Consider the following 50,885-nt stretch of genomic DNA (forward strand, 5'->3'; position numbering starts at 1 on the left):
CCTTCGGATTCCCTCGGGCTTATCGACGCCCCGCGCCCCACCGGCCACCGACGCGCCGGGCTCCGTTGAATGCAATTTCCCGATCGCTGGGGCGGGCGGTTTTCTTGGGGTTCTTCTCCACGCGGTGGGGTGGTGGATGATCTTGCGGGGCCCGCTCCCGGCCGGCCGCGCGGGCGGCCTTTGGGAGCTTACGCGTCGTCTTGCGTCGTGACGCGATTCGCTTCGCGTGTGGGCGGCTATCGTTGCGCTTTGCTTTGGGCTGGCTTTGGTTTGGAAGATTTTGCGGGGTCGTCCCTTGTCGGCCGCGCGGGCGGCCTCGGGGACTTGGCGGTGTCTTGCGGTTCATGATGCCGCGTCGCGCTTGTGAAGAGCGGACTTGCGGGGCTTGCCTCAGGACGGCCGCCCGGGCGGCCTTTTGAGGCGTTCACGGCGTCTTGCGATCCCCGATGCCGCTGCGCGCACGCAACGTAAGGAACCCTCGCAACGCTGCAAATTTCAGCCGACGCTCGCAACAATCGCTGGCCTCCCTTTTAGACGGGTGACGCGCGTACAGGTCGGGCGAAGCAAGCGGGTACTGGCCGCGCGCCACCCGTCGCTCCACCTCCCCACCTGACGGCGGGGCCAATAGAAAACCACCCGCCAAAAGCGCGTAAGCGACCAACGTGACAACACCCCGACAACGCGTATGCAGAAAGCGTCCGCCCGCGCGGACTGTGGTGGTCAAGTTTTAGTGGACACTTAGGTCGGTTGTTTTCGCAGCCGGCGGGCCTCATAGGCGGCCGGTGCCAGATATCCCAACGTAGAGTGCAGCCGCCGGGTGTTGTAGAAGTTCTCGATGTAGTCTTGGATATCTCGATGAGCCTCTGCACGGGTGGCGTAATGGGTCTTCCACAGACGTTCAACCTTGAGGCTCAGGAAGAAGCGTTCCATCACTGCGTTGTCCCAACAGTTTGCTCTGCGACTCATGCTGCACACAATGCCATGTGCCGCTAGGATTGCCTGGTATTCCGCGCTGCCGTATTGGAAGCCTCGATCGGAGTGCAGTACTAACCCGCGGCGAGGTCGTCGCTGGCGGATTGCCATCTCCAGCGCTTGGCGAACGACGGGCGTATGCGTCGTTGACGACGTCGCCCAACCAACTAGGCGTCGCGAGTACAGGTCTAGAACGGCGGCCAGATGAAGCCAGCCCTGGGCCGTATTGATGCACGTGACATCAGTGACCCACGCACGGTTCGGCTGGTCTACGTCGAACTGCCGGTCCAGCACGTTCTTAAACGTCGGTTGGCCTAAATCGGTGATTGTGGTGCGTACGAACCGACGCTTCCAGACGGGTCTTAGAAAGGCCTGCCGCATCAGGGTGCGCGCACGATAGCGGCCGATGACAATACCCTCGGCCCGCAGCGCATGAGAGATACGGCGACTTCCGTAGGTCGACCCGCTTGCGTTAAATGCTGCGGCCACATGCACCTGTTCGCGCAACGCTTTAGGGCGCATCCGTCGGCTACGTTGAGCGTAATAACCGGAGCGGCTAACGCCCAACACCCGGCAGATGTGGCTAACGTGATAGGCCTTCTGTTGCAGATGCGCCACTAGAGCAAAGCTCACTTGAGCTCGCGGGCAAAGAAGGCCGAGGCTTTTTTTAGTAGCTCCATGTCCACCTTCGCTTGGCGCAGCTCCATCTCCAACTCGCGGATACGTCGTTGCTCGGGCGTGATCGGCAAGCCAGGGCCAGGATCGCCCAGTCGATCGGCCTTGTACTGGACCAGCCACCGCCGCAGCGCTGTCTCACCCAGCCCCAACGATGCGCAGACCTCGGCTACGCTAAGGCCCTTGTCCATAACCATGTGAACTGCCTGAAGCTTGAACTCAGCCGTAAAGGCACGCCGCTTTATCTTAGTCATGACTCACCTCCTAGGTTCAACCTAAATGGGTGTCTACCAAAATTAGACCACTACAGACGCTTGAGGCGGGCCCCGCAAATCTCGTCAGTAATAAGGGGCCCGGCAGCGCGCAAACCAAGACGGCGCAGCTCGTCGCCGGGGTCGGGTGGGTGGCGCGCAACCTTGATGCGCCCGAGGGAATCTGAAGGGAAGGCCGCAGGCCTGGACGAAGATGACGACGGGGACGTCCGGAGCGAAGGCTCCGGACCGCAATCGTGGGCGCGCGCCACCCACCCGACCCCGGCGGCGAGCGTCCCACGAAGATCCACGCCAACCGCCACCACATCCCTCAAGCAGTTGCTATAACGACCTACTTAGCCGCCCCAGCCGCCCCAGCCGCCCACCCTTTAGACAATTCCACCGCCTGTCTCCACCTCCCCATTCGAGCGTCTCGGACCGACTCCGGCCAGCCCGGCTCGAACGTTCGTTCTGCCTGCCACTTCGATGCGAACTCGTCCAGCCCGGACCAGAATCCCACTGCCAGTCCTGCCAGGCCCGCTGCGCCAAGCGCCGTCGACTCCGGGACTCTGGGCCGCACCACCGGCACGCCCAGCAGGTCGGCCTGCATTTGCATCAGCAGGTCGTTGCGGGCGGCGCCGCCGTCGACGCGCAGTTCGGTCAGCGCGATGCCGCTGTCGCCGTTCATGCACGTCAGCAGCTCCGCGCTTTGCAGCGCGATCGATTCCAGCGTCGCGCGGGCGATGTGGGCGCGGGTGGTGCCGCGGGTCAGGCCCACCAGCGTGCCACGGGCATAGGGGTCCCAATGCGGCGCGCCCAGGCCGGCGAACGCCGGCACCATGAAGACATCGTCCGTATCCGACACGCTGGCCGCCAGCGACTCGATTTCTTCCGAGCGCTGAATGATGCCCAGGCCGTCACGCAGCCATTGCACCGCCGCGCCCGCCACGAACACGCCGCCTTCCAGCATGTAAGTGGGCGTCCAGTTGTCGGCCCCGGACGCGGGCAAGCCCCAGCCCACCGTCGACAGCAGATGATTTTTTGACTGCACCGGCTTGTCGCCCACGTTCATCAGCATGAAGCAGCCGGTGCCGTAGGTATTTTTCGCCATGCCCGGCGTGAAGCAGGCCTGGCCGAAAGTGGCGGCCTGCTGGTCGCCTGCCACACCCGCGATCGGAATCGAACCGCCCAGCCATTCCGGCAACGCGTTACCCACCACCGCACTGCTGGGCGCGATCTGCGGCAGCACGCTGCGGGGGATTTTCAGCAACGCCAGGATCTCATCGTTCCAGTCTTGCGCGTGCAGGTCGAACAGCATCGTGCGCGATGCGTTGCTCGGGTCCGTGCTGTGCACCGCGCCGCCCGTCAGTTGCCAGATCAGCCAGCTGTCCACCGTGCCGAATGCCAGCTCGCCGCGGTCGGCCATCCGGCGCGCGCCCGGCACGTGGTCCAGCAGCCAGGCCAACTTGGTGCCCGAGAAATAGGCGTCCAGCACCAGACCGGTCCGCGATTGCAGGAAATCGGCGTGGCCGTCGCGGCGCAACTGGTCGCACATCGGCGCGGTGCGCCGGTCCTGCCAGACGATGGCGCGGGCCAGCGGACGGCCCGTGGCGCGTTCCCAGATCAGCGTGGTTTCGCGCTGGTTGGTGATGCCGATGGCGGCCACGTCGGCCGCCGTCGCGGCGGCGTTGCGCAGCGCTTCGCGCGCGACGTCCAGCTGGGTGTGCCAGATCTCGCTGGCGTCGTGCTCGACCCAGCCCGGGCGCGGGTAGTGCTGGCGGAATTCACGCTGGCCCACGCCGCGCACCACGCCCTCGCGGTCGAATACGATGGCGCGGGAGCTGGTCGTGCCCTGGTCCAGGGCTAGGACAAATTCATTCGTCGTCACTTTGTTTGGCGCCGTTCAGGTGTGCCCCGGCCTGTGGCTCAAGGCGTCTAAAGGAGAAGGTCGAGGCCATGCACATCAGGCCGATGACGATGAAGCCGGCAACGACATCGCCGACCGCAAGCGTCTCGGCGCCGCGCAGGGCCATGCTGACGTTCAGCGTGACTGCGGCCACCCCCACGCCCAGGCTGATACCCAACTGCTGCGCCATCGCTGCGAAACTGCTGGCGCGGCTCATTTTGGCCGGGGGAATGTCGGCATAGGTTAGCGTATTTACCCCGGTGAATTGCAACGACCGGAAGAAGCCGCCAACCAGCAGGATGGCGATCATCAGCCAGACCGGCGTGGCGGGGGTGAAGGTGGCGCACACCATGATGAACACGCCGGTCAGCAGCGCGTTCACGGTCAACACGCGGCGGAAGCCGAAGTGGCGGACGATGGGCGTGGCCACGAACTTCATCAGCAAGGCGCCCGCCGCGCTGGCGAACGTGATCAGGCCGGCGGAAAACGGCGACAGGCCGAAACCCACTTGCAGCAGCATGGCCAACAGGAATGGCGTGGCGCCCACGGCGAAGCGGCACAGGTTGCCGCCCAGGGTGGAAATGGCGAACGTCGGGATCCGCATCAGCGACAGGTCGATGATGGGGTGCTCAATGCGCCGGGCGTGCCAGGCATACAGGAAACCGCAGGCGGCGCCCACGGCGATCATGCCCAGCAGCATCGGCAGCGGCATCACGTCGCGGCCAATGGCCTCGAAGCCGCTGACCAGCGCGGCCAGGCAGACGGCGCTAAGCAGAAAGCCCAGCCAGTCCAGGCGCGGCGCGGTTTCTTCCTTGATTTCGGTGACATAGCGCAGCACCAGCGCGATCCCCAGGACGCCGATCGGGATGTTGATCAGGAAAATCCAGTGCCAGGACATATAGGTGACCATGAAACCGCCCAACGGCGGTCCGATCACCGGCCCCAGCAGCGCCGGGATGGACAGGAAAGACATGGCTTTCAGCAGATCCTGCTTGGGCACGGTCCGCAGCAGGATGATCCGCCCCACCGGCACCATCATCGCGCCCGCCATCCCCTGGATGATCCGGGCCGCGACCAGCTGGGGCAGGTCCTGCGAGAGCGCGCAGGCGACGGAGCTGAGGGTGAACAGCCCGATGGCGGCCACGAACACTCGGCGGGCGCCGTAGCGGTCGGCCGCCCAGCCGCTGACCGGCACGAAGACGGCCACGGACAGCAGGTAAGACGTAATGGCCACGTTCAGCCGGACGGGCGTGGATCCCAGGGCCCGGGCCATGGCCGGCAGGGCGGTGGCCACGACGGTGGCGTCCAGCATCTGCATGAACAGCGCACAGCCCACGATGAAGGGAATCATGCGCGCCGCGCGCAACGCATCCGGGTTCGAGGGCGGAGCGGGGTGGGCGGTTGCTGCGGATTCTGCTGACATGGCAAGAGGGGACGTTGGGTGCCTGACGATTGTAACGCCGGGGGTTTGCCCGGCGTGAAGTAAACTCCTGGGATCCGAAACCCACTGAAATTGGTGTCATGGCGACCAACTACGAATCCGAGATCACCCTTTTCCTGAAAGACTTCAAGCAGTCGCACCCTGGCACCGAAGAGCGCCAGCGCGAAGGCCGCGCCCGTCTTTGGGATAAACCGCAGGACTCGGAACTGCTGGAAGGCTTCCGCGCGGCCCGCGTGCCGCAAAAACCCTACGTGTATTCGGCAGACTGATCCCGTTGCGGCAGACATGTCCCAAAACCCTTCCGTCCCGGGCGAGGCGCTGGCCAAGCTGGTGAAGCCGCCCGTGGACAGCACGCCCGATACCGTCGATAGCGTGGCGTTCGCACGCCTGTACGGCGAGCCGCTGTTCCAGATGCCGACGGATCTGTACATTCCGCCGGACGCGCTGGAAGTGTTCCTCGAGGCGTTCGAAGGGCCGCTGGACCTGCTGCTATACCTGATCCGCAAGCAGAACTTCAATGTGCTGGACATCCCGATGGCGGATGTCACGCGGCAATATCTGTCGTATGTGGACCAGATCCGCATCACCAACCTGGAGCTGGCCGCCGAGTACCTGCTGATGGCGGCCATGCTGATCGAGATCAAGTCGCGCATGCTGTTGCCGGTCAGAAAGACCGACACCGGCGAAGAGCCCGAAGATCCGCGCGCCGAACTCGTCCGCCGCCTGCTCGAATACGAACAGATGAAGCTGGCCGCCCAGAAGCTGGACAAGCTGCCGCAGCTGGGCCGCGACTTCGTCAGCAGCCAGGCCGTGGCCGACCTCAGCGTCGAACGCATGATGCCCGAAGTCAGCGTGGACGACCTGCGCCAGGCCTGGGCCGACATCATGAAGCGGGCCAAGCTGAATCAGCATCACCACATCACGCGCGAACAGCTGTCCGTGCGCGATCACATGACGCACATCCTGCGGCGCCTGAACGATGTGCGCTTTATGGAATTCGGCGACCTTTTCATGGAGCGCGTTCGCGAAGGCGCGCCCGCGGCGGTGGTCGTCGTGCATTTCATCGCCATGCTTGAGCTGGCCCGCGAATCCCTGCTGGAAATCACGCAGGCGGAGCCCTATGCTCCCATTTACGTGCGCCTGGCCTACACCAGCGTGGCGGCGGTCGCGGCCTGATCCTGACCGGGCTGCCCCCAACCCCGGAGAGTCCCCTTGAAAGTCGTCCATACCATCCAGGAATTGCGCGATCACCTGCGCGGCCAGAATCGCGTGTCGTTCGTGCCCACGATGGGCAACCTGCATGAAGGCCACCTGTCCTTGATGAAACTGGCGCGCCAGCACGGCGACCCCGTGGTGGCCAGCATCTTCGTGAACCGGCTGCAATTCGGCCCCAACGAAGACTTCGACCAGTATCCGCGCACGCTGGCGGCCGACATCGAAAAACTGGAGCAGGCGCGCGATGTTTACGTGCTGTTCGCGCCCAATGAACGCGAGATGTACCCCGAGCCGCAGAACTACCGCGTGCAGCCGCCCGACGATCTGGGCGACATCCTGGAAGGCGAATTCCGGCCCGGTTTCTTCGAGGGCGTCAGCACGGTGGTCCTGAAGCTGTTTTCATGCGTGCAGCCGCGCGTGGCCGTGTTCGGCAAGAAGGACTATCAGCAGCTGATGGTGGTTCGCAACATGTGCCGCCAGTTCCAGCTGCCGGTGGAAGTGCTGGCGCACGAAACGGTGCGTGCCGATGATGGCCTGGCGCTGTCGTCGCGCAACCGCTACCTGACCGAAGGCGAACGCGCCGAGGCCCCGGCGCTGTATGCCGAACTGCAGCGCATCGGCCAGCGGCTGGCCGAAGGCGAGCGCGACGCGCTGGCCCTGGAACGCGATGCCGCCGACCGCCTTGCCCTGCGCGGCTGGAAGGTGGACTACGTGGCGTTGCGCCGTCAGCAGGATTTGAAGCGCCCCGAGGCCGCCGACCTGCAGGCTGGCGTTCCCGTCGTGGCCCTGGCCGCAGCCAAGCTGGGCGCCACCCGCTTGATCGATAACCTGGAACTGACCTACGCGGTCTGAGCGTTCCATGCAGGCAGGGGCGCGCGGATACCGCGTCGTCCCGACCCCTGACAGATTTGCCAGCTTTCGCCGCCTGTGGCGGCCGGGCAGACTTGATGTAATCCTACATTGCAAAAAGAGTCGCCCATGCAAGCTCCCCGTCCCGATTTCGAAGCGGTGCTTTCCGCGCTGACACCCCGCGAACGGCAGATCGTCGGCTATGTGGCGGCCGGCCGCCCCAACAAGGTCATCGCCATTGATCTGGGCATTTCACTGCGCACCGCCGAAGCCCATCGTGCCCGTATCTTCGAAAAGCTCGATGCCCGCAATGCCATGCAGCTTGCCTGCCAGCTATGCGCCCACGGGCGCACGGGGGCGTCTCCCATCCTCAATGCCGTGGCGGCTTGCGGCAAACCGTCAGCCCACGCGGGCCCGCCATGGACGCCCCGGCATGTGCTGCATGCGCCTGCGCCGCCCGCCTACGGTCCGTGTCCGGCCGGCAAGCCGCCTGATCCTGATTCCGGATGAGGTGTCCGCGAAGGAACCCCTTCGGCAGTGATGTTCAGTGGCGGCCCGTGCAGTCACGACCCTGAGTCACGACCCTTCAACGACGCCGGCCCTGGCGAACGTCGTGTTCGCCAGGGCCGGTGGGTATTGAATCGATGCCCGAGGGCAGGCAGGCGCTTAAACCGTCGAAGGCATCGAGATCATCGAGACCATCGAAGCCATCACGGGCACTGGGGCGCTTGGGCCTTGGCCAGCTCGTCAATCGGATCCAGATCCGGCTGGCGAGTCAGGTTGTAGTTCAGGTTGGGGGTTTGACCGGCGATGGAACGCACACGCAGCACGTTGTTGGCGGCCACCACGAATTCCGCGCGGGCATTGCCCTTGCCGTCCATCAGGATGACGCGCGGCGGGCGCTCGTCGGTAGCGTCCCAGCAGCCCTGTTCCGTGACGGCGGGGCCCTTTTTGGGGTCGCTTTCCAGGTATGCCGTGCGACCGCGCCAGCGGCCGTTGGGCGCCAGGGTCAGCGTGACGCGCTGCGCCGTGCATTGCATGGCGGGCGAAAAGCAGGGCAGCGTGCCCATATAGGTTTGCGGTTGCGGCACCAGGCTTTGCACGGCGGCATTGGGCGCGGCGGGCGCAGGCGCGGGCGTGGCGGCCGACGATTGCGCGGCGCGATCGGCGCCTTCGGGCACGGTTTGGCCGTCTTCGGTGGTCTGGCCGGCTGGCGTGGCTTGCGAGGCTTGGTTCTGTGGCTTGCGGGCGTCGGGCTTCAGGGCGATTTGCACCTGCGACGGGGCGCGAATGACGCTACGGTAACCCGCGCCCGAGCCCTGGTATTGGGCGTCGGTCACGGTGCTTTCGACCGGGGGGTCGTAATAGCCTTCGGTTTTTTGCTGGGCGCAGCCCGCGGCGCCGAGTGCTGTACCGGCCAGCAGCAGCCCCATGACGCTGAGTTTGCGGGATCGGGTGACGATGTCGACGCGGGCGGTCATGGCAGCTTATCCGTGAATTGGTCTGTCTCCGATTTTACGCACTTATGCGAAGATTCGATACGTTCCCTTAGCCACTCTTGGGTGTTGTCTGCACTTTATGCACAAATTACGACACGGCCTTTGTCGGGCCGTCTGCTTTTCGACCATTCGCGGTGCAAGGAACGCCGGCGAACGCGTGCGTCGGGCCGGCCAATGAGCAGCGTGCACCACGCCTTCGGCATGCCGTTGGGCGCGTTCATCGGGCTGGCTGCGCTGGCCGGTCTATTCATCGGCAGTTGGTTGACCGTGCTGACCTACCGCTTGCCGTGCATGATGGAACGTGAATGGCAGGCCCAATGCCTGGACGCCGTGGGCCGCGCACGTCCGGACGGCAGCGAAGGCTTGTTTCGCCCCGCATCGCATTGCCCCGCGTGCCACGCGCCCGTGGTCGGCTGGCGCCGGCTGCCGGTGCTGGGGTGGCTGCTGCTGCGCGGACGTTGCGGCGCGTGCCATGCCGCGATCAGTTGGCGCTATCCCGCCATCGAAATCCTGACCGCCGGGCTGTTCGCCGCCTGCGCGTGGCGCTACGGCGCAACGCCCGTCGCGCTGTTCGCGATGGGCTTGTCCGCCATGCTGGTGGCGCTGGCCTGGATCGACTTCGAATCCACCCTGTTGCCCGACGCGCTGACGCAGCCGCTGGTGTGGGCGGGGCTGCTGGTCAACCTGTTCGGCGCCTTCACGACCTTGCCGCTGGCGGTGGTGGGGGCGGTGGCCGGCTACGTGTTCCTGTGGGTTATCTTCCATGTGTTCCGCCTGCTGACCGGGCGCGAAGGCATGGGGTATGGCGATTTCAAGTTGCTGGCGGCGCTGGGCGCGTGGTTCGGCGTCGAGTCGCTGCCCATGGTGTTGTTGGCGGCCTCGCTGGTAGGCGTGCTGATCGGTGGCCTGCTGACGATGTCGGGCCGCGCCGGCCGCGGGCAGCCGCTGCCCTTTGGCCCTTATCTGGCGCTGGCGGGCATCGTGATGCTGCTGCTGGGCGGCGAGCAGGGGCTATGGCAATTCATGCGCTAGGCAAGAAAGGAAGGGCATCATGTTCAAGATCGGTCTGACGGGCGGCATCGGTTCGGGAAAATCCCGCGTGGCCGACATGCTGGGTGAATGGGGCGCGACGCTGGTCGATACCGACGAGATCGCCCGCGCGCTGACGGCCGCCAACGGTGCGGCCATGCCCGCTATCGAACGCGAATTCGGACCGCAGGCATTGACGCCGGACGGCGCATTGAACCGCGAATGGATGCGTGAGCGCGCATTCTCGGATCCGCAAGCGCGGCTGCGGCTGGAAGCCGTGCTGCACCCCGCCATCACGGAAGAAACCCGGCGTCAGGCGGCGGCCGCGACCGGACTGTACCTGGTCTTTGTGGTGCCCCTTCTGGTGGAGTCGCTGGCGCGTTGGCGCACGCGCGTGGATCGTATCTGCGTGGTGGACTGCGATCCCGAAACGCAGGTGGCGCGCGTGCAGTCGCGTAGCGGGCTGACGGGGCCCGCCATCAGGCGTATTATGGCGGCACAGGCTGCGCGGGCAAGCCGGCTGGAAGTTGCGGACGACGTCATCGTGAACGACGGCGCGACATCACCGGAACAATTGCGCGCGCAGGCGAAGACCCTGCATGACCGCTGGCTGACGCTGGCGACCACAACGGGCCGGTAAGCGAATCGCTTGGCCGGCACCCCTGAATCCCTCGGCTTGCCGGCCGACCACTGATAGGGCCTGTAAAAAAGCGTGATTGTTTACGAATACCCCTTCAATGAGCGCATCCGCGCCTACCTGCGATTGGAATACCTGTTCGACAGGTTGTTCTTCTTTGCCCGCGAGGGGGATTCACGCCAGCATCAGGTTGCCGTCACTTCCCTTTTCGATCTGCTCGACGCGTGCGAACGCACCGACGTGAAAGGCGCGGTGCTGCAAGACCTGGAACGCCAGCGCATGGCGCTGGTGGGTCTGCGCGATCACCCCGGCGTGGCGCAAGACGCGCTGGAAGCGATGCTGCGCGAACTGGAAAAAGTGGCCAGCGCGCTGGCCGCGCCAGGCAAGACTGGCCAATCGCTGCGCGAAAACGAGTGGCTGACCAGCTTGCGCGGCCGGCTGTCCGTGCCGGGCAGCGCCACGCAAGTGGACATGCCTTCCTATTTTGCTTGGCAGAACAAGACCGAAGCCGCGCGCTGCGCGGACCTGCAGGCGTGGGTGTCGCCCTTCCTGCCTTTGTATGACGGTCTGACGCTGGCGCTGCGGCTGCTGCGCGAGTCTGGCCGCAAGACCGATATCGTGGCCGAGCAGGGCGCATACCAGCAGATGCTGGGCGGCAAGCAATTTCAGTTGCTGCGTGTCTGGCTGGATCCGACCCAAGGCGTGTTTCCCGAGATCAGTGCCAATAAGTACATGATCTGGATACGTTTTTCCACGCAAGACGGCGAATTCAAGCCCCAGCAAGTTGCCCGCGACGTCGCCTTCCAAATGACGCTTTGCAGCTCGTAACCCGCCGTTGTCGCGGGGATACGCGTTTTTGAGAGCAATTCCTGTTGCGGCCAGTTTCAACTGGGGCGCGCAATGATAGAAAAGGCGACCGACTAGTAGACAATACGGCTTTCTCCGTCAGTGCCGGAACCGTTTCCATGTCCGATAGTCGTCCTGTTTCTCCCCCTTCTCGCTGGACCCGCCGCCGCATCGCCGGATTGGCGGTGTTGGTGCTTGTCGTGGCGGGCGTTGCCTGGCTGGCGCTGCGGCCGTCGGCCAAGACCGGCGCGGCTGGCGGCCCGGGTGGACGGGCGGGCGGGGCGCGGCCTCCGATGGCCGCGATGGCGAATCTGGCCGTGCCGGTGCGCATCGCCACCGCCGTCACGCAGGACATCGATATCTACCTGAAGTCCCTGGGCACCGTTACTGCGTACAACACGGTTACCGTGCGCAGCCGCGTCAGCGGCGAACTGGTGGACGTGGCATTCCAGGAAGGCCAGCGCGTAAAAGCGGGCGATCTGCTGGCCCAGGTGGACCCCCGCGCCTTCCAGGTGGCCCTGGACCAGGCGCGCGGCACCCAGATGCAGAACCTGGCCCAGCTGGAGAATGCGCGGCGCGACCTGCAGCGCTATCAGGCCCTGTTCAAGCAGGATTCCATCGCCAAGCAGCAGGTCGACACCCAGGCCGCGCTGGTGCGCCAGTACGAGGGCACGGTCAAGAGCGACCAGGCCAACGTGGACAACGCCAAACTGCAATTGGACTACGCGCGCATCACGGCGCCCATCAGCGGCCGGTTGGGGTTGCGCCAGGTGGACCGTGGCAACCTGGTGTCCAGCGCCGACACCAATGGGCTGGTGGTGATCACGCAGACCCAGCCGATTTCGGTGGTGTTCACGTTGCCCGAAACCCAGCTGCCCGAAGTGCGCGGCGAAATCGCCGCCGGCAAGACGTTGGCGGTTGACGCCTATGACCGCGCCGATACCCGCCGCATCGCCACGGGCGTGCTGGAGACGCTGGATAACCAGATTGACGTCACCACTGGCACCCTGAAGCTCAAAGCCAAGTTCGACAATGCGGACGATGCGCTGTTTCCGAACCAGTTCGTCAATGTGCGGCTGCATGTGCTGACGCGCAAAGACGTGACCGCCATCCCCACCGCGGCCATCCAGCAGGGGTCGGCCGGCGCGTTCGTATTCCTGGTGCAGCCCGACAATACCGTCGCGGTCCGCCAGGTGAAGCTGGGCGCCATCAACAGCGGCATGGTGGCCGTGAATGAAGGCCTGCAGCCGGGCGATCGCGTCGTCACCGAGGGCACCGATCGTTTGCGCGCTGGCGCTAAGGTGGAAGTGGTGGGCGGCGCCGCGGTGATACCCGCTACCCGCGACAAGACGCTTGGGGCAGGTGCGCCTGCCGGCACCACGCCTGCGTCGAAGTAAGCCGAGGTCATCGTGAGCCTGTCGCGTCCCTTCATTCTGCGCCCCGTCGCCACCACGCTGGCGATGGTGGCGATCTTGATCGCCGGGTTCATCGCTTACCGGATGCTGCCCGTGTCGGCGCTGCCCGAGGTGGACTACCCGACGATCCAGGTGGTGACGCTGTACCCCGGGGCCAGTCCGGACGTCATGACCTCGCTGGTCACGTCGCCGCTGGAACGGCAGTTCGGTCAGATGCCGGGCTTGAACCAGATGTCGTCCACCAGTTCGGGCGGCGCGTCGGTCATCACGATGCAGTTCAACCTGACGCTGCCGCTGGACGTGGCCGAACAGCAGGTGCAGGCGGCCATTAACGCCGCGTCGAACCTGCTGCCCAGCGATCTGCCGGTGCCGCCAACCTACAACAAGGTGAATCCGGCCGACGCGGCCGTGCTGACGCTGGCCATCACGTCACCCACCATGCCGCTGCCGCAGGTGCGCGACCTGGTGGATACGCGGGTGGCGCAGAAGTTGTCGCAGATTCCGGGCGTGGGCCTGGTCAGCGTCGCGGGCGGCCAGCGGCCGGCGGTGCGCGTGCAGGTCAATCCGCAGGCGCTGGCGGCCAACGGCCTGGCCTTGTCCGACTTGCGCACCGCGATCGTGGGCGCCAACGTCAACCAGCCCAAAGGCAACCTGGACGGGCCGTTGCGTTCCACCACGATCAACGCCAATGACCAGTTGAAGTCGCCCACCGACTACAACGACCTGATCATCGCCTACAAGAACAACGCGCCGCTGCGCCTGTCCGATGTGGCGCGCGCGGTCGAAGGCGCCGAAGACACGCGCCAGGCCGCCTGGGCTGGCGACAAGCCCGCCATCCTGCTGAACATCCAGCGCCAGCCGGGCGCCAACGTGATCGACGTGGTCAATCGCATCCAGACGCTGCTGCCGCAGCTGCGGGCGGCCCTGCCCGCCACGCTGGACGTCAGCGTGGTGTCGGACCGCACGCAGACCATCCGCGATTCGGTGGAAGACGTGAAGTTCGAAATGCTGCTGGCGGTGGGGCTGGTGGTCATGGTGACGTTCGTCTTCCTGCGCAGCCTGACGGCCACGCTGATTCCCAGCGTCGTGGTGCCGCTGTCCCTGGTGGGCACCTTTGGCATCATGTATCTGGCCGGGTTCTCCATCAACAACCTGACGTTGATGGCGCTGACGATCGCCACCGGTTTCGTGGTGGACGACGCCATCGTCATGATCGAGAACATCGCGCGCCATATCGAAGAGGGCGAGACGCCCTTGCAGGCGGCGCTGAAGGGCGCCTCGCAGATCGGGTTCACGCTGATCTCGCTGACGTTTTCGTTGATTGCGGTGCTGATCCCGCTGCTCTTCATGACGGAAGTCGTGGGGCGGCTGTTCCGCGAATTCGCGATCACGCTGGCCGTGTCCATCCTGATTTCACTGGTCGTGTCGCTGACGCTGACGCCGATGATGTGCGCGCGTTTGCTGCGCGCCGAATCGCAGCAGAAGCACGGCCGTTTCCACACGGCCACCGGCAATTTCATCGACCGCGTCATCGCCGGCTACGACCGCATGCTGCAGGTGGTGCTGCGGCATCAACCGCTGACGCTGCTGGTGGCGTTGGGCACGTTCGCGCTGACGGTGGTGCTGTACATGGTCGTGCCCAAGGGCTTTTTCCCGCAGCAGGACACCGGCCTGATCCAGGCCATCACCCAGGCGCCGCAATCCATCTCGTTCCCGGCGATGGCCCAACGCCAGCAGGCGGCGGCACAGCTGGTGCTGGAAGATCCCGACGTGCAGGCCGTGTCCTCGTTCATCGGGGTAGACGGCAGCAACGCCACGCTAAGCGCCGGGCGCATGCAGATCGCGCTGAAGCCGCAGGCCGAACGCAGCGGCGACCTGCGCACGGTGATGGCTCGTCTGCAGGATTCCCTGGCCAGGCAGGACGGGCTGACCGTCTACATGCAGCCCGTGCAGGACCTGACCATCGAAGACCGTGTCAGCCGCACGCAATACCAGATGACGATGTCCAACCCCGACCTGAAGGTGCTGAGCGAATGGACGCCCAAGCTGGTGGACCGCCTGCGCCAGATACCGGGGCTGAAGGACGTGACGGACGACCTGCAGGACGACGGTTTGCAGACCTGGGTCGAGATCGACCGGGACGCGGCATCGCGGCTGGGCATCACCGCCGCCGTCATCGACGAGGCGCTGTATGACGCGTTCGGCCAGCGCCTGATCTCCACGATCTTCACGCAGTCGAACCAGTACCGCGTGGTGCTGGAAGTGCAGCCACAGTTCCAGATGAACCCGTCCGCGCTGGGCCAGATCCACGTGCCCACCTCGACGGGCGCGCAAGTGCCGCTGTCGTCGGTGGCGCACATTTCCGAAGGCCGGACCGTGCTGGCCGTGAACCGGCTGGACCAGTTTCCGATGGTGACGGTGTCGTTCAACCTGGCGCCGGGCGCGTCGCTGTCCAACGCGGTCGAAGCCATTACCGCGGCCGAGGCCGAGATCGGCATGCCGGCCGGCGTGGAGACGCGCTTCCAGGGCGCGGCGCTGGCGTTCCAGAATTCGCTGACCAGCACGCTATGGCTGATCCTGGCCGCGGTGGTCACCATGTACATCGTGCTGGGGGTGCTATATGAAAGCTACATCCATCCCATCACGATCCTGTCCACATTGCCGTCCGCCGGCGTGGGGGCGTTGCTGGCGCTGCTGATCAGCGGGACCGAGCTGGACATGATCGGCATCATCGGGATCATCCTGCTGATCGGCATCGTGAAGAAGAACGCCATCATGATGATCGACTTTGCGCTGGACGCCGAACGCAAGCGGGGCTTGACGCCGCGCGCGGCCATCCACGAGGCCGCGCTGCTGCGCTTTCGTCCCATCCTGATGACGACGTTGGCGGCCCTTTTCGGCGCCTTGCCGCTGATGCTGTCGACCGGCACGGGCGCTGAACTGCGCCAACCGCTGGGGCTGGTGATGGTGGGCGGCCTGCTGCTTAGCCAGGTGCTGACGCTGTTCACGACCCCGGTCATCTACCTGATGTTCGACCGCATGTCGCGCCGCTGGCGCGGCGTGCGCGAGCCGGCGGCCGGGGACGCGTCATGATCCTGTCGGCACCCTTCATCGTCCGGCCGGTGGCGACCACGCTGCTGAGCCTGGCGATTGTGCTGGCGGGCCTGCTGTCGTTCTTCCTGCTGCCGGTGGCGCCCCTGCCGCAGGTGGATATCCCGACGATTTCGGTATCGGCCAGCCTGCCGGGCGCCAGCCCCGAGACCATGGCCTCCAGCGTGGCGACGCCGCTGGAGCGTTCGCTGGGCAGCATCGCCGGCGTGACCGAGATGACGTCCAGCAGTTCGCAGGGGTCTACCCGCGTTACCTTGCAGTTCGACCTGTCGCGCGACATCAACGGCGCCGCCCGCGACGTGCAGGCGGCGATCAACGCGGCGCGTTCGCTGTTGCCCAGCGGCCTGCGCAGCAATCCCACGTATCACAAGTCCAACCCGTCCGACGCGCCCATCATGACGCTGGCGCTGACCTCCGACACCCTCAGCCAGGGCCAGCTGTACGACATCGCTTCGACCATCGTGGCGCAGAAGCTGGCCCAGGTGGACGGGGTGGGCGAAGTGACCGTGGGCGGCAGTTCCCTGCCGGCGGTGCGCGTCACGGTGCTGCCGGGCGCGCTGGCCAACCGGGGCGTGTCGCTGGACCAGTTGCGCGCCACGCTGGCCAACGCCAACGCCAACCGCCCCAAGGGCGTGCTGGAGAACGACAGCTACCACTGGCAGATCATGGTCAGCGACCAGCTCAGCCGCGCCGAGCAATACCGGCCGTTGATCGTGGCGTGGAAAGACGGCGCGCCGGTGCGCGTGTCGGACGTGGCCCGCGTCGAGGATTCCGTCGAAGACCTGTACCAGACCGGGTTCTTCAACGAACGCAACGCCATCTTGATGATCGTGCGCCGGCAGGCCGACGCCAACATCATCGAGGCCGTGGACGCCGTGCGCGCCCAGCTGCCGGTGCTGCAGGCGCTGATGCCGGCCGACGTGAACATGACGGTGGCGCAAGACCGCACGCCCAGCATCCGGGCGTCGCTGCACGAGGCCGAGCTGACCCTGATCATTGCCGTGGGCCTGGTGGTGCTGGTGGTGTTGCTGTTCCTGCGGCGCTGGCGCGCGGCCATCATTCCCAGCGTGGCCGTGCCCGTGTCGCTGATCGGCACCTTCTGCATCATGTACCTGTGCGGCTTCACGTTGAACACGATTTCGCTGATGGCGCTGATCGTGGCCACGGGGTTCGTGGTGGACGACGCCATCGTCGTGCTGGAGAACATCATGCGACACGTCGAGAACGGCATGTCGCCGATGCGGGCCGCCTTGCGTGGCTCGCGTGAAGTCGGCTTCACGGTGTTATCGATGAGCCTGTCGCTGGTGGCCGTCTTCATCCCCATCCTGCTGATGGGCGGCGTGGTCGGGCGGCTGTTCCGCGAATTCGCCGTGACCTTGTCGGCCGCCATCCTGGTGTCGCTGATCGTGTCGCTGACCTTGACGCCGATGATGTGCGCGCGCTTGCTGCGCCATGAACCGCCCGAGCAAAAACCGCCCGGACGGCTGGCGCGCTGGTCGGAGCGCGGCTTCGATTCCATGCTGGAGGGCTACCGCCGCAGCCTGCGCTGGGCGCTGGCGCATGGCCGGCTGATGATGCTGGTCCTGGCGGTGGCTGTCGGGCTGAACATCTACCTGTACACCGCAGTGCCCAAGGGTTTTTTCCCGCAGCAGGATACGGGGCAGCTGCTGGGGTTCTTCCGCGTGGACCAGGGCACGTCGTTCCAGGCGACGCTGCCCAAGCTGGAAGCACTGCGCAAAGTGGTGTTGGCGGACCCGGCGGTGCAGAGCATGACCGGCTACGCGGGCGGCCGCGGCGGCAGCAATAGCAGCTTCATGCAGATCCAGTTAAAGCCGCTGGGCGAACGCGACGCGTCGGCCGACGTGGTCATCAACCGGCTGCGCGGCAAGCTGCTGAACATGCCGGGCGCGCGCATGTTCCTGGTGTCGCAGCAGGACATCCGGATTGGCGGGCGGCAAAGCCAGGGCTCCTACGACTACACGCTGATGTCGGGCGACCTGCAATTGCTGCGTACCTGGATGCCCAAGGTGCAGCAGGCGATGGCGAAGATTCCCGAAATCACGGACGTGGACACCGATGTCGAAGACAAAGGCCGCCAGATCAACCTGGTGATCGACCGCGAGGCCGCCACGCGGCTGGGGGTCAGCATGTCCACCATCTCGACGGTGCTGAACAATTCGTTCAGCCAGCGCCAGGTGTCCGTGATGTACGGCCCGCTGAACCAGTACCACGTGGTGCTGGGCCTTGCGCCGAAGTTTGCCGAAGACATCGAATCGCTCAAGCAGGTCGAGGTCATCACGTCGACCGGCGCGCGCGTGCCCTTGCTGGCCTTCGCGCGGCTGGAGAACGCCAACGCGCCACTCAGCGTGCAGCATCAGGGCTTGTTCGTGGCGGACACCGTGTCGTTCAGCCTGGCGCCCGGCGTGTCGCTGGGGCAGGCCACCGCGGCCATCGATGCGGCGGTGGCCCGCATCGGTTTGCCGTCCGATCAGATCCAGGCGGGCTTCCAGGGCACCGCGGCCGCCTTGCAGCAGACGCTGGCGCAGCAACCGTGGCTGATCCTGGCGGCGCTGGTCACGATGTATATCGTGCTGGGCATCCTGTATGAAAGCTTCGTGCATCCGCTGACGATCCTGTCGACGTTGCCGTCGGCCGGCCTGGGCGCGCTGCTGGCGTTGCTGCTGCTGCGTTACGACTTCACGTTGATCGCGCTGATTGGCGTGTTCCTCTTGATCGGCATCGTGAAGAAGAACGCCATCATGATGGTGGACTTTGCGCTGGATGCCGAACGCAACCAGGGCATGGCCCCGCGCGAGGCGATCTTCCAGGCGTGCCTGACGCGGTTCCGGCCGATCATGATGACGACGATGGCCGCCATCTTCGGCGCGCTGCCGCTGGTCGTGGCCACCGGCGCTGGCGTCGAGATGCGCCAGCCGCTGGGCATTACCATCGTGGGCGGCCTGGTGCTAAGCCAGATCCTCACGCTGTACACCACCCCCGTGGTCTATCTTTATCTGGACCGCTTCCGTCTGTGGGCCGCGCGCGGGCGCGGTCCCCGGAATGAAGCTCCTGCATCCATAGAACAAACATGATTCGCATCAAGCCGCTTTCGAACGCCTTCCTTCCCCGCAGCGCGGTCACGCTGGCGCTTTGCGCGCTGCTGGGCGCCTGCGCGGTCGGCCCCGACTACCAACGCCCCGAATTGGATGTGGGCGCGTCCTATAAGGAAGGCCGGGGCCAGGATCAGGTGGAAGGCTGGAAGCGCGCCCAGCCGCGAGACGACGCGGACCGCGGCGAGTGGTGGCGGGTGTACGACGACGCGACGTTGAACGGGCTGGTCGATCGCCTGAATACCTCGAACCAGACGATTGCGCAGGCCGAGGCCAACTACCGCCAGGCGCTGGGCCTGGTGCGCGCGGCGCGCGCCGGCTTCTATCCCACGGTGGGCGCGGGCGCGGGCATGTCGCGCGCGGGCAGTGGCAATGGCGCGAACGGTTCGTCGTCTTCGTCGGGCAGCAACGTGTCGAACCAGTATTCGGTGACCGGCAGCATCAGCTGGGAATTGGACGTGTGGGGCCGCGTGCGGCGCAGCACGGAATCGTCCGAGGCCAGCGCGGCGGCCAGCCTGGCCGACCTGGCCGCCACGCGATTGAGCGCCCAGGCGGCGCTGGTGCAGACCTATCTGCAATTGCGCGTGCTGGACGAACAGAAACGCTTGTTGGACGCCACCGTGGCAGCCTACGAGAAATCGCTGCAATTGACGCAGAACCGCTATGAAGTCGGCGTTGCGGGCCAGGCCGACGTGGCCGTGGCGCGCACGCAGGTGGAAAGCACGCGCGCCCAATCGATCGACCTGGACTGGCAGCGTGGCCAATACGAGCACGCGATTGCGGTGCTGATGGGGCAGGCCCCGTCCAAATTCGGGTTGGCGCCCTCGGTGTTCGCGCTGAAGTTGCCGCAGATTCCGGTGGGCCTGCCCTCGGAATTGCTGGAGCGCCGCCCCGACATCGCCGCGGCCGAACGCCGCGCGGCGGCCGCCAACGCGCAGATCGGCGTGGCGCAAGCCGCATGGTTCCCGTCGTTGACGTTGTCCGCCGACGGGGGCTTCCGCAACGGGCAGTTCGCCGACCTCCTGACCGCGCCCGCGCGCTTCTGGTCGCTGGGGCCGGCGCTGGCGTTGACGATCTTCGACGGCGGCGCGCGCGCGGCGCAGGTCGAACAGGCCCGCGCGGCCTACGACTCGCAAGCGGCGGCGTATCGACAGGCCGCGCTGGTGGGGCTGCGGGAAGTCGAAGACTACCTGATCCAGCTGCGCGTCATGGAGAACGAACAGGTCGTGCAGCGGCGTGCGCTGGAGTCGGCGCGCGAATCGCTGCGGCTGATCCAGAATCAGTACAAGGCGGGCCTGGTGGACTACCTGAGCGTGGCGGTGGTGGACGCCACGGCGCTCAACAGCGAGCGCAATGCGCTGAGCCTGCTGGGCACGCGCCTGGTGGCCAGCGTGAACCTGATCGTGGCCTTGGGCGGCGGCTGGGACGGTTCCTAGGGATAACGCCTAATCCTCCTCCCTTTCGTTGACAAGTTTTCGGCGCCGGTTCTTAATGCGAAAAAAGTGACCATGCGGTCACGTTCGTCGCGCAGTACCGACACCGAATTCCGTTTGATCAATCGAACACGCGTCACGCGAAGGGGAAAGAGGATGGGCTGGTCAACTCACTGGCGCACGACCGCCAGGGCAGGGCGCTGGACAGGCATGGCGGCGGTCGCCACGCTGGCGTTGAGCGCCGCGGCCTCCGCGCAGCAATGGCCTGCGCGGCCGATCACCCTGATCGTGCCGTTCCCGCCGGGCGGCACCACTGATATCTTCGCGCGCACCATCGCCCAGCACATGCGGCCCGCGTTGGGCGAATCCATCGTGGTCGAGAACAAACCGGGCGCGGCGGGCAACCTGGGCGTGGCCGCGGCCACGCGTGCGCAGCCCGACGGCTACACCATCGTGCTGGGCTCCGTCGGCACGCAGACCGTCAATCAGTTCCTGTACGGCAATATCGGATTCAACCCCGCCACCGACCTGGTGCCGTTGGGCATGATCGCGTCCACCCCCAACGTCATGGCGGTGGCAGCCGGATCGCCCTGGCGCAATCTGGACGACGTGATGAAGGCCGTGAAGAAGGATCCGGGCAAGTATTCCTATGCCTCGCCGGGCATCGGCTCGTCGGTGCACCTGACGGGCGCGTATTTCGAATCGCTGGCCGGACTGCAGATGCTGCACGTGCCGTTCAAGGGGTCGTCGGCCGCGATACCCGCCGTGATCGGAGGCCAGGTCGACATCCTCATGGACAATCTGCCTAGCGCCATGGCGGCGTTGAAGCCGGGCGGCCGCCTGCGCGGCATCGCGGTGACGTCGGCCGAACGCAGTCCGGCCGCGCCCGACCTGCCGACGATGGCCGAGGCCGGCCTGCCGGGCTTCGAGGTCACCGCGTGGTCCGGCCTGTATGCGCCGCGCGGCACGCCCGCGCCGGTGGTCGACAAGCTCATCGCAGCCATGCGGCAGGCGTTGAAGTCGCCCGAGCTGCAGCAGGCATTGGCGCAAGGCGGGGCGACGCCGGGCAACGTCTTCGGTCCCGATCTGGCGGCGTTCGAAGTGAAGGAACGCGGCAAGTGGGGCGCGCTGATCAAAAGCCGGGGCATCAAGGCGGACTAAGCGCCTGGGCGCCGTCCGCCCGTGCGCTACCCCAGCGCGAAGGCGGCCGCGTCGACGGCGGGATTGCGCCCCTGCATCAAGTCCGTCAGTATCCGCGCGCTGCCGGCGGCCAGCGTGAAGCCCAGGCCGCCGTGGCCGGTGTTCAACCAGAGATTGCGGTAGGGCGTGGCGCCGATCAACGGCTTGCCGTCTGGCCGCGCGGGCCGCAGGCCGGCCCAAGGCTGCGGCGGGCCCGCCGGGTTCAGGTCCGGAAAGAACTGCGCGACATCACGTTCCAGGCTGCGCACGCGCTGTGGATCGACGCCGCTGCCGCGAGCGCCGATGTCGACCATGCCCGCCACGCGTAGCCGGTTGCCCAGCCGCGCATAGACGACCTTGCGCCGGATGTCGCTGATGCTGGCGGTCGGCGCAACGCTGTCCGGCGTCAGCGCATACGTCAGGCTGTACCCTTTCAGCGGATAGATCCGCAGGTTCAACCCCAGGCGCCGCGCCAGCGGTTGCGCGCCCATGCCGCTGGCCAGCACGTAATGGTCGGCTTCCAGCACGCCCGCGGCGGTGGACACGCCGACGACGCGCCCGCGTTCCGCGCGCAATGCGTCCACCCGCGTATTGAAATGGAAACGCACCGGGTCCGGCGCGGCTCGCAGGATGCGTTCAAGTTCGGTGCACAGACGCTGGCAGTCGCCGGCGTCTTCGGTCGGGGTGTAGATGGCGCCCTTGATGCTGGCGCCGATGCCGGCCAGCGCGGGTTCCATGTCCAGGCAGGCGCGGGTGTCCATCACGCGCTGCTCGCAGCCCAGGCCGGCTTGGTAATCGCGCTGCGCGAGCGCGTGCGCGTAGGCGGAAGCGTCCTGGTAGACCAGCAGTTTTCCCGACGACGCGAAATCGAAATCCGGATTTTCGTGACGAACCAGGTCATGCACGCACAGGCGGCTATACAGGCCCAGCGATAGCAGCTCGCGCGTGGTGGAGCGGCTTTTGGCGCGCGTGCAGGCGCGCAGGAACGAGAGGCTCCAGCGCCACTGATCCGGGTCCAGCCGCGGCCGGAAGCGTAGCGGCGCGTCCTGTGCCAGCAGCCACGAGGGCAGCTTGGGCAAGACGGCGGGGTCGGCCAGCGGCGCCACGAAGCTATAGCTCAGTTGCGCGCCATTGGCCATGCTGGTGGCTTGGCCGGGGCCCGAGTCCGCGTCGACGACGGTAACGCGATGGCCCGCGCGGTGCAGGAAGTAAGCGGTGGTCATGCCGACCACGCCCGCGCCGATAACGACGATGTGCATGATGGTCCAGGGGAGGGGCCGCGGCCAGGGGCGCGGCGTTCAGCGTTCGGGCCCGCGTGCGCGGGGCCCGGTGGCAGAGGGTCAGGCGGCCCAGGCGGGCGTTTCGAATCCGGGCGCGGCGCGGTCGTCGCCGCGCAGCAGGCGGCCGGGCCGCTCGCCGGTCGCCACGCCGTCCTCTTCGACCAGCCTGCCGTTGACCAGCACCGCCTGGATGCCGGTGGACGGCAGCGTGGGTTCGGCGAAGCTGGCCAGGTCGGCGACGGTGGCCGGGTCGAAGATCACCACGTCGGCATAGCAGGCCGGGCGCAGCACGCCGCGGTCTTTCAGGCCGAACTGCGCAGCCGTCAGGCTGGTCATGCGGCGAATGGCCTCTTCCAGGCCCAACACGCGCATTTCCCGCACATAGCGGGCCAGCACGCGTGAAAACGCGCCCCACAGGCGGGGATGGGGGCGCTGGTCATGCGGCAGGCCGTCCGATCCGATCATGACGCTGCCGTGGCCAATGACGCGCTTCACGTCGGCTTCGTCCATTGAAAAGTAGATCGCACCGGCGGGCGATAGCGCTTCGGCCAGGCGGGTGGGGTCGATGCCTTCACGCGCAGCCAGTTCGCGCAGGTCCACGCCCTGGATCTCGGGGCGCGTCTGCGACCACGTGACGATGATCTTTTCGCCCGCGGCGACGCGGCGCGGCTCCAGGATGGTGGAGGACGCCGCATAGGGATAGACGTCCATGCCCAGCGGCTGCTCGGCGCGCATGCGGTCGTATAGCGCCAGCGTTTCAGCGGTGCGGCCGTGGTTGTGCTTGCCGGTCACCTTGTGGTGCGACAGGATGGCCGGCACGTCGGCCGCCCGGCCGATCAGGAAAGCTTCCTCCATCGCGTCGCAGACGTGGTCGGCCTCGTCGCGCAGGTGCGTGGTGTACAGGCCGCGCCAGGCGGACAGCGGCTCGGCCACGCCGATCACTTCTTCGGTGCTGGCGTGCATGGCCGTCGGGTAGTACAGGCCGGTGGACAACCCCGCCGCGCCGGCGGCCATGGCTTCGTCCAGCGCATGCCGCATGGCCGCGATTTCTTTCTTGTCGGCCGGACGGTCAAGCCGGTCCATGGCCGATACGCGCAGGCTGGAATGGCCGACCAGCGCCAGGCTGTTGACGGCGGCGGGCGCGGCGTCCAGTGCGTCGACGTAGTCCTGCATGCGGGCGTAGAGTTCGCCCGTTTGCTTGGCCAGCAGGTTCAAGGGGGGCGGCACCACGTCGCCCGGCGCGCGCACGGGCGCCAGGCTGATGCCGCAGTTGCCGGTGACGACGGTGGTGATGCCCTGGCTGACCTTGGGGCGCATCAGCGGCGTGCCCAGCAGCGCGCGGTCGTCGTGGGTGTGGCAATCGATGAAGCCCGGCGAGACCACCTTGCCCGTCGCGTCGATGTGGCGCGCTGCCCGCCACGTTGCGCCGTCGCCGATGGCGGCGATGCGTTCGCCGCGGATCGCGATATCGGCGCGGCGGGTGGGGCCGCCCAGGCCATCGGCAAGCTGGCCGCCGGTGATGATGATGTCGTAGTCCTGCGGGTCGGGGTGTGCGGGCATGAGGGCGAGGGGCTCAGGTTTCCGGATCGGCTGCGGGCGATTTGCCGCGGCGCGCCTCCAGTTGGGCAAGGGATTCGGTATTCAAGGTGTCCGGCAGGCCGTGGGCCACCAGGTGTTCAAGCGCGCCGCTGATCCGCTCCCAGCCTTCCGGCGTGCGCAGCGGCACGCCAAGAAAATGGGATTCGGTCTTGGCGCGCAGCATCAGGTACAGCACGCCGGCCAGCATCACGCTGACCAGCGCGGGCATATCGGCGTCGGGGGCCAGGCCGTCGATGCGGTCGATGAAGCCACGCGCGGCGCGTTCGCGCCGTTCAGCCAGCGGCGCGGATACCTCGTTGCGTTCGATCAGTTCCCAGCGGCGGACTTCCCGCAATGATTCGTTGCCGGCCAGCGCGTCGATCTGCGCGCGCAGCATGGACAGCACGAGCTCGCCGGGCGTGCGCTGGCTGGATTCGTCGGCCGCCAGCAGCCCGGGGTTGCGGGTCCAGAAATCCTGTTCCTGCATCCACGCCAGCATCAGGCCGGGCATGCCGTCGAAATAGCGGTAGATGAGTTCCTTGCTGACGCCGGCGCGCTTGGCGATGGCGTTGATGCCGACGCCGCCCATGCCGGTTTCCAGGATCTGGGCTTCCAGCGCTTGCAGGATCTGCCTTTCGGTATTTTCGCGCCGCGACATAGGCCTATTCCTTCATGAGGATGAGGAACGGATGTGACCATATGGTCACATCAACATTCAAGATAGGGCTTCGAGACGATCACGAGCAAGGGGGGACTTTCCCTAGCGGGCGGCAATGGGGCGGTGGCGAATGCGCAAAGGGACGCCGGCGGCGCGGGCCGCGGGCGTCCCTTCAGGTGTGGCAACTACAGTCCGACCGCCTTCAGGTCGGGGCGCCGGCGATGCCAGTCGGTCGCGGCCTGGAAGGCCATGCCGATCTTGCCCAGGGTGCCTTCGGCATTGGGCTTGCCCAGCAATTGCACGCCCAGGGGCAGGCCGCCGGCGGTGAAGCCAGCGGGCAGGGCCAGGCCCGACGCGTTGACGTAGTTGCCGGCGCGGGTGAAGGCGGCCAGCGGCGTGGCGGCTTCGTCCACCTCGTCCAGCAGCCGTGCGCCAAAGGGCGCGCAGGGTGTGAGCACGGCGTCGATGTCGCGCATCCAGTCCAGCCAGGCCAGGCGCGCTTGCGCGTGGGCCTGCAACGCGGCGATGTAGTCGGCGGCGGACACGCCCTTGCCGGACAGCACGCGGGCGCGTACATATTGGCCGATGGGTTGGGCGGGGTCTTCGATGTAGCCGCGGTGCATGGCGTAGGCTTCGGCGGCGATGATCTGGCCGTTCCGCAGCATCATCTCGCGGAAGTCGAAGGGGAAGGGCGTATCGGCTACGTCCGCGCCCAGGTCGATCAGCACGCGGCGCGCATCGTCCAGGGCGGACAGCGCGTCGGCGTCCACCGCGATGGGATGCTGCGACGCGGGCATCAGGGCAATGCGGACGCCGCGCAAGGGCTGTGCGCCGGCAGCGGGCTCGCGGTATTGGAAAGAAGGCAGGCCTTGCGTCAGCGGGTCTTGTGCATCGGGCCCGGCCATCAGCACGGTCAGCAGCATCGCGTCGCGCGTGTCGCGGGTCAGCGGACCGATGGAGTCCAGCGTTGTCGACAGCGCCACCGCGCCATGCAGGCTGATCAGTCCGCGCGTGGTCTTCAGGCCCGTGACGCCATTCAATGCGGCGGGTATCCGCACCGAACCGCCCGTGTCCGATCCCAGCGCCGCAGGCGCCAGGCCGGCCGCGACGGCCACGCCGGAGCCGCTGGACGAACCGCCGGGAATGCGCGCTTGCTGCAGGTCCCACGGATTGCGCGGCGTGCCCATGACGGGGTTGGTGCCCCACCCGCCGAAGGCGAATTCGACCATGTGCGTCTTGCCCAGCATCACCATGCCGGCGTCCAGCAGGCGCGTGACGGCGGTCGCCGTGGTGGTGCTGCGGCGGTCGCGCCACGCCTCGGAGCCCGCGGTGGTGACCTGGCCCCGGATATCGCACAGGTCCTTGGCGGCCACCGGCACGCCGTCCAGGGCGCTGAGCAGGCCGTAGCCGGCGCGGCGGCGGGCGTCGGCGGCTTCGGCCAGGCGCAGCGCGCCGGTGCCGTCCACGCTGACATAGGCGCCCAGCGCCGGGTTGGCCCGGGCGATGCGGTCCAGGAAGTGCTGCGTCAATTCCACCGAGCTGTAGCGGCCTTCGGCCAGGCCGTCCGCCAGTTCGCCGAGCGTGGCAAATGCAATTTCAGACATGTTTTCCTCAGGTTGGTATGCCGGCCTCACGCCGCGTGGCGCGGGGCCGGCCCGTATTGCCCGCGGCTAGCGTTTGGTCCAGTCAGGGGCGGGATAGATCGGCTTTGCCGTTGCCACGTCCGCCGGCCACACGGGCACCATGCCCTTGCCCGGCTGCAACTGCACCACCGGGAAGGGCATTAGCAACTGCTTGCCCGTATTGTCGATGGCGTAGGGGCCGGCCATGACCGTCAGCTTGCCGGACAGGTCCAGCGACGCCTGCTTGAGCGCCGCGGCATCCGTCGTGCCAGCCTTCTTCACGACCTCTTCCGTGATCGCGCCAGCGCCATAGGCCAGCGCCGTCTGGAAATCGGGCGGGAACTCGGCCTTGGGAAAGCGCTTGTCGTAGGCCGCCGCGAACTGTTCACGGTTCATGCCTGCGCTGACGTTCCAGTTGATCGCGGGGTGGTAGTTGGTGTGGCTGTAGATGTAGTTGGCGTCCGCGCCGATGGCCTGGAACTGCGGCGTCGATGCGTACACCATGAAGACGTAAGGGAAGTTGATGTCCAGCTGCTTCATCTGGCGCGTCATGCTGATCAGGTCGCCCTCATACGAGGTCGGCACCAGCGCTTCGGCGCCTGCGGCGCGCGCCTTCTGGAGGATGGTGCTGAAGTCCTTTTGCCCCTTCGGGTATTTCTCGAACATCACGACCTGCATGCCGTTCTTGGTCGCCTGTTCGCGGCCGCCTTCGGCCAGCCCCGCCGGGAACGGTTCGTCGGAATACAGCAGCGCCACCTTCTTCACGCCCTGGTTGGCGGCCAGCTCCATGTTGGCGCGCAGCATGGCGGACACGGGCATCTGCGTGCCCGACACCATGTTCTTGAAACCCTGTTTGTACAGATCGTCGCTGGCGGCCGACCAGACCATCATGTACTTGCCCAGCCGCTCGGTGACGGTGGCGGCCGCGGCCGTCAGCGTGGAGCCGAACGGCGCAAACACCAGATCCACTTTTTCATCGACAATCAGGCGTTCGTAGACGCGCGTGACCATCTGCTTGTCGCTGCGGTCGTCCAGCTTGACCAGCTCGACGGGGTACTTCTTGCCTTTGATGTCGATGCCCCCCCGGCGGTTGACGTCTTCCACCCACAATTCCACACCCCGCACGCCGGATTGCGAGGCAAGGGCGAAGCTGCCGGTGGAAGAAACCGTCATGCCCACCCGGATCTTGTCCGATGTTTGGGCGGCGCCAGTGGCGGGCGTCAGGGCGGCAATGGCCATGGCCAACGCCGGTAAGCGGAACAACCAGGATTTAACGAACATGGGATGTCTCCAATCGTTATAGATTTGGGGGCCTCGCCCCGCCGCGAAGCAGGGACCCAGAACCCGGTATTGGGCAATAATTGCCCAATACGCGACAAAGCGTATAACAAATAGGCATGGAGCGCACGCCTTGAATAAACTGAATTACCGTCAGACCGAAATGCTGTGGGCCATCGTCATGGCCGGGTCGATCAGCGGCGCGGCCCGGTTGTTGAATATTTCGCAGCCGGCGGTCAGCCGGATGTTGGCCCAGACCGAGAAGAGCATGGGCGTGACGCTGTTCGAGCGCGTGCGCGGGCGGCTGCGGCCCACGTCGCAGGTGCACAGCCTTTTCGAGGAAATCGAGAAGACCCAGCGCATGATGCAGCGGGTCAATGATCTGGCCGATGCGCTGTCCGAACACGGCACGGGCGTGTTGCGGCTGGCCTCCATTCCCAGTCTGGCGCAGTTCCTGGTGCCGCGTGCCGTGGCTCGCTTCCAGCAGCGGCATCCAGAGCTGCTGCTGCGGTTGAATACCTCGGTCCTGCCCAGCCTGATATCCGATGTGCTGCAGGGCGAAGCCGAGCTGGGCCTGGTGGTCATGCAGGCGGATCACCCCTTCCTGACCTCGCAACCCCTGCATGTGGGGCGCATGGTGGCGGCCATTCCCAAGGGGCACCCGCTGGCGGAGCGGGCGTCTGTCAGCCTGGCCGATCTTTCCCCGCACCCGCACATCGTGGTGGGCACCCGGATGCCTTTCGGCATGCTGGTGTTGGGGGCGTTCGAGCAGGCTGGGCTGCCGTGCCGCATGTGCGCCGACGTGCCCTGGAGCCAGCTTGCGTGCGCCTTGGTCAATGCTGGTGTCGGGATTGCCATCGTGGATGAGTTCACGGTCATGCAGAACACCATGCCGGATGTCGTGATCGTGCCGCTGCAAGAGCGGATTCCGCTGAATATCTCGGCCGTCTATGCCAGCAACCGCGAGCCGTCGCAGATCGCCTTGCGGTTCATCGATGAGCTGCGCGAGGTGCTGGCGGAGGCATTTCCCGGGTCGGATAAGGCGCCTGGTAAGGGTTAATCCTTAACTTGCAGTTATGGTTTGAGTTGTTCATAATCGCCTCCAAATAGAGCGGTCGTCCAACCCGAGACGGCCCGGAGGAAGACATCATGAGCAGCAGTCCCGCCCTGGCGGCGGGCGCGGCTTCGCATCGCGCGCAGGATCTGCGCGCCGTGCGGTTGCGCACCCGCATCGCAGTGACCCTCTTCGCCGCGCTGGCCGCCGGCCTGGCCGTGATTCCGATGGCCACCTCGAACATCTCGTTCGCGTTCTACCTGATGCTGTGGATCACCATGGCCAGCGCCATGAACATCTGCGTCGGGTTCACGGGCTATCTGCCGTTTGGCTACGTGGTGTTCTACGGCGTGGGGTCCTACGCCACCGGCATTTGCTACAAGATCATGGGTTGGCCCATTCTGCCGTCGCTGCTGGCCGCTGGCGGCGTGGGGGTGGCGATCGCGCTGCTGCTGGCGCCCACGCTGCGCCTGCGCGGCGTGTACTTCGGCATCGTGAGCCTTGCGCTTGCCACCATCGTCAAGCTGGTCATTTCCGATCTGCCGCAGTCGTTCACCGGCGGCAGCATGGGCATCATCCTGTCCAGCGCCAACAATCCCACGCACAGCTACTACGCCATGCTGCTGGTGATGGGGGCCACGCTGGCCACCGTGACGTGGCTGTCGGTATCGCGGCTGGGCCGTGCGCTCAAGGCCATTCGCGACGACGATGGCGCGGCCGCCTGCGTCGGGATCCACGTCCCCAACACCCGTCTGAAAGCCTGGCTGCTGGCCGCCTTGTTTCCCGCGTTGGCCGGCGGCATCGAGGCCTGGTACACGAACGTCGTCGACCCCGAATACGCCTTCAACGTGCTGATCACGGCGAAGAGCATCATTTATGCAATGGCGGGGGGCTTTGGCACCATCCTGGGCCCGGTGGTCGGGACGCTGGCGCTGCTGGGCATCGATCACATGATCTGGCAGAAATTCCCGGTGGTGAACCTGCTGCTGCTGGGCCTCATCATCGTCCTGCTGATGCTGTTCCTGCCGCGGGGCATCGTCGGCAGCCTGCTCAAACGCAAGCCGCAACTGCGCCGCTACATCGCCTGAGGACCCGCCATGACCGGACTGCTTATCCAAGGCCTGATCAACGGCCTGATTCTCGGCGCCATCTATGGGCTGATCGGCGTCGGCCTGAACGTCGTCTTCGGCGTGCTGCGTGTGGTGAACTTCGCGCACGGCGAATTCCTGGTACTGGGCGCGTATTTCGCGTTCTATCTCATGGAGTATGCGGGCATCAACCCGCTGGTCGCGCTGCCGCTGGCGTTCGCGGCGTTCTTCCTGGCCGGCTACCTGCTGTACTTCGTCCTGATCCCGCGGTTGTCCAAGGCGGACGACCCCGAGATCAGTTCGCTGCTGCTGATGTTCGGCGTATCGATCATGCTGGGCGCGCTGATGCTGCTGGCGTTCGACGCCGACGCCCGCTCGCTGCCCTACGAGATCGAACCGGTCTTCCTGAAGTTTGGTCCGGTGCTGATCCCCACCGTGCGGTTGCTGGCGCTGGCCATCGCGCTGGCGATCATCGCCGCGTTGACGGTGTTCCTGTACCGCACCCAGCTGGGCCGCGCGCTGCGGGCCATCATCATGAACCGCGACGCGGTCCGCATCGTAGGCATCAACGTGGAACGGCTGTCCGCCGTGGCGTTCGGCCTGGGCGTGGGCCTGGCGGCCGCCAGCGGCGTGCTGGTCGCCATGGTGTTCCCGGCGTTCTCGCCGTTCATGGGCAACGACTACACGCTGATCGGCTTTATCGTCATCGTCCTGGGCGGCCTGGGGCATCCGGTGGGGGCGTTGGTCGGAGCGCTGCTGTTCGGGGTGACGGAACAGGTGTCGGTGGTGTTCTTCAGCCCTTCCATCGCCACCATTTGCGGCTTCGCGTTGATGGTCGCCACGATCTTCATCCGGCCCAGCGGCTTGTTCGGCCGCCAGGCCCTGCGCTGATCCCGGGAGACGGACGCATGTTGAAAGTCACGAATCTGAAGAAGCGCTTCGGCGGCCTGGTGGCGCTGCAGGGCGTGGACCTGGAGGTGCCCAAGGGCGGCATCCTGGGCATCATCGGCATGAACGGGTCGGGCAAGACCACGCTGCTGAACTGCATCAATGGCATCTACACCCCGGACGAAGGCCGCATCGAGCTGGGCGGCCAAGAGATCGGCGGGCGCCAGGTCCACGACGTGGCACGGCTGGGCGTGGGGCGCACCTTCCAGGTGCCGCGCATCTTCCGCCACCTCAGCCTGCTGGACAACCTGGACGTGGCGCAGCAGCAGGCGGGCCGCAGCGCGGACGAACGCTATGCGCAGTCCGAGTACTGGCTGCACAAGGTAGAGCTGCACCGCCTGCGCCACAACTACGCCGAGGAGCTGTCGGGGGGCCAGCAGAAACTGGTGGAACTGGCGCGCATCATGGTCGCGCGGCCCAAGGTCGTCCTGCTGGACGAGCCGTTCGCGGGGGTGAATCCCGCGCTGGCGCAGCTGCTGATCTCCGTGATCCGCGAACTGCCCACCGAACACGATTGCTCGGTGGTGCTGGTGTCGCACGACCTGACTTCGATCTATCAGCTGTCCCATCACATCATCGTCATGAACGAAGGCGCCATCCTGAGCCAGGGCGACGCCGATCACGTGCGCGCCGACCCGCGTGTGGTCGAAGCCTATCTGGGAGCCTGACATGAGCACCGCGATCCTCGCGCTGGAAGACGTGACCGTGGCCTATCACGGCGACATCACGATCTTGAACCGCATCAACGTGCAGGCGCGCGCCGGCAAGGTCACCGGCGTGATCGGCCCCAACGGCGCGGGAAAGTCCACCGTGCTCAAGACCCTGTTCGGCTTCCTGCCACCGCGTACCGGCCGCATCACGTTGCGCGGCAAGGACATCAGCGCGCAACCCTCGCATGAACGCGCCAACCATGGCGTGGCGTTCGTGCCGCAGCATCGCAGCCTGTTCGGCGACCTGACCGTGCACGACAACCTGCTGCTGGGCTGCTGGCCGTTCCGCCGCGACAAGGCCCGGGTACGTCAGCGCATCGACTCGGTCTACGACCGCTTTCCCATCCTGGCGCAGAAACGCGACGACCCGGTGTCCAGCATGAGCGGCGGCCAGCAACGCTTTGTGGAGTTCGGCCGCGCCCTGCTTATCGAACCGTCGGTGATTCTGCTGGACGAGCCGACGGCGATGCTGGCGCCCAAGATCTCCAAGGAGATCTACGCGCTGATCCGCGGCTTTGCCGACGAGGGCATGACGGTCGTGCTGGTGGACCAGAACGTGCGGCGCTGCGCCGAGGTGTCGGACTACATGTACATCCTGGAATTGGGGCGCAACAAAGCAGAAGGCTCGCGCGAAGCCTTTGAGGAAGAGGGCGGCCTGCGCGAGATGGTCGCATCATGGATGGACTACAAGATCGACTGAGGGATCGGGCAGGGCCCGCCGGGGCGGGCCCCGGCGGGGTTGGCGTCAGAGGACGCCGCGTATCCCGGCAATGCCATGCGCGCCATGGCGCAGTGCCTGCGACACGGTCTGGGTGGATTGCCCGCCCAGCGCGAAGACCGGGATGCCCGCGTCGCGATTGCCTTCGACGAAACCTTCCCAGCCCAGGGTTTGCGCGCCGGGGTGGCTGGGCGTATCCAGCACGGGGCCCAGCACCGCGAAGTCGGCGCCGATGTTCCGGGCATGAACGATCTGGGCGTTGTCGTGGGCCGACACGCCGACCAGCGCCTGCTTGGGCAATTCCGGGCGGGCGGTCAACCGCGCCGCGTCCGCCGTGCGCAGGTGCACGCCCTCGGCTTCCTTCCACCATGCGGCCGGGTGCGCGCTGTTGACCAGCACGCGGGCGCCTGCTGCGCGGCAGCGCTTGATCACTTGCTGCAGCACCTCATGCAGGGAACTTGCGCCCGCGCCGTCGGGCCATTGCGGCTCGCGCAGTTGCACAAGCTTCACGCCGCGCGCAAGCGCCGCGTCCAGGCGGCCCAGGAATGCGGCCACGCCCGCGCGCGAACCGATCGAGCTGATGCCGTAGGTCGTGGGCAGTTGCAGCCAGCGCAGGGGGGGCAAAGTCGCCGGCAGCAGGTCGCCCACCGAGGCCGCGTTGGCCGGGTCGACCCATTCCAGGCGCTGGTTCTCCAGGCCCTGGGGTTCGCCTTCCCAGCCGGTAACGTGGCAGAACGCCAGCCGGACCGTGGTGTGCGGGTACACGTGCACGTAGGTGACCCACGGGCGCGATTGCGTGACGCGGATGCCGATTTCTTCGTGCAATTCACGGGCCAGCGCCTGCAGCACGGTTTCGCCAGGTTCGAGCTTGCCGCCCGGCAGTTCCCACCAGCCCGACCACGGTTTGCCTTCGGGCCGCTGGCCCAGCAGCAGCTTGCCGTCGGGGCGCAGAATCAGGCCGGCGGCGACGTCGACGATCTTCTCAGACATGGCGGGCCGCCCAATCGCGCGCGAATTGGTACGCCACCCGGCCCGAACGCGAACCGCGTTCGATCGTCCATTGCAGCGCTTCGGTGCGGGAAGGCTCGATGTGCGCTTCGGGGCAGCCCAGCTCGCGCAGCCAGTGGTAGACGATGTCCAGGTAGTCATCCTGCTTGAAGGGGTAGAACGACAACCACAGGCCGAAACGCTCGGACAGGGAGATTTTCTCTTCAACCGTTTCACCCGGATGGATTTCGCCATCGGGCTGATGCTTGGCCTGCAAGTTCTCGCTCATGTATTCCGGCATCAGGTGGCGCCGGTTGGACGTGGCGTAGATCAGCACGTTGTCGCCCGACGCCGACACCGAGCCGTCCAGCACGGATTTCAGCGCCTTGTAGCCGGGCTCGCCTTCCTCGAACGACAGGTCGTCGCAGAACACGATGAAGCGTTCGGGGCGCGCGGCGACCAGCTCGACGATGTCGGCCAGGTCGCCCAGGTCGGATTTGTCTACTTCGATCAGGCGCAATCCGCGGTCGCCGTAGGCCGCCAGCATGGCTTTGACCAGCGAGCTCTTGCCGGTGCCGCGGGCGCCGGTCATCAGCACGTTGTTGGCCGGCTTGTTCTCCAGGAACTGAACGGTGTTGCGGTCGATGGTGGCCTTCTGGCGCTCGATGTGCTGAAGGTCGTGCATGTCGATGCGCGCGACGTGGCGCACGGCGTCCAGCCAGCCGCGCGACCCGCGCTTGCGCCAGCGGAACGCGTGGGCGCTCCAGTCGATGTCGGGCGGGGCCGGAGGCAGGAAGGCCTCAAGCTGCGCCAGCACGCGCTCGGCGCGCTGGATAAGGGGGGTGAATTCGCTTGCGCTCATGGCGGATCACGAACGGTAGTCGGCGTTGATGGTCACGTATTCGTGCGAGAAGTCGCAGGTGTAGACCGTGTCCGCGACCGGGCCGCGGCCCAACGCGATGCGCACCGAGATCTCGGCCTGCTTCATCACGCGCTGGCCGTCGGCCTCTTGGTAGTCGGGGTTGCGGCCGCCGTCCTTGGCCACCAGCACATCGTCCAGCCACAGGCGAATATTGGACACGTCCAGGTCGTCGATGCCGGCGTAGCCGATCGCGGCCAGGATGCGGCCCAGGTTGGGGTCCGACGCGAAGAAGGCGGTCTTGACCAGCGGCGAATGCGCCACCGCGTAGGCGACCTTCAGCGCTTCTTCCGTGGTGCCGGCTTCTTCGACGCGGATCGTCATGAACTTGGTGGCGCCTTCGGCGTCGCGCACGATCTTCGTGGCCAGTTCCAGCGCGGCGGCGGTCAGGGCCGCGCGCACGGCGGCGTAAGCGGCGTCGGATTCGCTATTGACGTTCACGCCCGACTTGCCCGTGGCCGCGATGATGAAGGAGTCGTTGGTGGAGGTGTCGCCGTCGACCGTGATGCGATTGAACGACGCGTCCGCGATTTCCACGGCCAGGCGGCGCAGCAGCGGTTGCGCGATGCCGGCATCGGTGGCCAGGAAGCTGAGCATCGTGGCCATGTTGGGGCGGATCATGCCCGCGCCCTTGCTGATGCCGGTGAACGTGACGGTCTTGCCGTCGATCTGCACCTTGGCCGACGAGATCTTCGGCAGCGTGTCGGTCGTCATGATGCCGTGGGCAGCGCTGGACCAGTGGTCGGCGGCCAGATCGGCGATGGCACCCGGCAGGCCCGCGACCAGGCGGTCCAGCGGCAGCGGTTCCAGGATGACACCGGTGGAGAAGGGCAGGATCTGCGCGGCCGGCACGCCCAGCAGTTTGCCCAGCGCGGCACACGTGTCCTGGGCTTTCTTCAGGCCTTCCTCGCCGGTGCCGGCGTTGGCGTTACCGGTGTTGATGACCAGCGCGCTGATGGGGCCGCCGGCGGCCAGATGGGTCTGGCAGACCTGCACGGGCGCGGCGCAGAAGCGATTGCGCGTGAACACGCCGGCGACGCTGGTGCCTTCGGCCAGGCGGAAGACGGTCAGGTCGCGCCGGTTGGCTTTGCGGATGCCGGCCTCGGTGACGCCGATTTCAATGCCGGCAACAGGAAAAATTTCGGACTCGGAGGGGATCTGCAAATTAACGGCCATGACTTCGTCTCTTGAATGGGCAGGACGGAATCGCCGCCAGGCAAGGCGGCGCGCGGGGGAAAGCTTCGTATTATCCCACCGGTTTGCAGCAGGCGTTTGTCAGGCGGCGGTCAGGGGGCCATCCGCATGGCGGCCACGTCCAGCACCCCGGCGTCTCGGTTGCTGAGCACGCTGCGCACGCTGCCGTCCGGAGCCTGCAATACCGATTGGCCGGCCGTGACGTCCTCGCCGCCCTCGCGGCGGGCCGAGCGCCCGCGCGACGGTGAAAACAGCAGGTCGCCCGACTGGGCGCCGGGCAGGCGCGGGTTCGCGGCCAGCACGCGGGTGCCGGGCGGGTAGGTCATGGCGCCCAGCACGGTTTCGCGCGCCAGCAGGCCTTCGAAATCCAGCAGCCGGCGCTGCCCGTCCAGGCGCATGTCCAGCTTTAATAGCAGCATCTGGCGCAGGGTCATGGCCTCGCTGCCTTCGGTGCGCAGCAACCAGCGCGGCGCGGGTCCGGATGCGTCCGCCGCGGTGCCGCGCGCCGCCTCGTCGACCTTCAGCCAGGCGCCGGGCGGCACGGGCTGCTGATCCAGCGTGTTGCCCACCGCCAGGTGGCAGCTTGCAAAGTGGGGCAGGCCGCCGTGCATCGCGAATTCGATCCGGTGGCCATGCGCGCACAACCAGCCTTCCAGCGCCTGGTCGCGCGCAATCTCCGCCGATAGGGTCTCGGGTTGCTTGGGCGTGGCGGCATAGCGGAACAGCTGCGTGGCGGCAACCCCCTGGACGGTCGCGGGCTGGGTGTCGGGGAAGACGGCGCGGTCGAACGAGGCCAGTTCGCCCGGGCGGGTCAGGCTGAGCACGGTGCCGGCCGGCATGTCCACGCCAGCCACTCGGGTGGCCTGGGTCAGCGTCGTCTTGCGGCCGGCGTCGGCCTGGGCGTCGCGGTGGGCCGAAAACCACAGGCTGAACTGCTGGTAGGGGAAGATGGCGCCGACCAGCGCCAGGAAGGTCATCAGCACGGTGCCGGTGCGCCGGTGGTCGCCCAGCCACAGCCGGGCGCTGCGCGTGGTGGCCAGGACGGCCAGCCAGGTCAGCAACGTGGCCAGACAGGCCAGCGAGGCCGCCATCAGCACATAGAAATTACCGCCAGGAAGAGATACCGGAATCATGGCGGCAATTATGCGCCAAACCGGACGCGGATTTCAGCGCCGCGGCCCGGGATGGCGCCGTTAGCCCTTGGCGGATTCCAACCGGGTGGCCACCACCTGCAGCTTGAGTTCGCCCAACGCCTGGAACAGCGCATTGCGGGTGGATTCGGGCAGGTCGCCGAACATGGACTTGACCCACGATTCGTGGGCCCGCGCCATCCGGGCGAAGGTCTTCTTGCCCTGCGGCGTCAGCTTGATCAGCGAGCTGCGGCGGTCGGACTCCACCTTGGTCCGAACGACCAGGCCTTCCTTTTCCAGCTGATCGGTGATGCCGGTGATATTGCCGTTGGTGACCATCATGTGGCGCGACAGGTCGCCCATCTTCATGCCTTTGGGGGCGCGCTGCAATTGCGCCATCAGGTCGAAGCGGGGCAGCGTCGTGTCGAACTCGTTGCGCAGGCGGCTGCGGATCTCGCCTTCGATGAGATTGGCGCAGGTCAGCATGCGCAGCCACAGCCGAAGCGCGTGGTGGTCGTCGGGCGCGGCGCGGGATTCCAGGTCGGGAGCGTCAGTCATGGCTAGGGAGGATACCGGGAATGCGTGAGGAAGCGGGCGCCAGACCCATCTGTTCGAAGATGGCGCGGGTCAGCGGGCTGGAGGGATCGTTAAGGGTCAACACGATGTCGTAATGGTTGGTGCCGGGCATCGGCACATAGCGGCCGGGAAAGCCGCGTTCATGCCAGGCGGCCAGATAGTCGTCGCTTTGGCGCTTGAACTCGTCGGTTTCGGATTCGCCGTAGCTGACCACCAGCGGGCAGCCCGCCGGCGGCAGATGCAGGGCGGGGCTGTTGCGGATGGCGTCGGCCTCGCTCATGCGCATCCATTCATTGACGTGCGTGTGCACCAGCGGGCGCAGATCGAACAGGCCGGAAAGCGGCGCCGCGCCGCGGATCACGTCGTGCGGAACTTCGTAGCTGGCGTGCCAGCCGCCCGCCAACAGCGCGCCCACCAGGTGCCCACCGGCGGAACTGCCGCAGACGTGGATGCGCCGGGGGTCGCCGCCATGGTCGGCGATGTGGTGGTGAACCCAGGCCAGCGCGCGCCGGTTCTGGTCCACGATGCGGTCCAGCGTCACGGCGGGGGCCAGCGAATAATTCACCGACACGACCACAGCGCCCGCTTGCGTGAAGGCGGGCGCCATGCCGCTGGATTCGTTCTTGGACAACAGGCGCCAGTAACCGCCGTGGATGAATACGAAGACGGGCGCGCCCGCCGTGCTGGACGCATCGGCCGCGGGACGGAAGATGTCCAGAAGTTCGTCGGGATGGTCGCCGAACGGCACATCCAGCTGGCAGGTCAGCGACTGCCGCGCCGTAGCGCTGTCTTCGGCGTATTTCTTGAGTATCGGCTGGATGTCGGGTACTGTCGCGCGAGCGTTGTACTGGACATCAAGGCCTGCGCGGTCATAGTGGCGGTAGAGGGTGACCATGGCGGTAGATGGTTGGAAAACCCGTTAGTGAAAACCCCTTGGTAATCGTCCGTGGAAATCGTCCGTGGTAATCGTCCCTGGATGTTGTCCGTGGAAGTCGTCCCTGGTAATAACCCTTCGGTAAAAACCCTAGTCTTGTTTTGCACAATACTTTAAACCTAAACTATGAACCACGCCAGTTTTCCCTATGCTCTCACAACGGGATCCTGACGTAGCAAGCAATATCTTTGCAAGCGCCAGTTTGACGGCGGCGCAACGGCGCCGGCAGGCCGGGCACAGAAGTCATTCGAATCGCACCTTCAATAAGAACACCCTCTGCGCGGGCTCGCGCACGGAGCACACCACCATGCGTTTGATCACTTCCCTTTTTGCCGTCGCCGCGCTGGTGCCGGCCGTGGCCATGGCGGATGCCGTCAAGGTCGGCATCGCCAACGATATCTCCGGCCCGTTCTCGGCGCTGGGCGCAGAAGCCCGCGACGGCTTCAACCTGGCCATCAAGCAACTGGGCAGCAAGCTGGGCGGACAGCCCGCCGAATTCGTGCAGACCGACATGGGCGGCAACCCCGACCAGGCCCGCCAGCTGGTCACGCGCTACATCCAGCGCGACAAGATCGATTTCTTCACGGGCCCCATCGGTTCGAACGTGGCGTTGGCCGTTGGCCCTGCGCTGTTCGCAGCCAAGGTGCCTTACCTGTCGAACAACCCGGGCCCCAGCCAGTTTGCCGGCGCCCAGTGCAACAACTACTGGTTCGGCACGTCTTATCAGAACGACGCCTTCCATGAAGCGGCCGGCAAGGTCGCGGCGGATCGCGGCTTCAAGAAGATGTTCATCATGGCGCCGGACTATCCGGCAGGCAAGGATGCGCTGACCGGCTTCAAGCGCGGCTACAAGACCGCTCCGGGCGACGAGGTCTACACCAAGCTCGGCCAGATCGACTATGCCGCCGAAATCGCGCAGATCCGCGCCGCCAAGCCGGACGCCGTCTACATCTTCCTGCCGGGCGGCATGGGCATCAACTTCGTCAAGCAATTCGTGTCGGCCGGCCTGTCGCAAAGCGTCAAGCTGATCGGTCCGGGCTTTTCGGCCGACGAAGACGTGATCCAGGCCGTGGGCGAACCCATGCTGGGCATGTACAACACGGCGCAATGGGCGCATGACCTGGACGTGCCGCAGAACAAGGTCTTCGTGGACGCCTTCCGCAAGGAATACAACGGCCGTTACCCGTCGGTTTACGCCGCCCAGGCCTACGACGTCATCATGGCGATGGATGCCGCCGTCAAGCAGGCGGGCGGCAAGGCCTCGGACCGCGCGGCCATCATCGCCGCGCTGGAAAAGGCCGATTACCCGTCGGTGCGCGGCAGCTTCACCTACGGCAAGAACCACTATCCGATCCAGTCCTACTACCTGCGCGTCGTCGACAAGGACGGCAGCGGCCGCATCACCAACAAGCTGGTGGGCAAGGTGTTCGACAAGTACCAGGACGTCTACGTCGGCGAGTGCAAGCTATAGGTGGAGAGGGTAAGGCCCACCCCCGACGCGCTGCGCGCTTCCCCCTCAAGGGGGCGTCGCTGCGGACCGGCGAAGCCGGCTCCGCGCGACCCCGCTCGGGCGGGCACGTTTCATGGGCTGCGCAGGGTGGGTCGCGTGAGGCATAACCAGGTGGTTTGGTGATTTGGCCGCGAGCAAAGCCATCGGCGATTTGCGGCAGGGGGAAGTATTCATGACGTTTACGCTGATCGTCGAGCAATTGCTGAACGGTCTCCAGTTTGGGTTGATGTTGTTTTTGATCGCGGCCGGGCTGACCCTGGTGTTCGGCATCATGGACATCATGAATCTGGCTCACGGCTCGCTCTACATGGCCGGCGCCTACGTCGCCGCCGAGACCATGCAGCGCACCGGGTCCTTCACCGCCGCCGTGCTGGTGGCGGCCGTCGCCACCGGCCTGGTCGGCGTGGCGCTGGAACTGACGCTGATCCGCCGCCTGGCGCTGCGCGACCACCTGGCCCAGGTGCTGGGCACCTATGCCGTCATCCTGATCGCCAATGACCTGGTCAAAATGATCTGGGGCCCCGCGCCCGTCATGCTCAACATGCCGGCCGTGCTGTCCGGCCCGGTGCGGCTTCTGCCCGACCTGCTGTACCCCGCCTACCGCTTGATGATCATCGTGTTCGGCGTGGCCGCCGCCGCGGGCCTGTACTGGTTCGTGACGCGCACCCGCGCCGGCGTGCTGGTGCGGGCCGGCGCTTCCAATCGCCAGATGGCCACGCTGATGGGCGTGCGCGTGCCGCTGCTGTTCCTGGGCGTCTTCGTGCTGGGCGCCATGCTGGCCGCGGTGGCCGGCGCCCTGTTGGGGCCCATCACCTCGGTGCAGGTCGGCATGGGCGAAGAAATCCTGATTCTGGTGCTGGTCTGCATCGTGATCGGCGGAATCGGGTCGATCCGCGGCGCCTTCGTCGGCGCCTTGCTGGTGGGCATGGTGGACACGGCGGGGCGGGCGTTCCTGCCGATGCTGCTGCGCCAGGTCTTTTCTCCGGCGGTGGCCTCCAGCGTCGGACCGACGCTGGCCGCCATCGCCATCTATGTATTGATGGCGGCTGTGCTGGTGTTCCGGCCCTCCGGCCTGTTTCCGGCGCGGGGTTGATGATGAGAACCACACTCTGGACCGTGGTCCTCCTGGCGGCGCTGGCGGTGTTCCCGCTGGTGGCGCCGGCGCTGGGCCTGGACTTCTATATTTCATTCGTCCGGCGCGTACTGATCTACGCACTGGCGGCGACCAGCCTGAACCTGATCCTGGGTTACGGCGGCATGGTTGCGCTGGGGCATGCGGCGTTCTTCGGTGCGGGCGCCTACGCGGTGGGCATCCTGGCGATGTCGGGCATCACCTCGGCGCTGGTCGTCTGGCCGGTCGCCATGCTGCTGGCGGGCGTGCTGGCATGCATCACGGGGGCGATCTCGCTGCGCACCCGTGGGGTGTACTTCATCATGATCACGCTGGCGTTCGCGCAGATGCTGTTCTACATCTTCATTTCGCTGCGCCAGTATGGCGGCGAAGACGGGTTGAACCTGCCGGGCTATTCCACCTTGCCGGGCATCGATCTGTCCCATGACGTCAGCTTCTATTACCTGGTGCTGGTGCTGTTCGCGCTGATCATGTGGGGTTTCAGCCGCGTGGTGTCCTCGCGTTTCGGCACGGCGTTGCAGGGCATCCGCGAGAACGAATCGCGCATGGAATCCATGGGCTACCCCGTCTACCGCATCAAGCTGGCGGCTTTCACGCTAAGCGGCGCGGCGGCAGGCCTGGCCGGCGCGCTGCTGGCCAACCACAATCTGTTCATCTCGCCCAGCCTGATGCACTGGACGCAGTCCGCCAACCTGCTGATCATGGTGCTGGTGGGCGGCATCGGCCTGCGCTGGGGCGGCGTGGCTGGCGCGGTGGTGATGCTGACGCTGGAAGAAGTGCTGCGCCTGTGGACGGAATACTGGCACCTGCCATTGGGCGTGCTGCTGCTGTGCGTGGTGTTCGGCGCGCCGCGCGGCCTGGTCGGCCTGTTCGGCCCGTTGTTCGGCGGACGCGCCACGCCTCAATCCGGCAAGGTGGGATCATGAATCCGTCTATCAATGCCACCGCGCCTGCGTTGCAGGCCGCCGGGCTGGTCCGCCGCTTCGGCGCGCTGGTCGCCACCGACAATGTGTCGCTGACGCTCAACCCGGGCGAGATCCACGCCCTGATCGGCCCCAACGGCGCGGGCAAGTCCACGCTGATTCACCTGCTGTCTGGCACGTTGGCCGCGGATTCCGGCACGCTGACGGTGGGCGGGCGCGACGTCACGGGCATGAATGCGCACCAGCGCGTGTCGGCCGGGCTGTCGCGGTCTTACCAGATCACCAATATCTTCAAGCAGTCCAGCGTGCTGGATAACCTGGTGCTGGCGGTGCAGGCCCACGCGGGCAGCAGCTTCCGGTTCTGGAAGCCGCGCGCCGCGGAATCGGCGCTTTATGAACAGGCGCGCGAGCTGGCTCGGGAATGCGCCATCGACGCCGCCCTGCTGGACCGGCCGGCGGGCACCTTGCCGCACGGCGAGCAGCGCAAGGTGGAGTTCGCGCTGGCGCTGGCCGCGCGCCCCAGCGTGTTGCTGCTGGACGAACCCATGGCCGGCATGGGCCCGGACGAGACCGTCCGCCTGACCGAATTGATCGAAACCCTGCGGGGACGGGCCGCCATGCTGCTGGTCGAACACGATATGCAGGCGGTGTTCCGCCTGGCCGATCGCCTGTCGGTGCTGGTGTATGGCCGCGTCATCGCGACCGGCACCCCCGACGAAATCCGCGCCAACCCGGAAGTGCGGCAAGCCTATCTGGGCGACGAGGAGACGGCATGATGCTCACCATCGAATCGGCCCAGAGCGGCTACGGCGCCAGCCAGGTGCTGTTCGGCGTGGACCTGCAGATTGGCGCCGGGCAGGTCGTGACCTTGCTGGGCCGCAACGGCATGGGCAAGACCACGTTGCTGCGCACGCTGTTCGGCCAGTTGCCGCTGCGGGGAGGCAAGATCCATTTCGCGGGCCAGGACATCAGCGGCTGGAGCCCCGACCGCATTGCCCGCGTGGGCGTGGCCATCGTCCCGGAAGGGCGGCAGTGCTTCCCCAATCTGACGGTGCGTGAACACCTGACCGCCTTCGTCGCCGCGCGCAACCCGGATATTGGCGAGCCCTGGACGCCCGAACGCGTGTTCGAACTGTTTCCCAGGCTGGCCGAACGCGCGCGCAACATGGGTAACCAGCTTTCGGGCGGCGAACAACAGATGCTGGCCATTGGCCGGGCGCTGGTCACCAACCCCCGGCTGCTGATCCTGGACGAGGCCACCGAAGGCCTGGCCCCGAAGATCCGCGAGGAAATCTGGAATTGCCTGTCCAGGCTGCGCCAGGCGGGGCAGACCATCCTCGTCATCGACAAATATGTCGAAAGGTTGCTAAGCCTGGCCGACCAGCACGTGATCCTGGAGCGTGGCAAAGTCGTCTGGACAGGCGATTCGCGGGCGCTGGATGCCGACCGCGGCCTGTGGGAACGCTATCTTGGCGTGTAGTAATAAAGCCGCAATGGCGCCGGACCGGCTGGTAAAAAATACGATATAAAACGCAATAAATCAGCACATACATTGCTGGGCTGAAACTTAAGGTGTCTGGAGCGCATCCAGACGTTTGCACCTGTTTCAATTGACCCGGCGGTTCTCTACACTTAGCGCGCTTGGCCCCTCTCGAGCCTGCAGGGCGGGCAGGCCCGTCACGTCTTATCAAGCTGTCAGGAAGTGTTCGCATGGCGAAATGGGGTTTGCGCAAAAAATCATTGATGGCGCTGCTGTTGGCATGCGTGATCGCTTTGGCGTCCGCCGCGGTCATCGGCTGGCTGGTGCTGGATGGGGTCAGGGACCACTTCGGCCGGGCATTCGCCGATAACTTCACGCAACTTAACCGGCAACGCATTCTGGCCCCGGTATCGCGCGAACTGGCGTTGTCGCAACGCCTGGCCGATAGCGAAGTCACTCGCCGCTGGTTGCGCAATGAAAGCGATCCGGCCGCCCGCGAGCTCTTCTTCCGCGAAGCCGACGGCTACCGCCGCGATTTGCTGGGCCGCGCCTACTTTATCGCCAGCGCGGCAAGCGGCCACTATTACTTCAACGACGACAAGCCGCTGTCCGAGGCGCCGCGCTACACGCTAAGCCCCGGCGCGGCGGACGACGGCTGGTTCTACGCCACGCTGAAGTCGCCGGCCAAGTACAACATCAACGTCAATCCCGACCTGAAGCTCAAGACCACGAAGGTGTGGATCAACGTGCAGGTGCGCGATGGCGACAAAGTGGTGGCGCTGACCGGTGCCGGCCTGGACGTCGGCGGTTTCCTGCGCGATTTCGTCAACAGCGGCCAGTCCGGCGTGACCCCCATCATCGTCGACCAGGAAGGCGCCATCCAGGCGCACATGGACGCCTCGCTGATCGCCTACAACTCGGGCGCGGGCGGCGGGGCCGACGGCCGGGGCAAGGTGTTCAATCTGTTGGACGACGGGACGAGCCAGGAAGAACTGCGGTCGGCCATGCGTGCGGCCGAGGCCGATCCGCAGTCGGTGCAGTCGGCGTGGGTGAAGATCGATGGCGCGCGCCAGCTGGTGTCCGTGGCGTATATGCCCGAGCTGCATTGGCACGTGCTGACGGTCGTGGACCTGGGTGCCGCGCGTGTGCTGGACACCGGCTGGCTGTGGCCGGCGGCGATCGGCCTGGCGGTGCTGTTCGCGGCCATGCTGCTGGGCTTCGGCTACGCCGTCGAACGGCTGATGCTGCGTCCGCTGCGCCGCCTGCAGCAGTCGGCGCGCGCGATCGCCGACGGCAGCTACGACGTGCGCCTGCCCCCGGGCGGACAGGACGAGATCGGCGACCTGAGCCGCGCTTTCGGCGTCATGGCCGACAAGGTCCGCCAGCACACGGCCGAACTGGAATCCAAGGTGCGCGAACGCACCTCCGCGCTGGAAGACGCCAACCGCGCCATGGCCGCCGCGCACAAGAAGATCGGCGACTCCATCGACTACGCCAGCCTGATCCAGCGCGCCATCCTGCCCGACCGCCAACTGACGCAATCCCTGGGCGCGCACCACTTCGTGTTGTGGAAGCCGCGCGACGTGGTGGGCGGCGACTTCTACGTCTTCCGTTCCGATGGCGCCAACTGCCTGCTGGGCATCATGGACTGCGCGGGCCACGGCGTGCCCGGCGCCTTGATGACGATGCTGGCGCGCGCCGCCATCGACCTGGCGATCACCGAGGCCGGCCCGGCCGACCCCGCCGGCATCCTGACGCGTACCGACGCGGCCATCCGTGCCATGCTTGCGGATGCGCAACTGCCTCGCGCCCTGGCCACCAACACCGATGCCGGCCTGGTATATATTGACCGCCAGACGGGACGGCTGCGGTATGCCGGCGCGAAGATCAGCCTGTACGCCAGCGATGGCGAGACCTTGCGCGAAATTCCCGGCGGCAGGCGCGCGCTGGGCGACAAGCGTACCGGGGTCTACGAGAATATCGACTTGCAAATGGAGTCCGGCTGGACCTATTACCTGGCCACCGACGGCTTCCTGGACCAGGCGGGCGGCGAGCACGGGTTCGGGTTCGGCAACACGCGTTTCGCGGGCATGCTCAAGAGACACGCGCGGCAGCCGTTAACTGAACAGGCCGCCGCTTTTACGCAAGCGCTGGCCGAATACCAGGGTGCGCGTCCCCAGCGCGACGACATCACCTTGCTGTCTTTCCGTTTCGAATAAACGTTATCAAGGCGGTAACCGCTATGAATGCCTCCGATCTCTATGCGCTGGGCGAACGGTTCAATCAGAACCGCACCCTGCTGTGCTTCAACGGGCCGATCTCCCGCAGCCTGATCGAGGAAATCGGCAACGCGCTCAAGAATTACCTGAACGCGGAACATGTGCGGCCGGCCGAAGCGATGGACGTGTTTTCGGTCTACATCGAGATGATCCAGAACATTCGCCAATATGCCGCCGCCAACGGCGACGCCGAGGCTTCGGCCACCGTGGTGATCGGCCGCCGCGACGAAAGCCGCTACGTGGTGTCGGCGGGCAACCTGGTCAAGTCCGACGACGGCCATGCGCTGGTCGCGCGGATCCAGGAACTGGCCGCGCTGGACAAGGCGGCCCTGAAGGCCGAATACAAGACGCAGCTGCACAAGCCGCGTGCCCAAGGCGTGGCCTCGGGCGCGGGCCTGGGCCTGATCGATATCGCACGCCGCGCCGGCGCCCCGCTGGAAGCCAGCCTGACGCCCGCCGCGGAGGAAGGGCACGCGTTCTTCAGCCTGAGCGTCGTGATCTGAAGGCTCCGCGTATCCCCGTATTATTTTCGGAGTATTTGATGAAAGAGCTGAACATTCCCGGGACGCAGTCCACGCCCGCCATCACCGCCGATGCCGCTGCCGGCGTGCTGGCGATGCGCGGCGACTCGTACCCCGAGAATTCCTTTGAACTGTTCGGTCCGGTGATCGAATGGGTCGAGGCTTACCTGCTGGGCACGACCGCCCCGTTGAGGCTGGAACTGGAATTGCTGTATCTGAACACCAGCAGCATCAAGTCCGTCATGGATATCTTTGATGTGCTCGAAGCCGCCCACGGCAAAGGCCGGGAGGTCAGCGTGACCTGGTTCTACGACAAACGCAATGAACGCGTCGGCGAACTGGCCGAGGAATTCAAGGAAGACTGCACCTTTCCGTTCTCGGTGGTCGGCCGCGAATGAAACCGGGCGCTGCCGAACTGGATCGGCGCATCACCGCGCTGCTGGCGGACCCGGCCTATGACGGCCATCCCTTGCGCGAAGCGCTCGAGGCGCTTTGGCGGCATACGGCCGGGCAAATGGCCCGCATCGAACGCGTGACCCAATTGTCGGACGCCTACCAGTCCATGGCGCACGAGCGCGAACTGGGTCTGTGCGACCAGTTCGACCGGCAGTTGCGCCGCTTGACGCGCATTGCGCGAATTTCCGACCACTATCAGAGCATGATGCGCGATCTGAACGCCGCGCTACAAGAAACCTCCAACCGCGATCCGTTGACCAGCCTGCTGAACCGGCGCGCCCTGATGGAAATGATCAAGCAGGAAGTCGAACGCGCGGCGCGCAGCGGCGAGAGCTTTGTCGTTGCCATGCTGGACGTCGACCACTTCAAGGCCGTCAACGACCGCTACGGGCATGAAACCGGCGACCGCGCGTTGGTCGAACTTGCCGGCGTGATGGGCCAAAGCCTGCGCGAATACGACTTGTGCGGACGCTGGGGCGGCGAGGAATTCCTGGTGCTCCTGCCCAACACGCAGCCCGACGCCGCCCAGGGCGTCATGGACCGACTGGTGGGCGCGGTGCGCGGGCTGGCGGTGGCGGCCGGCGCGGATGTATTGAGGCTGACGGTCAGTATCGGCATGGCGCATCACCAGTTGGGAGAGACTTTCTCGGAAACGCTTAGTCGCGCGGACCAGGCGCTGTACCTGGCCAAGCAGGACGGACGAGACCGCGTCGCGCTTGGTTTTCCAAAGCGCTGAATGAAGCCGGAACAGCTGTATTCCGGTATGGAGCCCCTTATGCTTGATAGTCATGTAAGCGATTCGAGCGCGGGCCCCGAGGGCGCCGCGTGGCATGTGGGCAATTACCTGACGTCGATGGACCAGGCGCTGTTGCTGTTCGACTTCGACGCAAGCGGCTCGCTGTTGAACGCCAACGCCAATTTCCTGGCCGCCGTGGGGTATACCGCGGAAGAGGCCCTGACGCTGCGTCACGACATGCTGTGCGACAGCATGGACGAAGGCAAAGGCCTTGCCAGCGGAGAACGGATCTGGACCCGGCTGCGCCGAGGGGAACATTTCTCGGGCACCTGCCGCTACCGCAAGAAGGACGGCGGTTCGCTGTGGATAGAAGCCACCTATCTGCCATTGCGGGACGATGGCGGCGACATCGCGCGCATCGCGGTCATTTCGCGCAAGTCCATCGCGGACGCCGAGCGCCAGGAAGAGATCCGCCTGTTGCTGCTGGGCATCAACGAAACCGGTAATGCCGTTGCGGTGTCCGGCAGCGACGGCCGCATCGTCTATGTGAACGACGGTTTCCAGCGCATGCTGGGCTTCGGGCGCGGCGACGCGCTCCACCAGGAGCTGGGTGAATTGCTGGCCGGCGGCCGGCCCGACGGCGGCACCCGCGAGGAACTGGACCGCCGCATCGCCTGCCGCGAGGGGTACCACAAAGACGTGCTTGTCTACGACCGCTGCGGCAAGCCGCTGTGGGTCTCTGTCATGGCCAACTCGGTCTTCGACGATCGCGGTACGCTCGTCAACATCGTCGACGTGCTGACCGACATCACGCCCACAAAGGTGCACGAAGTGCTGCAGCGCCGCGTGCTGCAGGCGATGGTGAACGAGGCCTCGGTGGTCGAGGTCATGAACATGGTGTGCCGCGAAGTCGAACGCCTGGCGCCCGAAGTGGTCGCCACCGTGCTGCGGGTGGACGATGCCGGCCAGCTCAGGCAGTTGGCGGCGCCAAGCATGCCGGCCGCCTACGCCGACGCGCTGGACGGCTTGAAGGTCGGCCCGCAGTCGGGCGCCTGCGGCACCTCGGCGTTCCTGGGCCGCCCCGTCATCGTGCCGGACATCGCCACCGATCCGCTTTGGGACGATTACCGCCATCTGCCGTTGCCGGAGGATGTGAAGGCATGTTGGTCGTCGCCCATCAAGTCCAGCGACGGGCGCGTGATTGGCACCTTCTGCTTCTATTTCCGCGAACGCCGCCTGCCTGACGATTTCCACCATCGCCTGGTGGACGTATGCGTCTACCTGTGCGCGTTGGCGCTGGAGCGCGAAGAGGCACGCGCCCGCATCCGCCAACTGGCGTTCTACGACGAGCTGACCGGCCTGCCCAACCGCAACCTGCTGCTGGCGCAAGCCGAGCAGGCCATCGCGCGCGCCGAGCCGGAACGCAAGCGCGTGGCCGTGCTGTTCCTGGACCTGGACCGTTTCAAGCAGGTCAACGACACCCTGGGCCATCCCATCGGCGACGCCTTGTTGCGCGACGTGGCCCAGCGGTTGCGCCGCCTGGCGCGGGCGTCCGACATCGTCGGCCGGCTGTCCGGCGACGAGTTCGTGATGATGATGCCGGACTTCGAGCACGGGCGGCTGACTGCCGCCGCCGAACACATCCTGGTGGCGCTGGCCCAGCCGTTTTCGGTGGGCGGCGTCACGCTGAACCCGTCGGTCAGCATCGGGATCAGCGTGTTCCCGGAAAACGGGCGCGACATGGATACGCTGCTGCGCCACGCCGACATGGCGATGTACCAGGCCAAGACGGCAGGCCGCAACCGCATTTCGTTCTTCAGCGCCGAAATGAACCGCCAGGCACAAGAACGTCTGGCCCTGGAAGCCGCCCTGCGCGACGCGCTGGAAGCCAAGGCGTTACGCCTGCACTACCAGCCGCAGGTCGGCCTGAAGAACGGCAGCCTGTATGGGGTCGAGGCGCTGGCCCGCTGGCGCCATCCGACGCTGGGCGATATTTCGCCCGCCCGTTTCGTGCCGTTGGCCGAAGAATGCGGCCTGATCGGCGACCTGGGCGACTGGGCGCTGCGCGAGGCCTGCTCGCAACTGGCGGTCTGGCGCAGCAACGGTCTGCGCGTGCCGTCGGTATCGGTGAACCTGTCAGCCACGAATTTCCACAACCTGAACCTGCCCCGCATGATCGCGGCCACGCTCGCCGAATTCGGCCTGGCGCCTGCCGATCTGATGCTGGAGATCACCGAAGGCGTGGTCCTGGACGCCACCGCCGGCACGCTGCGAACCATCGCGGAACTTCACCGCCTGGGCGTGCGCTTGTCGATGGACGACTTCGGGACGGGATATTCCAGCCTGGGCCACTTGCGGCGCCTGATCGTCGACGAGCTGAAGCTGGATCGCAGTTTTGTGCAGGGATTGGAGAGCGATGACGCAGCGCGAGCATTGACCAGCGCGGTCATCCGGATCGGCGAGAGCCTGAGCCTGCCGGTGGTGGCCGAAGGGGTCGAAAACGAGGAACAGCGGCGATTCCTGATCGAGCAGGGATGTGCGGCGGGACAAGGATTCCTGTTTTCGCCGCCGTTGCCGGCTAAGGATTTGGAGGAGTGGCTTCGGGGGAGAATTTGACTGTGGGGGTTTGTTTGGCTAGGCGTTGAGTTCTTGAGACGCCCGTCACGTCGGCGGCCTGGGGTACGCGGGTCAACGATTGCGGTCCGGAGCCTTCGCTCCGGACTGCCCCCTTGTCATCCTCGTCACTGCCTTTGGCAGTTCCTTCGGATTCCCTCGGGCTTATCGACTCCCCGCGTACCCCAGGCCGCCGACGCGACGGGCTCCGTCAGGTGCAATTTGACGTCAGCTGGGGCGGGCGGTTTTCTTGGGGTTCTGCTCCACAGTGTGGGGTGGTGGATGATCTTGCGGGGCCCGCTCCCGGCCGGCCGCGCGGGCGGCCTTTGGGAGCTTACGCGTCGTCTTGCGTCGTGACGCGATTCGCTTCGCGTGTGGGCGGCTATCGTTGCGCTTTGCTTTGGGCTGGCTTTGGTTTGGAAGATTTTGCGGGGTCGTCCCTTGTCGGCCGCGCGGGCGGCCTCGGGGACTTGGCTCTGTCTTGCGGTTCGTGATGCCGCTTCGCGCTTGTGCAGAACGGACTTGCGGGGCTTGCCTCAGGACGGCCGCCCGGGCGGCCTTTTGAGGCGTTCACGGCGTCTTGCGATCCCCGATGCCGCTGCGCGCATGCCAAGCGAGGAACCCTAGCAATGCTGCAAATTTCAGCCGACGCTCGCAACATTCACTGGCCTCCCTTTTAGACGGGTGGCGCGCGTACAGGTCGGGCTAAGCAAGCGACTGCTGGCCGCGCGCCACCCGTCGCTCCACCTCCCCCACTTGACTGCGGGGGCCAATAGAAAACCACTCCCTACCAGCGCGCAAGCGACCAAGGCACCGACGTAATGCGATGCGTAAGCCGATAGCGCGCCGCTCCCGCGGCCGCATTCGGCGGGCCCCGCAAACCTCGTCATTAAGTCGCGCTCTAGCAGCGCGCAAACCAAGACGGCGCAGCTCGTCGTCGGGGTCGGGTGGGTGGCGCGCAACCTTGATGCGCCCGAGGGAATCTGAAGGCAG

The 50,885-nt window shown here is 66.2% G+C and carries 42 protein-coding genes; 27 read left to right on the top strand and 15 right to left on the bottom strand.

All coding sequences use genetic code 11. The annotated features are described in order from the left end of the window. Window positions 1-738: 738 nt before the first annotated feature. The 3 genes from CQ050_RS29055 to CQ050_RS29065 all read right to left on the bottom strand — a co-directional run bounded on the left by CQ050_RS29055 (window position 739) and on the right by CQ050_RS29065 (window position 5,227). Window positions 739-1,901 (bottom strand): IS3 family transposase gene (locus tag CQ050_RS29055; RefSeq protein WP_233214355.1). Its coding sequence is split into 2 segments (ribosomal slippage): window positions 739-1,631 and window positions 1,631-1,901, totalling 1,164 coding nucleotides; the frame shifts between segments, so codons are not numbered across the junction. A 349-nt stretch (window positions 1,902-2,250) separates the two neighbouring features. Next, a complete protein-coding gene (gene glpK / locus CQ050_RS29060) occupies window positions 2,251-3,786 on the bottom strand; it encodes a glycerol kinase GlpK (RefSeq protein WP_105560306.1) in 1,536 nt (511 codons plus the stop codon). Continuing rightward, the gene (locus tag CQ050_RS29065; protein WP_105560307.1) at window positions 3,773-5,227 is read right to left on the bottom strand and encodes a DHA2 family efflux MFS transporter permease subunit; all 1,455 of its coding nucleotides are present in this window, start codon (window positions 5,225-5,227) and stop codon (window positions 3,773-3,775) included. The genes glpK and CQ050_RS29065 overlap by 14 nt, the downstream gene beginning before the upstream one ends. A 98-nt stretch (window positions 5,228-5,325) precedes the next feature. Here CQ050_RS29065 and CQ050_RS29070 point away from each other — a divergent pair, with 98 nt between their 5' ends. The 4 genes from CQ050_RS29070 (at window position 5,326) to CQ050_RS31260 (ending at window position 7,819) form a co-directional block, all read left to right on the top strand. Beyond that, the gene (locus CQ050_RS29070) at window positions 5,326-5,514 is read left to right on the top strand and encodes a DUF3460 family protein (RefSeq protein ID WP_050447026.1); all 189 of its coding nucleotides are present in this window, start codon (window positions 5,326-5,328) and stop codon (window positions 5,512-5,514) included. 16 nt (window positions 5,515-5,530) lie between these two features. Beyond that, the gene (locus CQ050_RS29075) at window positions 5,531-6,421 is read left to right on the top strand and encodes a ScpA family protein (RefSeq protein WP_105560308.1); all 891 of its coding nucleotides are present in this window, start codon (window positions 5,531-5,533) and stop codon (window positions 6,419-6,421) included. 36 nt (window positions 6,422-6,457) lie between these two features. Next, window positions 6,458-7,312, top strand: coding sequence for a pantoate--beta-alanine ligase (gene panC, locus CQ050_RS29080; RefSeq protein ID WP_105560309.1), 855 nt, complete (start codon window positions 6,458-6,460; stop codon window positions 7,310-7,312). A 126-nt stretch (window positions 7,313-7,438) separates the two neighbouring features. Further along, window positions 7,439-7,819, top strand: a complete 381-nt coding sequence (locus CQ050_RS31260) for a response regulator transcription factor (RefSeq protein WP_105560310.1) — start codon at window positions 7,439-7,441, stop codon at window positions 7,817-7,819. A 200-nt stretch (window positions 7,820-8,019) separates the two neighbouring features. Here CQ050_RS31260 and CQ050_RS29090 read toward each other — a convergent pair whose 3' ends face one another. Further along, a complete protein-coding gene (locus CQ050_RS29090) occupies window positions 8,020-8,790 on the bottom strand; it encodes a copper resistance protein NlpE N-terminal domain-containing protein (protein ID WP_105560311.1) in 771 nt (256 codons plus the stop codon). Between the two features lie 192 nt (window positions 8,791-8,982). Here CQ050_RS29090 and CQ050_RS29095 point away from each other — a divergent pair, with 192 nt between their 5' ends. The 8 genes from CQ050_RS29095 (at window position 8,983) to CQ050_RS29130 (ending at window position 21,550) form a co-directional block, all read left to right on the top strand. Beyond that, window positions 8,983-9,840 carry an A24 family peptidase gene (locus CQ050_RS29095; RefSeq protein WP_105560312.1) on the top strand — a complete coding sequence of 286 codons (858 nt, stop codon included), beginning with the start codon at window positions 8,983-8,985 and terminating at the stop codon, window positions 9,838-9,840. A gap of 19 nt (window positions 9,841-9,859) precedes the next feature. Next, on the top strand, window positions 9,860-10,477 hold the full coding sequence (coaE, locus tag CQ050_RS29100; protein WP_105560313.1) for a dephospho-CoA kinase: 618 nt from the start codon (window positions 9,860-9,862) through the stop codon (window positions 10,475-10,477). A 72-nt stretch (window positions 10,478-10,549) separates the two neighbouring features. Further along, the gene (gene zapD, locus CQ050_RS29105; RefSeq protein WP_105560314.1) at window positions 10,550-11,302 is read left to right on the top strand and encodes a cell division protein ZapD; all 753 of its coding nucleotides are present in this window, start codon (window positions 10,550-10,552) and stop codon (window positions 11,300-11,302) included. 137 nt (window positions 11,303-11,439) lie between these two features. After that, window positions 11,440-12,717, top strand: a complete 1,278-nt coding sequence (locus CQ050_RS29110) for an MdtA/MuxA family multidrug efflux RND transporter periplasmic adaptor subunit (protein WP_105560315.1) — start codon at window positions 11,440-11,442, stop codon at window positions 12,715-12,717. A gap of 12 nt (window positions 12,718-12,729) precedes the next feature. After that, window positions 12,730-15,828 (top strand): MdtB/MuxB family multidrug efflux RND transporter permease subunit, encoded by a 3,099-nt coding sequence (locus CQ050_RS29115; protein ID WP_105560316.1) that lies wholly within the window; start codon window positions 12,730-12,732, stop codon window positions 15,826-15,828. Next, complete coding sequence (locus CQ050_RS29120) at window positions 15,825-18,938, top strand: multidrug efflux RND transporter permease subunit (protein ID WP_105560317.1); 3,114 nt, start codon at window positions 15,825-15,827, stop codon at window positions 18,936-18,938. The genes CQ050_RS29115 and CQ050_RS29120 overlap by 4 nt, the downstream gene beginning before the upstream one ends. Next, window positions 18,935-20,392, top strand: a complete 1,458-nt coding sequence (locus CQ050_RS29125; RefSeq protein WP_105560318.1) for an efflux transporter outer membrane subunit — start codon at window positions 18,935-18,937, stop codon at window positions 20,390-20,392. The genes CQ050_RS29120 and CQ050_RS29125 overlap by 4 nt, the downstream gene beginning before the upstream one ends. A gap of 207 nt (window positions 20,393-20,599) precedes the next feature. Then, complete coding sequence (locus tag CQ050_RS29130; RefSeq protein WP_105560319.1) at window positions 20,600-21,550, top strand: tripartite tricarboxylate transporter substrate binding protein; 951 nt, start codon at window positions 20,600-20,602, stop codon at window positions 21,548-21,550. A 26-nt stretch (window positions 21,551-21,576) separates the two neighbouring features. Here the strand turns inward: CQ050_RS29130 and CQ050_RS29135 are convergent, their stop codons facing one another. From CQ050_RS29135 to CQ050_RS29155, 5 genes are all read right to left on the bottom strand, one after another. Next, window positions 21,577-22,827, bottom strand: a complete 1,251-nt coding sequence (locus CQ050_RS29135) for a D-amino acid dehydrogenase (protein ID WP_105560320.1) — start codon at window positions 22,825-22,827, stop codon at window positions 21,577-21,579. An 81-nt stretch (window positions 22,828-22,908) separates the two neighbouring features. Then, on the bottom strand, window positions 22,909-24,408 hold the full coding sequence (locus CQ050_RS29140; protein WP_105560321.1) for an amidohydrolase family protein: 1,500 nt from the start codon (window positions 24,406-24,408) through the stop codon (window positions 22,909-22,911). Window positions 24,409-24,421: 13 nt separating this feature from the next. Further along, on the bottom strand, window positions 24,422-25,084 hold the full coding sequence (locus tag CQ050_RS29145; RefSeq protein WP_105560322.1) for a TetR/AcrR family transcriptional regulator: 663 nt from the start codon (window positions 25,082-25,084) through the stop codon (window positions 24,422-24,424). A gap of 185 nt (window positions 25,085-25,269) precedes the next feature. After that, entirely contained in the window at window positions 25,270-26,688 is a 1,419-nt protein-coding gene (locus tag CQ050_RS29150; protein ID WP_105560323.1) for an amidase, read from the bottom strand. Between the two features lie 66 nt (window positions 26,689-26,754). Continuing rightward, window positions 26,755-27,987: an amino acid ABC transporter substrate-binding protein gene (locus CQ050_RS29155; RefSeq protein ID WP_105560324.1), complete on the bottom strand. Its 1,233-nt coding sequence runs from the start codon at window positions 27,985-27,987 to the stop codon at window positions 26,755-26,757. Between the two features lie 160 nt (window positions 27,988-28,147). Between CQ050_RS29155 and CQ050_RS29160 the strand changes: the two genes are divergently transcribed. From CQ050_RS29160 to CQ050_RS29180, 5 genes are all read left to right on the top strand, one after another. Further along, entirely contained in the window at window positions 28,148-29,044 is an 897-nt protein-coding gene (locus CQ050_RS29160) for a LysR family transcriptional regulator (protein ID WP_105560343.1), read from the top strand. Between the two features lie 89 nt (window positions 29,045-29,133). Next, window positions 29,134-30,126 (top strand): branched-chain amino acid ABC transporter permease, encoded by a 993-nt coding sequence (locus CQ050_RS29165; RefSeq protein ID WP_105560325.1) that lies wholly within the window; start codon window positions 29,134-29,136, stop codon window positions 30,124-30,126. A gap of 9 nt (window positions 30,127-30,135) precedes the next feature. Next, window positions 30,136-31,017 carry a branched-chain amino acid ABC transporter permease gene (locus CQ050_RS29170; protein ID WP_105560326.1) on the top strand — a complete coding sequence of 294 codons (882 nt, stop codon included), beginning with the start codon at window positions 30,136-30,138 and terminating at the stop codon, window positions 31,015-31,017. Between the two features lie 17 nt (window positions 31,018-31,034). After that, complete coding sequence (locus tag CQ050_RS29175) at window positions 31,035-31,742, top strand: ABC transporter ATP-binding protein (RefSeq protein ID WP_105560327.1); 708 nt, start codon at window positions 31,035-31,037, stop codon at window positions 31,740-31,742. Window position 31,743: 1 nt separating this feature from the next. Further along, window positions 31,744-32,484, top strand: coding sequence for an ABC transporter ATP-binding protein (locus tag CQ050_RS29180; RefSeq protein ID WP_105560328.1), 741 nt, complete (start codon window positions 31,744-31,746; stop codon window positions 32,482-32,484). 45 nt (window positions 32,485-32,529) lie between these two features. Here CQ050_RS29180 and CQ050_RS29185 read toward each other — a convergent pair whose 3' ends face one another. The 6 genes from CQ050_RS29185 to CQ050_RS29210 form a co-directional block, all read right to left on the bottom strand. Continuing rightward, window positions 32,530-33,492, bottom strand: coding sequence for a Nudix family hydrolase (locus CQ050_RS29185; protein ID WP_105560329.1), 963 nt, complete (start codon window positions 33,490-33,492; stop codon window positions 32,530-32,532). Beyond that, on the bottom strand, window positions 33,485-34,351 hold the full coding sequence (locus CQ050_RS29190; RefSeq protein ID WP_105560330.1) for an ATP-binding protein: 867 nt from the start codon (window positions 34,349-34,351) through the stop codon (window positions 33,485-33,487). Before CQ050_RS29190 ends, CQ050_RS29185 begins: the two co-directional genes overlap by 8 nt. 6 nt (window positions 34,352-34,357) lie before the next feature. Next, window positions 34,358-35,584, bottom strand: a complete 1,227-nt coding sequence (gene argJ, locus CQ050_RS29195) for a bifunctional glutamate N-acetyltransferase/amino-acid acetyltransferase ArgJ (RefSeq protein ID WP_105560331.1) — start codon at window positions 35,582-35,584, stop codon at window positions 34,358-34,360. A 110-nt stretch (window positions 35,585-35,694) separates the two neighbouring features. Continuing rightward, a complete protein-coding gene (locus tag CQ050_RS29200) occupies window positions 35,695-36,735 on the bottom strand; it encodes a hypothetical protein (RefSeq protein WP_105560332.1) in 1,041 nt (346 codons plus the stop codon). A gap of 60 nt (window positions 36,736-36,795) precedes the next feature. Further along, window positions 36,796-37,290: a MarR family winged helix-turn-helix transcriptional regulator gene (locus CQ050_RS29205; protein ID WP_105560333.1), complete on the bottom strand. Its 495-nt coding sequence runs from the start codon at window positions 37,288-37,290 to the stop codon at window positions 36,796-36,798. Next, window positions 37,283-38,203 (bottom strand): alpha/beta hydrolase, encoded by a 921-nt coding sequence (locus CQ050_RS29210; RefSeq protein ID WP_105560334.1) that lies wholly within the window; start codon window positions 38,201-38,203, stop codon window positions 37,283-37,285. The genes CQ050_RS29205 and CQ050_RS29210 overlap by 8 nt, the downstream gene beginning before the upstream one ends. A gap of 346 nt (window positions 38,204-38,549) precedes the next feature. On the opposite strand from CQ050_RS29210, the gene CQ050_RS29215 reads away from it, so the two are divergent. The 10 genes from CQ050_RS29215 to CQ050_RS29260 all read left to right on the top strand — a co-directional run bounded on the left by CQ050_RS29215 (window position 38,550) and on the right by CQ050_RS29260 (window position 49,895). Then, window positions 38,550-39,713 (top strand): ABC transporter substrate-binding protein, encoded by a 1,164-nt coding sequence (locus CQ050_RS29215; RefSeq protein WP_105560335.1) that lies wholly within the window; start codon window positions 38,550-38,552, stop codon window positions 39,711-39,713. A 211-nt stretch (window positions 39,714-39,924) separates the two neighbouring features. After that, window positions 39,925-40,845: a branched-chain amino acid ABC transporter permease gene (locus CQ050_RS29220; protein ID WP_105560344.1), complete on the top strand. Its 921-nt coding sequence runs from the start codon at window positions 39,925-39,927 to the stop codon at window positions 40,843-40,845. After that, complete coding sequence (locus CQ050_RS29225; protein WP_105560336.1) at window positions 40,845-41,810, top strand: branched-chain amino acid ABC transporter permease; 966 nt, start codon at window positions 40,845-40,847, stop codon at window positions 41,808-41,810. Before CQ050_RS29220 ends, CQ050_RS29225 begins: the two co-directional genes overlap by 1 nt. Next, window positions 41,807-42,583: an ABC transporter ATP-binding protein gene (locus CQ050_RS29230; protein ID WP_105560337.1), complete on the top strand. Its 777-nt coding sequence runs from the start codon at window positions 41,807-41,809 to the stop codon at window positions 42,581-42,583. The genes CQ050_RS29225 and CQ050_RS29230 overlap by 4 nt, the downstream gene beginning before the upstream one ends. Then, window positions 42,583-43,287 (top strand): ABC transporter ATP-binding protein, encoded by a 705-nt coding sequence (locus CQ050_RS29235; RefSeq protein ID WP_105560345.1) that lies wholly within the window; start codon window positions 42,583-42,585, stop codon window positions 43,285-43,287. Before CQ050_RS29230 ends, CQ050_RS29235 begins: the two co-directional genes overlap by 1 nt. Window positions 43,288-43,517: 230 nt before the next feature. Next, window positions 43,518-45,506, top strand: a complete 1,989-nt coding sequence (gene siaA / locus CQ050_RS29240; protein ID WP_199196959.1) for a biofilm regulation protein phosphatase SiaA — start codon at window positions 43,518-43,520, stop codon at window positions 45,504-45,506. A gap of 23 nt (window positions 45,507-45,529) precedes the next feature. Beyond that, window positions 45,530-46,069 (top strand): biofilm regulation protein kinase SiaB, encoded by a 540-nt coding sequence (siaB, locus tag CQ050_RS29245; protein WP_105560338.1) that lies wholly within the window; start codon window positions 45,530-45,532, stop codon window positions 46,067-46,069. A 38-nt stretch (window positions 46,070-46,107) separates the two neighbouring features. Continuing rightward, a complete protein-coding gene (siaC, locus tag CQ050_RS29250; RefSeq protein ID WP_105560339.1) occupies window positions 46,108-46,485 on the top strand; it encodes a biofilm regulation phosphoprotein SiaC in 378 nt (125 codons plus the stop codon). Then, window positions 46,482-47,279, top strand: a complete 798-nt coding sequence (gene siaD, locus CQ050_RS29255; RefSeq protein ID WP_105560340.1) for a biofilm regulation diguanylate cyclase SiaD — start codon at window positions 46,482-46,484, stop codon at window positions 47,277-47,279. The genes siaC and siaD overlap by 4 nt, the downstream gene beginning before the upstream one ends. Before the next feature lie 39 nt (window positions 47,280-47,318). Beyond that, complete coding sequence (locus tag CQ050_RS29260) at window positions 47,319-49,895, top strand: EAL domain-containing protein (RefSeq protein WP_233214359.1); 2,577 nt, start codon at window positions 47,319-47,321, stop codon at window positions 49,893-49,895. Window positions 49,896-50,885: the final 990 nt, after the last annotated feature.

The sequence above is a fragment of the Achromobacter sp. MYb9 genome (assembly GCF_002975275.1).
Lineage (GTDB): Bacteria > Pseudomonadota > Gammaproteobacteria > Burkholderiales > Burkholderiaceae_B > Achromobacter.

Excerpts from the sequence above, each read along its gene's own strand:
- CQ050_RS29120 (WP_105560317.1), top strand. The coding sequence starts at position 15,825 with ATGATCCTGTCGGCACCCTTCATCGTCCGGCCGGTGGCGACCACGCTG.
- CQ050_RS29200 (WP_105560332.1), bottom strand. The coding sequence starts at position 36,735 with ATGATTCCGGTATCTCTTCCTGGCGGTAATTTCTATGTGCTGATGGCG.
- CQ050_RS29190 (WP_105560330.1), bottom strand. The coding sequence starts at position 34,351 with ATGAGCGCAAGCGAATTCACCCCCCTTATCCAGCGCGCCGAGCGCGTG.
- CQ050_RS29070 (WP_050447026.1), top strand. The coding sequence starts at position 5,326 with ATGGCGACCAACTACGAATCCGAGATCACCCTTTTCCTGAAAGACTTC.
- CQ050_RS29225 (WP_105560336.1), top strand. The coding sequence starts at position 40,845 with ATGATGAGAACCACACTCTGGACCGTGGTCCTCCTGGCGGCGCTGGCG.
- CQ050_RS29125 (WP_105560318.1), top strand. The coding sequence starts at position 18,935 with ATGATTCGCATCAAGCCGCTTTCGAACGCCTTCCTTCCCCGCAGCGCG.
- CQ050_RS29170 (WP_105560326.1), top strand. The coding sequence starts at position 30,136 with ATGACCGGACTGCTTATCCAAGGCCTGATCAACGGCCTGATTCTCGGC.
- CQ050_RS29110 (WP_105560315.1), top strand. The coding sequence starts at position 11,440 with ATGTCCGATAGTCGTCCTGTTTCTCCCCCTTCTCGCTGGACCCGCCGC.
- CQ050_RS29145 (WP_105560322.1), bottom strand. The coding sequence starts at position 25,084 with ATGTCGCGGCGCGAAAATACCGAAAGGCAGATCCTGCAAGCGCTGGAA.
- CQ050_RS29140 (WP_105560321.1), bottom strand. The coding sequence starts at position 24,408 with ATGCCCGCACACCCCGACCCGCAGGACTACGACATCATCATCACCGGC.
- siaC (WP_105560339.1), top strand. The coding sequence starts at position 46,108 with ATGAAAGAGCTGAACATTCCCGGGACGCAGTCCACGCCCGCCATCACC.
- CQ050_RS29075 (WP_105560308.1), top strand. The coding sequence starts at position 5,531 with ATGTCCCAAAACCCTTCCGTCCCGGGCGAGGCGCTGGCCAAGCTGGTG.
- argJ (WP_105560331.1), bottom strand. The coding sequence starts at position 35,584 with ATGGCCGTTAATTTGCAGATCCCCTCCGAGTCCGAAATTTTTCCTGTT.
- siaD (WP_105560340.1), top strand. The coding sequence starts at position 46,482 with ATGAAACCGGGCGCTGCCGAACTGGATCGGCGCATCACCGCGCTGCTG.
- siaB (WP_105560338.1), top strand. The coding sequence starts at position 45,530 with ATGAATGCCTCCGATCTCTATGCGCTGGGCGAACGGTTCAATCAGAAC.
- CQ050_RS29260 (WP_233214359.1), top strand. The coding sequence starts at position 47,319 with ATGCTTGATAGTCATGTAAGCGATTCGAGCGCGGGCCCCGAGGGCGCC.
- CQ050_RS29150 (WP_105560323.1), bottom strand. The coding sequence starts at position 26,688 with ATGTCTGAAATTGCATTTGCCACGCTCGGCGAACTGGCGGACGGCCTG.
- CQ050_RS29165 (WP_105560325.1), top strand. The coding sequence starts at position 29,134 with ATGAGCAGCAGTCCCGCCCTGGCGGCGGGCGCGGCTTCGCATCGCGCG.
- CQ050_RS29095 (WP_105560312.1), top strand. The coding sequence starts at position 8,983 with ATGAGCAGCGTGCACCACGCCTTCGGCATGCCGTTGGGCGCGTTCATC.
- CQ050_RS29155 (WP_105560324.1), bottom strand. The coding sequence starts at position 27,987 with ATGTTCGTTAAATCCTGGTTGTTCCGCTTACCGGCGTTGGCCATGGCC.
- CQ050_RS29160 (WP_105560343.1), top strand. The coding sequence starts at position 28,148 with ATGCTGTGGGCCATCGTCATGGCCGGGTCGATCAGCGGCGCGGCCCGG.
- CQ050_RS29215 (WP_105560335.1), top strand. The coding sequence starts at position 38,550 with ATGCGTTTGATCACTTCCCTTTTTGCCGTCGCCGCGCTGGTGCCGGCC.
- CQ050_RS29210 (WP_105560334.1), bottom strand. The coding sequence starts at position 38,203 with ATGGTCACCCTCTACCGCCACTATGACCGCGCAGGCCTTGATGTCCAG.
- coaE (WP_105560313.1), top strand. The coding sequence starts at position 9,860 with ATGTTCAAGATCGGTCTGACGGGCGGCATCGGTTCGGGAAAATCCCGC.
- CQ050_RS29205 (WP_105560333.1), bottom strand. The coding sequence starts at position 37,290 with ATGACTGACGCTCCCGACCTGGAATCCCGCGCCGCGCCCGACGACCAC.
- CQ050_RS29175 (WP_105560327.1), top strand. The coding sequence starts at position 31,035 with ATGTTGAAAGTCACGAATCTGAAGAAGCGCTTCGGCGGCCTGGTGGCG.
- CQ050_RS29220 (WP_105560344.1), top strand. The coding sequence starts at position 39,925 with ATGACGTTTACGCTGATCGTCGAGCAATTGCTGAACGGTCTCCAGTTT.
- CQ050_RS31260 (WP_105560310.1), top strand. The coding sequence starts at position 7,439 with ATGCAAGCTCCCCGTCCCGATTTCGAAGCGGTGCTTTCCGCGCTGACA.
- CQ050_RS29230 (WP_105560337.1), top strand. The coding sequence starts at position 41,807 with ATGAATCCGTCTATCAATGCCACCGCGCCTGCGTTGCAGGCCGCCGGG.
- CQ050_RS29180 (WP_105560328.1), top strand. The coding sequence starts at position 31,744 with ATGAGCACCGCGATCCTCGCGCTGGAAGACGTGACCGTGGCCTATCAC.
- CQ050_RS29130 (WP_105560319.1), top strand. The coding sequence starts at position 20,600 with ATGGCGGCGGTCGCCACGCTGGCGTTGAGCGCCGCGGCCTCCGCGCAG.
- CQ050_RS29065 (WP_105560307.1), bottom strand. The coding sequence starts at position 5,227 with ATGTCAGCAGAATCCGCAGCAACCGCCCACCCCGCTCCGCCCTCGAAC.
- CQ050_RS29185 (WP_105560329.1), bottom strand. The coding sequence starts at position 33,492 with ATGTCTGAGAAGATCGTCGACGTCGCCGCCGGCCTGATTCTGCGCCCC.
- CQ050_RS29135 (WP_105560320.1), bottom strand. The coding sequence starts at position 22,827 with ATGCACATCGTCGTTATCGGCGCGGGCGTGGTCGGCATGACCACCGCT.
- CQ050_RS29090 (WP_105560311.1), bottom strand. The coding sequence starts at position 8,790 with ATGACCGCCCGCGTCGACATCGTCACCCGATCCCGCAAACTCAGCGTC.
- CQ050_RS29235 (WP_105560345.1), top strand. The coding sequence starts at position 42,583 with ATGCTCACCATCGAATCGGCCCAGAGCGGCTACGGCGCCAGCCAGGTG.
- siaA (WP_199196959.1), top strand. The coding sequence starts at position 43,518 with ATGGCGAAATGGGGTTTGCGCAAAAAATCATTGATGGCGCTGCTGTTG.